The following is a 57,671-nucleotide window of genomic DNA, read 5'->3' on the forward strand; positions in this document are numbered from 1 at the left end:
TGTCAGCGACGACAAGTATTCCACTGCGGAGTGGTAGTTCAGTTGGTTAGAATACCGGCCTGTCACGCCGGGGGTCGCGGGTTCGAGTCCCGTCCACTCCGCCACTTATTCAGAGTTTCAGCTCTTTAAAACTGAAAATAGGGGTGTAGCTCCAATTGGCAGAGCAGCGGATTCCAAATCCGCGTGTTGGGAGTTCGAATCTCTCCACCCCTGCCATATTTAAGGCTCTAGTCGAAAGACTAGAGCCTTTTTGCTTTCTGGAGTTTGATAAATTGTGAAGATAGCTTGGTATAAACAGCCCATTACGCTTCATCATTCATTTATAGCGAAATTTCTCTGTTTTCCCGTTTTGTTGCTTTAACCCGTCTAATTTACTAGCTACCACCAAAAACTTAAGTACGATATGCACCTAATCCTAAATGGCGACTAATATAATGAGTAAGCGTCAGTAATTTGGGATTATTATGAGGTTCTTTTTTGCACTGGTTGTATTCTTTTGTTCATTTTCTCTATCAGCAACTTCATGGGAAAAAGAGAGTCACCCTACTAAAAATTCACCCTCATCAATTGGAAGCTATGCCAATGGCTGTCTAGACGGCGCGCAGGCTTTGCCTATTAATGGTTTAGGGTATCAGATCATTCGCCCTCAAAGAGAGCGCTACTATGGCCATACAGAAGCTATAAAGTTTATTGAGAGGTTAGGAGTCACGACCAGCGAGAAGCTCAATACCAATTTATTGGTCGGTGATATTTCTCTTCCCAGAGGAGGGCGCTTTTCTTCAGGTCATTCAAGTCATCAAACAGGGTTAGATATTGATATATGGCTAAGGTTAACCAGTAAGAGGCTGTCAGAGAACGAGTTAGCTGTGCCTAAACCTGTGAGCGTAGTGGATCTTACCAACTACAAATTGCGTGAATCGAATTGGATCGATGATCATTTTCAAGTTATTCGTTATGCAGCGAAAGATGAAAAAGTAGTGCGTATTTTTGTTCATCCAGTGATCAAGCAAACCCTTTGTGAACAAGAAAACTCTGACGTTAATGATAGAGCTTGGTTAGGCAAAATAAGACCTTGGTGGGGACACCATTCCCACTTCCACGTTCGCTTAAAGTGTCCTGAAGGCAGTTCAAACTGCATAGCTCAAGCGAACCCTCCTAAAGGTGACGGTTGTGGAGATGAACTTGCAAGTTGGGCTCCAAAGACTGTTCCAGTTCCACCTCCTAAAAAAGTAGCGAAAACTAAGAAAAAGAAAAAAGTTAAAGTGATGCCAAGTCAGTGTTTAGCATTGATATCAAATAAGTAATCCTGTTAATCGAGGCTTTTTACAGTGGTACTGCCACTGGTTTTCTCGACTCTAAAACTGGAGAAAGGTCACACTTTTGTCTAGAGTTTATAAACACGAGATTAAGAACATCGTTTGATATCAATAAAAGCAATAACGGTATCAGCAAAGGCGATGGCGAATTTGACAAGGTTTGGTCAGGGATTGAGTGTTTTGGGGTGAAAGATGCGGCTTATGTGCAGTATGCGAAATCAGAGTCTGATACCCGTCGATAGATAATTCAAGGATAAGACTATGACTATGATTTGTGCGAAGGAATTTTCAGAATGGTTAAGACACAGGTTCAACGCTGAAAGCTCGGGTATTGCAATTTCAAGAGATGACATCAATCAGCTAACAGGCAGACAACGTTTAGATCCTAGTTTCGTAAATGATGTTCACTATGAATTGATGCAATATGGAATGGCATTTGTGACCGATACCAGCAGGGAAAACTTTTATCTTGTTCCGATAGCTCAATCAATAAACTGGCGAGAACGACTCGAATATCAATTTGAAAAAGAGCTGTTCTGCAATATTTATCCAATCGAGAAATCAGGATAAAAAAAAGGTTCAACTTATGGTTAAGTTGAACCTTTCTTTTTAGGTCAAGCCTTGAATGATAACAAACTTCTCGAGTAGCTCGTCATCAGTTTCAATATGGTTTGGGTCAGTGATTATGCATTTTGTAATCGGGCACACTGACTGACATGTTGGCTTTTCATAGTGACCTTTACACTCTGTACATAAATCTGGATCGATCTCGAAGATGCTGTCGCCCATAGTGATTGCACCATTTGGGCATTCAGGGTCACACATATCGCAGTTTATGCACTTGTCAGTAATTAACAGAGCCATTGTTTTCTTCTCAAGTAAGTCGCTTAAGTGAAAATTATTTGCCTGATGCGTTACGTGTATCTTGGCCTTCGCTCAAGTTACGCATCAGCAAGCCGTACTCTAGATCTAGATCTGCTGGTACAGGGATAAATACAAAGTGACCGTTACCTTTCGCATCGTCTACCGCTTCCGATTTACGGTTTTCCATAACTTCCAGTTTGAAAACAACGTTACCTTTCGGTGTCATCATTTCTAAGCTGTCGCCTACTAGGAACTTGTTCTTCACTTCTACTTCCGCTAGGTCGCCACGGCGCTTACCTGTGAACTCACCAACAAACTGTTGAGTGTCAGAGATAGAGTAACCGTACTCGTAGTTTTGGTATGTATCATGTGTATGGCGACGTAAGAAGCCTTCAGTGTAACCACGGTGAGCTAGGCTCTCTAGCGTACCCATTAGGCTTTCATCGAATGGTTTGCCTGCCACTGCATCGTCAATAGCTTTACGGTAAACCTGAGCAGTACGTGCACAGTAGTAGAAAGACTTAGTACGACCTTCAATCTTCAGAGAGTGAACCCCCATCTTCGTTAGGCGCTCAACGTGTTGGATTGCACGAAGGTCTTTTGAGTTCATGATGTAAGTACCATGCTCATCTTCAAACGCTGCCATTTTATCTTCTGGCTTGTGTGATTCAGAAAGCAGAACCACTTCGTCTGTTGGTTTACCAAGACCTAGTGTGTTGTCTGGACGTTCATCTTGAACTTCAACTTCTTGAAGAGCGACACCAGTTGGATTAGCTTCAACGATCTGACCGTTTTCGTCTTCTTTCGCTGCTTCTGTTTTGTATTCCCAGCGGCAAGCGTTCGTGCAAGTACCTTGGTTTGGATCGCGCTTGTTCATGTAACCAGAAAGCAGACAACGGCCTGAGTAAGCCATGCAAAGTGCACCGTGAACAAAGATCTCTAGCTCTGTTTCTGGGCAGTGTTCGCGAATCTCTTCGATCTCTTCAAGCGATAGCTCACGAGATAGGATTACACGCTCAACGCCTTGAGTTGACCAGAACTTAACGGTCGCCCAGTTTACTGCGTTTGCTTGAACAGAAAGATGGATTGGCATTTCAGGGAATGCTTCGCGAACCATCATGATAAGACCAGGATCTGACATGATAAGCGCGTCAGGGCCCATGTCGACAACTGGTTTAAGGTCGCGAATGAATGTTTTTAATTTAGAGTTGTGCGGCTGAATGTTACATACAACATATAACTTTTTGCCTTGAGCATGAGCTTCATCGATACCAATTTGTAGGTTTTCGTGATTGAACTCGTTGTTACGAACACGAAGGCTGTAACGTGGCTGGCCTGCGTAAACTGCATCTGCGCCATAGGCGAATGCGTAACGCATGTTTTTAAGGCTTCCTGCCGGTGATAATAGTTCAGGTACAAATGGTTTCTGTGTAGTCATTGCTTCGTTCTCTAATCTGATCTCAAGTCAGGTTGATACCACCAAGTGATATCAAAGGGGCGCAAATTTTACGCTAAAATGAGTTTGGTTGATAGCCCTAAAGATAGCAATGACATTAACAAGAGGGCAGAGAGGCAGATATAAGCGAAAACTTAGTGAGAAATAAGCTCAGATACCGTTAGCACCTGAGCTTATAGTTTGACTGATTAAGCGTTAGGTTGAGTTAACCCGCCTAATGATTCAAATAGGTTTGGAAGGAAAACACTGAACTCACCACAAAGTAGAGAGAAGTCTGCATCAAAACGCGCAGCTTGATCTTCACGAGGAATATCGTCGTTTTCGTCTTTGAGCTCATCACTGAATTTTAGGCGCTTGATGCTGCCATCTTCAGCAAGAATGAATTCAATACGGTCTTGCCAGTTGATAAGAAGTTTCGTCACCATCTTATTGGCTTCGATGTGGTTCTTAATTTCATCTGCTTCTAGTTCTTGTTTCTTAACTCGAACAATACCGCCGTCTTCTTGAATAGATTTTAGTTCTGCTTCATCAAGCATAGTGATGCCTTGTGGCGTATCACCTGATTTCACCCATTCTGTAAGAGTCGTTTCGATCGCTTGCTCTGGAATAGCTGGCACTACGGGCAGGCTACCCATTGTCTTACGTAGCAATGCCAATACATCTTCTGCTTTTTTGTAGCTGCTTGCATCAACCACAATGAAACCTTCTTTTGGCATGATCAGCGCGTAAGTGAAGTTGCTGCGGCTGAATGCGCGAGGAAGTAGATCAATGATGATGTCTTCTTTTAGGCTGTCTTTCTCTTTCTTTTTCAGAGGGGTACCAGACTCTGCCTCAAGCGTTTCTACTTTTGCGTTCAATGATTCTTTGATCACAGAAGCGGGTAGCATTTTCTCTTCTTTCTTTGCACAGATAAGAATGCGGTTTTCTGATACGTGCGTCATCATATCGCCATGTCTACCCATTGCGTGTACCCAACCAAACTTCTGTTTGTCTTGGCTACCACAAGGAGTAAAGCGGAATTCTTCAAGTTGTTTCTCTAGCTGATCTGCGTTGAAATCAATATCACGGTTGAAGCGATAGACTAGGCAATTTTTAAACCACATAAATTTTTCTCATACCTTTTTAGAAGTGCTTCATGATATGAGATCTAATTCGATTTGTCCCTAGCTCTGTATCAAAAGTTATAAAGTGAAATGTTTGAGACAGTTATATGAAAATTTGTTTTCAAAGGTCACAAAAGTGTCATAATTAACTCAGATAATGCAATGCGTTGATTAAATACAAAGGCTATTCAATTATGTCGAGAAGGATTCTGGTCGTTGAAGATGAAGCACCTATTCGTGAGATGCTGTGTTTCGTGCTTGAACAAAAAGGCTACCAAGCAGTAGAGGCTGAAGATTACGATACAGCGGTAAACAAGCTATGTGAACCTTTCCCAGATCTAGTATTACTAGATTGGATGCTACCTGGTGGTAGCGGGATAAACTTTATCAAGCACATGAAGCGTGAAGAGTTAACTCGCAACATCCCAGTGGTGATGCTAACGGCTCGTGGCGAAGAAGAAGATAAGGTTCGTGGTTTAGAAGTGGGCGCTGATGACTACATCACTAAGCCATTTTCACCAAAAGAGCTTGTCGCTCGCCTGAAAGCGGTTATTCGCCGTGTAACGCCTACCGCACTGGAAGACGTGATTGATGTGCAAGGTCTTAAGTTAGACCCTGTTTCTCACCGCGTTACCGCAAGCGAAGGTCCGGTTGATATGGGACCAACAGAGTTCAAAATGTTGCACTTCTTTATGACACACCAAGAGCGTGTGTACAGCCGAGAGCAACTGCTGAATAACGTTTGGGGCACCAACGTTTACGTTGAAGACCGTACCGTTGACGTACATATTCGACGCCTGCGTAAAGCACTTGAATCTGCAGGTCACGACAAGCTAATCCAAACGGTTCGCGGCGCGGGCTACCGTTTTTCTACAAAGGCTTAGTGTGGCTTCGCTACCCAGTTTACGGAGTCCTGAATGGTTGAAAAGTTAACCTGGAAAAAGCTGGCTTGGGAGCTGGCTTTTTTTTACGCACCTTGGGTTTTGGTTGGATGGATATTCGGCTACCTACCCTGGTTACTGCTAGCTGCTACGGTATTGCAGCTCGGCTGGCATCTACACAATCAAATGCGTTTGTCCGCATGGTTGTGGGATGAGAAGCGTCTAACGCCACCATCAGGTTCTGGGAATTGGGAGTCTCTGTTCAACGGTATTTATCGTATGCAGCAGAGACAGCGTCGCAAACGTAAAGAGCTGACCAACCTAATCCGCCGTTTCAGAAACGGTGCAGAATCCCTTCCCGATGCCGTTGTGGTATTTCGTGGAGAAGGGAATATCGTTTGGTGTAACAAGCTAGCTCAGTACTTACTTGGTTTTCGCTGGCCAGACGATTCAGGGCAACCGATTTCTAACTTGATCCGCACGCCAGACTTCATCAAGTATCTTAATAAACAAGACTTTTCAGAACCGTTAGAGATGCCTTCGCCACTTAACGTGGATCGCATGCTTGAGCTTCGTATCGTTCCGTATACCGAGGGTGAACACCTAATGGTGGTACGTGATGTTACTCAGTTAAAACAGCTAGAAGGCATGCGTCGTAACTTCTTTGCTAACGTTTCTCACGAGCTACGAACTCCAATGACCGTACTTCAGGGCTACCTTGAAATGACGGAAGATCCAGACATGGTCGTTGGCCCTATGTGGCCTAAGGCTCATGGTGTGATGACTGAGCAATTGAATCGCATGAACAGTCTGGTCAATCAACTATTAACACTTTCAAAAATCGAAGCTGCGCCGATGCATGAGCTCGATGAAGTGGTGAACGTTCCGGCGATGCTTGAGGTTCTTGAGAAAGAAGCGGCAAGCCTAAGTGGTGATAGAGAGCATAAGCTTGAGTTTGATATCGATAAGAGCCTACGTGTATTAGCTGATGAAGATCAGCTGAGAAGTGCGATATCGAATCTGGTTTACAACGCAGTGAAATACACACCACCAGGCGCAACGGTTAAGGTACGTTGGTACCAGACCAGTCAAGGTGCATGTTTAGATGTGTCAGACACCGGAGACGGTATCGAGCCACAACACTTACATCGACTCACAGAGCGGTTCTATCGTGTTGATAAGGCACGCTCACGTGATACGGGTGGTAGTGGTCTTGGATTGGCGATTGTGAAACATGCGCTTAGTCATCATGACTCACATTTAGAAATTCAAAGTGAAGTAGGTGTCGGTAGTCGATTCCATTTTACATTGCCAAATCGACTGACAGTGTCATGAGTTGTTTGACACGCAGGATGCGTTTGCCAATCAGCTCATTGTTAGCGTTTGCTTTGGTTAACTCTGTTCATGCCGAACAGAGTGTTGATTCTCTTCCTGATTATTCTAAGGTTCCGGGGATTTCTGGGAGCTTATTATCGGTAGGTTCGGATACCTTAGCGGGCATGACGACGTTATGGGTAGAAGAGTTTAAATCTTACTATCCGAACGTTAACGCTCAGGTCCAAGCATCCGGTTCTTCTACTGCTCCTCCAGCCTTAACCGAAGGCACTGCTCATCTAGGACCAATGAGTCGCCCGATGCGCCTGCGAGAAGTAGAGGCGTTTGAAAGAGAACATGGTTATAAACCGACAGCACTGCGAGTTGCGATCGATGCGATTGGACTTTTTGTGCACCATGATAACCCTATTGAGGGGCTCAACTTTCGTCAGATTGATGGCATCTTTTCAGAGACATTACGCTGTGGTGCGACTAAACCGCTCAACGATTGGCAAGATCTAGGCGTCGACCAACCTTGGGCTAAACATCGATTCCAGCTGTTTGGGCGCAATTCCGTTTCGGGAACCTATGGCTATTTCAAACAAAACGCATTATGTGGTGGTGACTTTAAGAACCGAGTCAATGAGCAGCCAGGTTCGGCATCGGTTGTACAGTCGGTCGCTTCATCAATCAGTGGGATAGGTTACTCAGGTATTGGTTATCGTGTCGCTGGCGTTAAGCTAATTCCTATTGCTGAGCATGGTTCGGATTTTGTAGAGCCGACTCGAGCGAATATCTTGAGCGGTGATTACCCTCTTTCGCGCTTTCTTTACGTATACGTGAATAAACACCCAGATAAACCGCTTTCTCCTGTTGAGAGAGAGTTCCTCACTTTTGTGTTCTCAAAGCAAGGACAAGAACTGGTAGAGAAAGATGGCTATTTAGCAATACCGTCTGAGTTCGCAGAGCAAGAATTGGCAAAAGTCGGGCTCTAATTGAGGCTACGATAAACTTAGATAAGAAACGTATGAACAGATTGCGATGTCGCAGGCTGTTTTATTTTGACTGTTCGTTATTTTAGCTTTAACGACCATCCGGCATTTTGCCAACGTTGTTGCTCTTCTTTAAGTTCACAATCAAGCAGTTGGTTTTGGGCCAACCAATCGCTGTTAGATCCTTTCAATTCCCAGTTATCTTGTTGTTCAATCGTTAGAGTTACGTCTGGAGTTAGTGCTTGATTTCGCTGACGGTTGAGTAAGATAGCGAGTCTCAATATACGAATCAGCAGGGTGATTTGTTGTTGGGTAAACAGAGAAAGTTCCGGCAAATCTTGTAGCTTGAGCGCTTTTCTTTGATAGCGAACCAATGTTGATATAAAACGCTGCTGCTCAGTATTGAAGCCTGGCATTGTCGTGTGCTTAAGCAGATAAGCTGAATGACGGTGATAGCCTTGGAATGCAATGCTTTGTCCTACTTCATGAAGCAACGTAGCCCAACTAAGCAAATCATACAGCTCATTAGTGACCGCAGTTGTTACTTGAGGCTGCACTTGTTTTAGCAATGCAAGAGCGAGTACTTTCACTTTCTTGCCGTGAGTTACGTCTACATGGTATCGAGAGACGAGCGTTTCGGCAGTTCTTGTTCGAATATCAATATCTTTAAACCTATCCTCCATGTCATATAGAACGCCCTCTCTCAGAGCACCATCAGAAAACTGTAACTCCTTGATGTCTAGAGTATCCATAGCTGCTGAAAGAATGGTGACGCCAGCAGCAAACACTGGCTTTCTCTCATCACTTAAACCTGAAATATTTAGGGCTTTGGATGATGAAAATTCACATAAGTGATTCTTCAAATAAGACAGGCGTTGGGGCGTAATGAGACCATCGGTGAACCCTAAGCCAATGAGTACTTCTTTTATTGATTTCGCGGTTCCAGATGAGCCAAAAGCGATTTCCCAAGGGGCTTTTGTGTATTCTTCAATCAATGGCATCAATAGACGAGTAGCTGCGGTATAAGCATTTGAGAAGTGTAGTGAAGTTAGCCCTTCGGCAGCAAAAAAACGTTGAGTGAAGTTGACGCATCCCATCGGTAAACTGCGCATAATTAGGGGGGTAAAGCCTTGTCCTGCGACGAGTTCGGTGCTCCCACCACCGATATCAATAACCAACTTAGATTCAGAAGCGGTTTGAGTGTGCTCTACACCGTTATAGATTATTCGAGCTTCTTCTTGACCTGAGATGATCTCTATTGGAAATGGAAACAGTGGCTTGGCTTGCTCTAAGAAGTCTTTAGCGTTTTTGGCTTTTCTTAGAGTATGAGTCGCAACAACTCTGACATCATCAAGCTCAAAATCCGCTAGTCGTTCTGCGAACACCTTGAGGCATTCTAGGCCTCGCTCGATAGCGCTTTCAGATAGGACGTTACGTTCATCCAATCCATCACCTAATCTCACTTTCTGTTTGTGTCTGCTGACTAATTGCAGGTGTTGATCGAATACTCGGGCAACCACCATGTGGAAGCTGTTCGAACCCAAGTCGATAGCGGCAATACATCGAGAATGTTTGTTATCAATTAGCGGCATGATTTCTTCTCTTGTTTGTACTTCTTGCGAGCAAGTTTCTCCATACGTTTAATATAGTGGTAAGTGGAGAGTTGTGACGTCGGGTAATCAAGTGGGTTTGCTGGTGGTTGTATGTAAGGGTTACTCATCGATTGGTTTAGTACTCGAGCTTTGTTGCTGTCATCAAAATGAAACTCGGTGATATCGATAATGGTTTGCTTGATCTTAGGGTCTAAAATTGGAGCTGCAACTTCGATGCGGTGATCAAAGTTTCGTGTCATCCAGTCAGCAGAAGAGATATAGACTTTCGGCTTTCCAGCGTTACCAAATATCATCACTCTCGGATGTTCGAGAAAACGGTCGACCACACTGACAATCTCAATATGGTCACTGATGTTGAGTATGCCAGGGACAAGAGAGCACATGCCGCGAATGACCATTCTCACTTTTACATTGGCTTGGCTAGCCAGATAAAGCTTTTCAATGATCTCTCGATCGACCAAGTTGTTGAGTTTTAGAGTGATGCTTGCAGGTTTACCTTCTATCGCGTTTTGTATTTCATTATCTATCAATTGGTACAGACGTTTTCTAGTATTCTTTGGTGACACAATCAGTTGTTTGAACTGGGACTTTTGATAAGGGTTTTCAATATACTTAAAGACCTGTCTCACCTCTTGAGTCAAATCTTCATTCGCAGTGAGCAGAGAAAAATCGGTATACACGCGCGCTGTCACTTCATGAAAGTTGCCAGTGCCAATATGGGCATAATGCTCGGTATGCTTGCCTTCTTTTCGTTTGATGAGCAGCAACTTGGAGTGGATCTTCAAACTTGGGATGCCATGGATGACCTTTACACCCGCTTCTTGAAGTTTCTTGGTCCATTGAATGTTGGCTTGCTCATCAAAGCGGGCTTGCAGCTCGACAACCACAGTGACCTTTTTGCCATTGTGTGCCGCATCGATGATCGAGCTGAGGAGTTTTGAGCCCTCTGCAACACGGTAAACGTTTATTTTTATGGAGGTTACCTTCGGGTCAAAGGAAGCCTGCCTAACCAGTTCAGTGATGTGACTAAAGGTGTGATAAGGGTAATGGAGTAAGATGTCACGAGCTTTGATCGCTTCGAAATAGTTTGGGTAATGGCTGAAATGCGCGCACTTAATCGCGGGTAGAGGACGATTAACTAAATCACGTCGGTTAAGGCTTGGGAACTCAGAGAAATGTTTGAAGTTATGATAGCGACCACCTGCGATGACACTGTCATAGTCAGACAGTTTAAGTCTGACTTGTAAGAAGTTGAGCATTTCAGCGGGCATTTCTGCCTCATAGATCAGACGTATCGGCAGTGCCGTTAAGCGCTGTTCTAAACCCAAAGACATCGATTCTAATAGGTTATTTTCATTGTCCTCTTGCAGATCATAATCGGCATCACGTGTCATTTTTATCGCAAAACAACGCAATGAGTCATACTCAAAGAATCCTTTAAGCAAGTCATCCAAACAAAATCGAACTATATTATCTAACAAGATCAAAGTTGTACGCTGCGACCCCGAAGCTTCCGGTAACTTAACAAATCGAGGGAGTGCCTCTGATGGGATTTCGAGTAACACATATTGAGATGATGTCTCACGCTCGATGTCGATGGCTAAGTAACTTTGTTCATCTTTGAGAATATTAAGTAACTGGCTATCTTCGTTCAAGAGAAGCGGAGTTAAGTGTGGTAGCACTTTTTTCTTAAAGTACTTTTTTATCCAGCCATTTTGTTCTTCGCTGATTTGTTGTTCGTTGACCAGAAAAATACGATTGCGTGCCAATTCCAATAGCAATTCGTTATACAGTTCATGGAATTGAGCATCGAGCTTGCTCGCTTTACTCTGCATTTGAATCAGCAAGGTTTTCGGCGAGTTGGAGCGCAGTTGCGGATCTTGAAGTAAGATCTTTCTCTTCACATCAGAAAATCGGACTTTGTAAAACTCATCGAGGTTTTTCGAGTAAATACCTAAAAAACGAACTCTTTCGATTAAGGGGACTGACTTGTCTGCCGCTTCTTGGAGCACTCTTTCGTTGAAGGATAACCAGCTAAGTTCTTTTGTGACATAGTCTTTTTCCATCGAGATGAGAATCCTTGAGTACTGGCTATAGAGCTGATTACTTTAAATTAGAATGGCAAAATTCACAAAATCTATGATCTTACTTTAAGAAATATGGCTAACAAACTTGTTATTAGTTTCAGTTGTTTAACGTAACTTGTAATATAATTGTCATCTAACGTACATATTATGTCAGTAGCTAAAAAAAGGTAGATAAACAGATGGCTTCAGCCCAATTTTCATTGAAAGAGCGCGACAAAAAAAGATGGTTGAAAGATCGTCTCGTCCGTTTTTCGGTGACATGTGGCGCGGTCAGTGTTCTAGCTGCCCTAGTATTGATCTTTGTTTACTTGGCAATGGTCATTTTACCGGTATTTTCAGATACTGGTTTAGAGACAGACCAAGCCGTAAAGACCGTTGCCGCAGAAGAGCCTATCGTTTTATCGGTTGATGAATATGGTCAACATGCATTTACTATCGAAAAATCCGGTTTGGTACAGTTTTGGGATTTAGAGTCTCAAAATACACACTCTTACTTTGAGCGTGATGTTGTAGCCAACCCTATCGCCTTTTCTCGAAACACCCCATCTGAAAACTGGTTTGCCTTTGCCGACAGCGCAAGCAATCTTACTTTTTTCTATCCTGAGTATAGTGCGCCTGTGCTGAAAAAGGGCAGCGAAGCCGAACCTAAAATTGAGCAAATCACTCTCCCTGAACCGTTTTTAAATGATGAATCATCAAATGGTGCGACGATCGACAAATTCGCGTTCTCTAAAAATGGACGTGGGATTACGGTTGCCGCTCAGTTAAGTGACCAACGAGTCTTGGTTAAGTGGTATCAGAGTGATCTTACTGGTCAGTATGTTTTTCAGAAGAGCCAATGGCTATCGGATAAGCTGGGCTTGCAACAGCAACTGCTTGTCACGCCTGATGGGCAAACTTTATACCTACGAGCACAATCGGATTTGGTTGTTTTGAAACTATCAGATAACGGTTTTGATGTTCGTGAAGTGATTGATCTTAGCTTAAATGATGCGAAGCATTCCGTGAAAAGCATCGATTTACTTTCTGGTGCATACTCGTTGTTGGTTACGCATGAGGACGGACAGGTTTCTCAGTGGTTCGATGTACTCAAAGATGAAAAGCGTAGCCTGACCCATATTCGAGATTTCCAACTAGCTGAACAAGTGCAATTTATTCTTCCTGATACTTATAGAAAGGGGTTTTATAGCTTCTATAAGAACGGCACATTACAAAGCCACTATACGACCAGTGAAAAGCTGTCGTTGTTTGAACGAGCCTTTGATAAATCACCACAATTAGCCGCTATGTCTGCTAATGAACTGCATCTGGCGACGCTGATTGATGGCACCATCAGTGTGGCTAAAGTCGACAATGAATACCCACAGATCTCATTCTCATCGCTTTGGCAAAAAGTCTGGTATGAAAGTTACCCTGAGCCACAATACGTTTGGCAATCAACGTCGGCGAACGATGACTTTGAAGAGAAATTCAGTTTAGTACCTATCACGTTCGGTACTATTAAAGCCGCTCTGTTTGCGATGATGTTTGCCGTGCCGGTTGCTGTGCTCGGAGCTATTTACACCGCTTACTTCATGTCTCCACGCATGCGAAGAGTGGTGAAGCCTTCGATAGAACTGATGGAAGCACTTCCGACCGTGATCATCGGATTCTTGGCCGGGCTTTGGTTTGCTCCAATCGTCGAGACGCATTTAACGGCTGTCTTCTCATTAATGGTGCTATTGCCACTGAGCACACTGTTGACTGGACTTGTTTGGTTCTGTTTACCGAAGATGGTAACGGGTCGCTTCTCTAATGGTTGGCATGCTCTGATATTGATTCCGGTATTGGTGATTACTGTGGTTGCGGTGTTTGCTGGTGGAAACAACATTGAAGCCTTGTTATTTGGTGGTGATATTCGTACCTTCTTGGCCAGCTATGGTATCGACTTTGACCAACGCAATGCTCTAGTGGTTGGTTTTGCTATGGGCTTTGCGGTCATCCCAACGATTTTCACGATTGCTGAAGATGCTATTTTCTCTGTACCTAAACATTTATCTGATGGCTCATTAGCGTTGGGTGCTACGGCGTGGCAGACGCTTATTTATGTGGTGTTATTGACGGCGAGTCCAGGTATCTTTTCTGCGGTTATGATGGGCCTAGGGCGAGCAGTTGGTGAAACCATGATCGTCTTGATGGCGACTGGTAACACTCCAATTCTTGACTGGAATATTTTGGAAGGGATGAGAACGTTATCGGCAACGATTGCTGTTGAGCTACCAGAATCAGAAGTGGGCGGTTCTCATTTCCGCTTGCTGTTCTTGGCTGCACTCTTGCTGTTTATCTTTACATTCGCGGTGAACTCAGTTGCTGAGTGGGTTAGACAAAGACTGAGAGATAAATATCGTGCGCTGTAGTTTTAAAGGTTTGCCTCAATGTGTATCAATGGCTTTTAGTGGTTTTGCTAGCGTATCCCGTGATCTTCTCAGTTTTTTGAGTTCAGTACGTCGAGAGCAAGGTCGATCATGATGAATAAACTGAAGTCACTATTATCTTGGGTTAAATCTGGCTCTCCGTGGATCTGGCTAACGGGTGGGGCGGTGAGCATCAGTATGCTTTCTGTTCTTGGCCTGATGCTGCTGATTGGTTGGAAGGGCTTAACCTATTTTTGGCCCGCACCTTTGTATCAATGGCAAGTTGACTCCAAAGACTTATCGCTCGTGGTCGATCTTGACGAAACCGTATCAAAACAAGATGTATTGGTTGGTCAGTTATATGAACGAAAATACATCCCGATAGAGCAAGTTCCACAAGTACACGACCTCTTGTCGCTTCAAAATTTGTCGACAGGGCTAATACAGCGCTTAAGCATCAAAGTCGCTAACAGAGAACTGTACCCTGCGGACTTTGTTTCCATACTGGATGTTAACTTACGTGAGCCAACAACCCCGCTTGATTGGGTTGTGATTGAACGAAGTCGAGGTGGTTATTTCTTTGGCAAGCCGGTGGGTTTTAAAACCGCTTCTGGCACCTTTGATTCGAACATAGACCAAAAGCTCGAACAAGGCTTGGCGTTCGCTGATACATTACGTAAAGAAACGTCGCGTGTCGTGAACCAAGAAATTCGCAATATCAGCTGGCAATTGGAAAACCTGCGCTTAGAAAAGCGTAAGCTTGAACTCAATGAGTCAGTGAGTGATGAATACCTTACAACCTATACTCAAACTAAACTGGAATTAAACCGCCAGTTAGGTGAAGCCGAAGTTAAGCTTGAGCACCTTAGAACGCAACTTAATGTCGAAAGCTTGCTGGTTGAGGATATGACAGGCGAGTTGGTCGAGATCTCGCTCAGTCACATTCTGGATTATTGGTACCCGAATAATATGTCTTACCTAGAAAAGGTTGGGCATTGGGGCAAACAAGTTTGGAAGTTCTTATCAGAGAATCCACGAGACTCAAACTCTGAAGGCGGTGTATTTCCTGCGATCTTCGGCACTGTTCTGCTGGTTATTCTCATGTCGATCGTCGTGATGCCGCTTGGCGTGGTCGCTGCGATATATCTTCATGAATACGCAAAAAACAACGCACTGACACGTTTAATTCGTATCGCCGTGATTAACTTGGCGGGTGTACCGTCGATTGTGTATGGCGTTTTTGGTTTAGGTTTCTTCGTCTATACCATTGGTGGCTCGATTGATACGTTGTTTTATGCAGAGCGATTACCCGCTCCGACATTTGGCACACCGGGTCTACTTTGGTCAGCACTAACCTTAGCGGTCTTGACGCTTCCAGTGGTTATCGTAACTACTGAAGAGGGCTTAACGCGCATTCCTAGTGCAGTGAGGCACGGTTCATTAGCGCTTGGTGCGACTCAATTTGAGACGCTTTGGCGCATTGTTTTACCGATGGCAAGCCCAGCGATTATCACTGGTTTGATTTTGGCAATCGCGAGAGCTGCGGGGGAAGTTGCTCCACTCATGCTGGTGGGTGTTGTGAAATTAGCCTCCAGCTTGCCAGTCGATGGTCAGTTCCCTTATCTACACTTAGACAGAAAGTTCATGCATTTAGGCTTTCATATCTATGATGTTGGCTTTCAAACCTCTAATATCGAAGCGGCACGACCTTTAGTGTATGCGACTTCATTTTTATTGGTTACGGTGATTGTTGGGTTGAACTTAACAGCCATCAATATCCGTAATAACTTGCGTGAAAAATACCGAACCTTAGGACAAGATTAGATGTTCTCGATTAATGAAACCTTGGGTTACCAAGCACCACTTGATGTTCACAATCTGAAGGATGAGCAAATTGCTATCTCGATTGAAGGGCTAAATCTTTACTATAAAGAGAGTCAAGCACTTGATGATATCTCGATGCAGATCCCGAAGGGGCAGGTGACGGCTTTTATCGGCCCTTCTGGCTGTGGTAAGTCGACTCTGCTGCGCTGTATTAATCGCATGAATGATCTTGTTGAAGGCTGTAAGGTTTCCGGCAAAGTGAAGCTTCATGGTAAGAACGTGTATCACCCTAAGGTTGATGTCGCGACCTTACGACGTCGTGTTGGTATGGTATTCCAGCGTCCCAATCCTTTTCCTAAATCTATCTATGAGAATGTGGTTTATGGCTTGAGGCTACAAGGCGTTAGCAACAGCCGAGACCTTGATGATGCGGTTGAACGCTCTCTGCGCGCTGCTGCATTATGGGATGAAGTGAAGGACCGATTGCATGAGAATGCTTTTGGTTTATCTGGCGGCCAACAGCAGCGTTTGGTTATCGCTCGTGCGGTTGCGATTGAACCTGAAGTGCTGTTGTTAGATGAGCCGACATCGGCACTCGATCCGATTTCTACTTTGACGATTGAAGAGCTGATCAACGATCTCAAAACCCAATACACAGTGGTGATTGTTACCCACAACATGCAACAAGCCGCGCGTGTAAGTGACCATACTGCCTTTATTCATATGGGAAAATTGATCGAGTACTCAGATACGGACTCAATTTTTACGTCTCCATTGAAAAACCAGACGGAAGACTACATTACTGGTAGATATGGCTAACCTCTGCAAAGGTGTCATCTAGAGCTAAGTCACTCTACAAACATGGCTTTCTTCATTTCTTTCAAGGAGCAAGTATGCATTTCGGTCGCCACATTTCAGGGCAATTCAATGTCGAGTTAGAATCGATCCGTACTCATGTATTGACCATGGGCGGGTTAGTGGAGCAGCAACTCTCGTTTGCAATGCAAGCGCTTCATAAAGACGATGTTGAACTGGCTAAAAAAGTGATTCGTGATGACCATAAAGTGAATGCGATGGAAGTGTCGATTGATGAGGCTTGTACTCGAATTATTGCAAAGCGTCAGCCGACAGCGAAGGATCTGCGTTTGATTATGGCGATCATCAAAACGATTACCGATCTGGAACGTATTGGTGATGTTGCCTCTAAAATTGCGCAAGGTGCTATTGAGATCCCTTCGACCAAAGAGCAGAAATTCCACGTATCTTTAGAGCCTCTTTGCCGTCAGGCTATCACCATGCTTCACCAAGTATTAGATGCTTTTGCTCGTATGGATGTTGATGCGGCAGCAGAAGTTCACAAACTTGATGATAAGTTGGATGCGGAGTACGAGGCCGTTATTCGTCAGTTAATGACCTATATGATGGAAGACCCAAAGAACATTCCTAATATTTTGCAGGTGATGTGGTCAGCGCGTGCGATTGAGCGAGTGGGAGACCGCTGCCAAAATATCTGCGAATACATTATTTACTTTGTGAAGGGTAAAGATGTACGTCACCTCGGTGATCAAAGCCTTGATGACGCACTCAAATAGACCTTATCTTTAGAAGCTAATTATTGCACCAAGATTGAAATTGACCGTTGTGTCGTAAGGCACAAAGGTTTTGTTGTGATCAAAAATATTCATATCAACACCAGCACGTAATCCAAGCATCGGTGTCGCTTGGTAAACGTAGGCACCACCTAGGCTTATACCATGTGTTGTTTTCTCTTCTACTTCGCCTGAGCGCGTTTTTGTACCGTCATAACTTGCCACACCAATCTCAGCCTGAAAGCCGTGGGTTTGGTTTCTTCCAAACATGTTTTGGATACCAACACGATACGCATCAACCGTTTCGTCATATCGATCGCTGTCATACCAAAGGTGAGAATAGCTAAGATAAACGGCACCTAAATTTGCCACATCAGTAATGCCAGCTTGAACTCCGAAGCCATGATAAGAGCCAATTTTTAGTTCTGGGGATAAATGAAGAGCACTTGCTGAAACGGAAGTAGAAAGGGCAGAAAGTAAAAGCAGGGAAGTTTTTATCTTCATAAAAATACCTAAAGCAATTAGCCGTCCGTGGCTGCAATGAATTTTGATTCGAATTGTTCAAAAAGCGAGTCAGCTTTGATGAGGTATTAAAACCCAACAATTGACTGATCGTAAAAAGCCAGCTTGAACGCTGGCTTTTTCAATTTATTAGAAGCGGTAACCGACAGTCCATGAGAATGTGTCGTAATCTACGTCATCGTAGCTCGCGAATTCAAAGCGCATGTCAGTGTATAGGTGTGGTCCGAATTCAGCTCGACCACCTAGGCCAACGACGAAACTGGTATCGTTGTATGATTCAGTCCACTTCTTGTCTAGGATGCTAATTGAATTATCTTCACTTTGACGAGCTAGGCCCAGAACACCATAAGGTTTTAAAGAGAAGCCATCCAATTCAAATTTATAACCGATGTCAGCATCAACTTGGAACTTGTAACCATCGATCTCAGCTTTTATGCCTTCAACGTTTTCGTCGTCACTATTCGTTGCGTAAGAAACGTTGATACCTACGATACGGTTAAATTCATAACCATATTCAAGTTTGATACCGTTACCCCAATCAACTGTGTCATCAGTTAGCCAATCGTCTACCTGAGTTTGGTTGTAACCAATACCCACACGGTGTTGGCTATCAAAGTTGTTTGCAAAAACTGGAACAGAAAGTAGTGAAGCTGAAATTAGGGTAGTAAGTGCAATTTTCATATTAGTCTCTATTTAGGGTTAACTTAACTGCACGATCCTTCGTAGTTCAGTATCCGTTTTGATAGGGCTAATATTAAACAGTGTTTTATTTTTCGGCTAAGTAGATATCAATATCTCTATAATAAGTGTTACTTATTAATCTGAGTTGATAGTGCTTTTTGTATTAACTCAAATAACCAATTGGTAGTAGGGGAGTTTCTGTTTTTAGTATGTAAGTGGCAGTAAACAGGAGTTTTGGGAGGCTCGCCATCTATCACAACATCGATTCCGCGTAGGGTTGGGTGATTATCCACGAGGAAAAGGTTCGAATGTGGCATGTACATATCTGTATGTTGAATGACATCAATGACTGCCATAATTAGCTCACTACGGAAGCCAACACTATGTTCAACGGAGAGATCCGTTAGGATATCTGATGCCAAACTATGGTTGTCGTTCCAGCCGGGTGTGACTAATGAAGCGATATCGTACCCCGCCACATCATAAGGTGTAACGATTTCTTGCTTTAAAGGGTGGTCTTTTCTTACAAAAATACGCCCTGTTAGTTCAATTAACTTCTTCGTATAAACTTCTTTATTCGTTTTGCTACCAAGGTAACTGACCCCCATCAACACCTCACCTTTCTGAATGTCAGAAACAGAAGCATTGGTCCAAGAGACTAATTCTAGATTCGCATTCGGTGCTTGCTCTCTTATCATTTTAAACAGAGAACCAGATAAACAAGATAGCACGATAGGTGATAGAGCTATTTTAAGTGTGTAGTCGATGTCTTTCGGATCGAAAGTGTTTGAGGTATTAATAGCAACAGATAGACCGTCCATGAATGGTTTGATCTTGTTGGTGAGCTGTTCTGAGAAAGCGGTCGGTTGTAAGCCACCATGTACCTTTACAAAAAGGTCATCGTTGAAGTGGTGGCGCAGCTTCTGTAAGGCCTGACTAACAGCAGGCTGTGAAACAAAGAGTCGTTCCGCAGCCTTTCTGGTGTTTTTTTCTTGATAAACAATCAGGAATGTTCGTAACAGGTTTAAATCAAGAGAGCTGAATAAGTCTTTAGCCATATCTATCCATGAAAATTTTCTGCGCTATTAAATCTAATATACGTCAGTCAGTTAGATTAGTCAGCGAGGTTCTCTGGATTTATGCTGGCGACTATTGCCCTAAGTGGTGAGGGCGGCTCTCACATCAGATATCTTACTCGCGTCGGTCACTGGGATCTGATAATCATCAATATCATCACTGCCCATTTGAGCACTTGAGTTGTTTTCCATTAGGCTCGGTCTTGTTGATTTACCTGAAAGGTGAAGAGCAGGTACTTGGGTAGCGCTTTGAATCATTTTGGCATTGGCAGCGTTAACGCCAGCCCCCGCCATGATATCAATTCGTCCATCGGCTTGTTTGACCATTGCAGCCAATACATCGATGCCTAGTTCAGCATTCACAGCAAGCCCTGATGTCAGGATTCTTTCGCATCCAAGTGTAATTATCTGCTCTAATGCTGCTTGGAAATCAGAGCTTTGATCGATGGCTCTATGAAAGGTAATCCCAAGCTTTAACGAGTACGCTTTTTCAGCCAGTTGCTGCATTTTTGGCATATCGATACTTCCGTTCGGCGCTAACACACCAAGTACGACCCCATCCAATCCTGCATTTGCACAAGCTTCAATATCTTCAAGCATACAGAGCATATCGTCGTTATCGAAAATGAAGTCGCCTTGTCTTGGTCTAATCATAGCGTAGACCGGAACCGACGAAATTTTTGCCGCTTGCTTCATCATTCCGAAGCTTGGAGTTAATCCGCCAAGTGCTAATGAAGAGCAAAGCTCAATTCGATTCGCGCCACCAGATAGTGCGTTATGAAGAGATTCTAAGTTATCGATACAGACTTCAATTTCGGTGTTCATCGTGTTTATCCGTTCAAAAAGATACTGATGAAATAATAGCAATCTAGATACGGACATGAATAGGCAGTGCTAGAGGAAAATAGGGGTAAAGTTTGGGTTTAGAGCTACCTCAATTATGTATCATAAGAGAAAGTCTAGGGTGAAGGTTAGTGAGAAAACAAAAAGCCCGAAGCGTTAACTTCGGGCTTTTAATAGGACTTTACTTCTTAACTGATTGGCGGTGCGCTTTGCGCTATTAGCTTATGCTTTATGTCTCTTTAAAGAGAGTCTTCCAACCATTAACCCGCGTTGAGTTCGGGCTTAAGAGGTAATTACTTGCTTAGGTCGTCAGCGTGCTCAGATAGGAATGCTGCAACACCTTTTGGAGATGCGTCCATACCTGATTTACCTTCTTCCCATTGTGCAGGACAAACTTCACCGTTCTTCTCGTGGAAGTTTAGTGCGTCTACCATGCGTAGCATTTCGTCGATGTTACGACCTAGTGGAAGATCGTTAACTACTTGGTGACGTACAAGGCCGTCAGCGTCGATTAGGAAAGAACCACGGAAAGCAACGCCTGCTTCTGGGTGCTCAACATCGTATGCTTTGCAGATCTCGTGCTTAACGTCAGCAACTAGAGGGTATTTAACTTGACCGATACCGCCATCAGCGATAGCAGTGTTACGCCATGCGTTGTGAGAGAATTGAGAATCGATAGAAACACCGATTACTTCAACGCCTTTAGCTTGGAAATCTTCAAGACGGTTGTCGAAAGCGATTAGCTCTGAAGGACAAACGAAAGTGAAGTCTAGTGGGTAGAAGAAAACTACAGCTTTCTTACCTTTAGTGAATTCTGCGAAGTTGAAGTTATCAACGATCTCACCGTTACCTAGAACAGCTGCTGCAGTAAAGTCAGGGGCTTGACGACCTACTAGTACCATTTTGGAATCTCCTAAAAAATTAGTTGGCCCAACACATCTTTGTTTGGGCTCCGTTTCTACGGGACAAACTATAGTACAATCGGTACTATAGAAAAAAGCGAATTAAATAGATTAAGTTAATCGAAAAAAGCGATAAGCTTATTCTTTGTCCTGTCCTTAGGTCTTATGACCTTTACGTAACTTATCCTACTCATATTACAAAGTAATTTCATGAATAAATGGCCAAGTCTTAAGCAACTTCACTATCTTGTTACTCTTCACGAAACTCGTCATTTCAGTGATGCCGCAGATCGCTGCTTCGTCAGTCAATCTACGCTAAGTAAAGGCATTCAAAATCTAGAAGAACTCATCGGTTGCCCGCTCTATGAGAAGAAAGATAAAAAGAGCCCGCTAGTTTTCACGCAAGCAGGTGAGCTGGTGGTCAAGCACGGTCGAGAGCTACTAGCGAAAGGGCAAGATCTGGTTGAACTTGGAAATCTATGTAACGGGGATGCGATGCAAGGACAGCTGCGAGTCGGGTGTATTCCTACTATCGCGCCGTTCCTTTTATGTGATTTGGTACAAGAGGCCAACCAACGCTTTCCTCAACTTAATTTATTGTTACGTGAAGATACAACGACCAACCTATTGGCTGCGCTGCGTCATGGAGACTTAGATGTGCTGATTCTGGCTTTGCCTGTCGATATCGACAATATGGAAAGCCAAGTTGTTGGGCAAGATCCGTTTAGAATGGTGATCAGTCGTAATCAAGCTGATGGTATTCGTGTTCCGATTAAATACGATGACCTGCCCGACGAATCTGTATTCTTGTTGGAGAACGAACACTGTTTAACAGAGCATGCAGTCTCGGCTTGTAAGCTAACGGATAAAGAGAAGATAAACCCGTTCACAGCGACGAGCCTTCACACATTGGTGCAAATGGTCGCCAATGGCTTAGGAACCACCTTTATTCCTCAGATGGCGATCGACCATGGTTTATTGGAAAACCAGAATCTTGTTGTGATCGACCCTCCTGGGCAACAGGCCTACCGAGATATTGGCCTTGTCTGGCGACCAAGCTCTTCGCGTCGTGAGACATTCCATCAATTAGCGGATGTGGTTTCTGAGCTTCTATAATAATCCGCTTCGATAAAACCCCTCTGAGCGGCTTAATTGGCCGCTCTTCTTTATACCATTTCCGAGCGTTACTCTACTTCCGTTTCTTCTGGCTCGACTTCTTCTTGCAGCTCCAACAAATTGATCGCTATCGTGACAAAATCGCTGTCTGTAATAATGCCTACTAGTTCGTGGTTTTCTACGACAGGTAAACAGCCCACTTTATGTTTCTGCATATAGATAGCCGATTCTTTTAATCCTGCACGTGGCTCTACCGACATAACACTTTTGTGCATGATGTCGTTGAGGGGAGTAGCAAGAGTAAAAGATTGAGCTTGTGGGATGTTTTGTAGGCTGGATTCTTGAGCGGCTAGAACGTCTCGTTGTGTGACGACACCTAGTAGTTGCCTGTCGGAATCAACGACCGGAATATGGCGGATATCAAGTGCTTCCATCATGTGCTTAGCATCGGCCAGTGAGTGTGAGCGCAATAGGGTATGAGGGTTGCGAGTCATCATATCTTCAACCTTGATCATACGAACCTCCTTCTTTTTTATTTGTTGCTATTACTATAGTTTTTTATCCAAAAAATAACTGAGATCTGACGCATTCTTGGGTGAGTTTTATGCAACTAATTCTTTAGCTTGAGGAGGTGAATCAGTCGCATTATTTTACGCCTCTTTACAATAATCCAGTGCTGTAAACCTTGCTATTGCGGCTCGTGTGCCTATACTAGCCCACTGCGAAATTTTTAGTCGTGTTTGCGATGTGTTTCTGGTAACGATTGACTTACCGTAACGATTATCCAGCAACTACGATTTATGATTCGTCAACGGCACAAATCTCATCAACTAAGACAAGACTAGACACATGCAAGTTTCAGATTTTCACTTTGACCTACCAGATGAACTCATTGCTCGCTACCCTCAAGAGGAGCGTACAGCAAGCCGCCTACTTAAATTAGATGGCAACAGCGGTAACCTAGCTGATGGTTCGTTTAAAGACGTTTTAGACTTGGTTGAGCCAGGCGATCTTGTTGTTTTCAATAATACTCGAGTGATTCCAGCTCGTGTATTTGGTCGCAAGGCTTCAGGCGGTAAGCTTGAAGTTCTGGTTGAACGTATGCTTGATGAGAAAAGCATTCTTGCGCATGTTCGTTGTTCTAAATCACCGAAGCCGGGTACCAAGTTGTTCCTTGGTGAGAACGATGAATATGAAGCTGAAATGGTGGCGCGTCATGATGCGTTATTCGAAATCCATTTCACATCCGATCAAAGCGTTTTAGAGATTCTTAACAGTGTGGGTCACATGCCACTGCCTCCTTACATCGATCGTCCTGATGAAGATGCAGATAAAGAGCGCTACCAGACTGTCTATAATGAAAAGCCGGGTGCGGTTGCAGCGCCAACAGCTGGCCTTCACTTTGATGACAAGCTAATGGCTGACATGAAAGAAAAAGGTGTTGAGTTTGCTTACGTGACGCTTCACGTTGGTGCTGGTACGTTCCAGCCAGTAAAAGTTGATAATATTAACGATCACCACATGCATGCTGAGTACGTTGAAGTACCGCAAGAAGTGGTTGACGCCGTAGCTGCAGCAAAAGCTCGTGGCGGCCGTATTATTGCTGTTGGTACAACATCAGTTCGCTCACTAGAAAGTGCAGCGCAAGATGCAGTGAAGAAAGGCACCGAACTCGTTCCTTTCTTTGGTGATACAGAAATCTTCATCTTCCCTGGCTATGAATACCAGTTGGTGGATTGCTTGATTACCAATTTTCACTTGCCAGAATCAACGCTGATTATGTTGGTGAGTGCATTTGCTGGCTACGACAATGTGATGGGCGCATACGATCACGCCGTGAAGAGCGAATACCGTTTCTTCAGCTACGGCGATGCTATGTTCATCAATAAGAAAACGAGCTAAGTTAAGCTGGTTTAAGCGATACAAAAATTTACGGGTGCTAGCAGTAAGCTAGGAGTCGGGCAGGGTGTCTGTCTAATCTCTCGCAAGGAATACGCGACCGCTCCTCATAGAACCCACTAGACTGAACTTTTGTTTGGCCTAAGGTTCTGAATTAACAGTCAGATTGTTTCTCTGGCATATTGGAGGCTTCGTGAAATTAAAATACGAACTTAAAAAAACTAATAGCGGCGCACGTCGTGGTCAACTTCAGTTTGAACGCGGTACCGTTGAAACCCCAGCATTCATGCCTGTAGGTACTTACGGTACTGTTAAAGGTATGACACCTGAAGAAGTAAAAGACACAGGTGCTGAAATCCTATTAGGTAACACATTCCACCTATGGCTACGTCCTGGCCAAGAAATCATGAAAATGCACGGTGACCTGCACGATTTCATGAACTGGCACGGTCCTATCCTAACTGATTCAGGCGGCTTCCAAGTATTCAGCCTAGGTGCAATGCGTAAAATCACTGAAGAGGGTGTTCATTTCCGTAACCCTGTAAACGGTGACAAGATCTTCATGGACGCTGAGAAGTCTATGGAAATCCAAAAAGATTTAGGTTCAGACATTGTAATGATCTTCGATGAGTGTACGCCTTACCCTGCGACACACAAAGAAGCAAAAGACTCAATGGAGATGTCTCTTCGTTGGGCTGAGCGTTCACGTAACCACTTCGACAAACTTGAAAACCCGAACTCACTGTTCGGTATCGTTCAAGGTGGCGTGTACGAAGACCTTCGTGATGTATCCGTTAAAGGCCTAACTGAAATTGGTTTTGACGGTTACGCAGTAGGCGGCCTAGCAGTAGGCGAACCAAAAGAAGATATGCACCGCATTCTTGAGCACACATGTCCTCAACTGCCAGAAGATAAGCCACGTTACCTAATGGGCGTAGGCAAACCGGAAGACTTAGTTGAAGGTGTTCGTCGTGGTATCGACATGTTTGACTGTGTAATGCCAACGCGAAATGCACGTAACGGCCACCTGTTTGTGACTGAAGGTGTGATCAAGATCCGTAATGCGAAGCATAAAACCGATACAACACCACTAGATTCAGAGTGTGACTGTTACACTTGTAAGAACTACAGCAAGTCGTACTTACACCATTTGGATCGTTGTAACGAAATCCTAGGTGCTCGACTGAACACGATTCATAACCTGCGTTTCTACCAACGAGTAATGTCAGACATTCGTCAGTCTATCGATGAAGACCGCTTTGAAGAGTTCGTTGCAGAGTTCTACGCAAGAATGGGGCGTGAAGTGCCACCACTAGGTAAAGAATCTTAGTATTTCTTTTTTGCGAGCCCTATCTCTCTTCCGAGTGATGGGGCTTGAAAATAAAGGGATGCGACCCAATTAGACAAACAATTACGAAAATATAATAGAGGATGTTTTAAATGTTTATTTCTCAAGCTCACGCAGCAGCAGAAGGTGCACCAGCAGGCGGCGGTTTCGAAATGCTTATCATGCTAGGTATGTTCGCTGTGATCTTCTACTTCATGATCTACCGTCCACAAGCTAAGCGTGTTAAAGAGCACAAGAACCTTATGTCTTCTATGGGCAAAGGCGATGAAGTTCTTACAAGCGGCGGCCTAATCGGCAAGATCACTAAGATTGCTGAAGACAGCGACTACGTTGCTATCGAACTGAACGCAAACAACGAAGTAGTTATCAAGAAAGACTTCGTTACAGCAGTGCTACCAAAAGGTACTCTGAAATCTCTATAAACAGCTAGAGGATCCTCGCTGTGCTAAACCGTTACCCGTTATGGAAGTATTTGATGGTGGTGTTTGCCATCGCTATCGCTGCGTTGTACGCACTTCCAAATATATACGGTGAAGATCCGGCAGTTCAAGTTACAGGGGCGCGCGGCGCCTCTGTAGATATGTCTACGCTGGATGCTGTCACCAATGCTCTTGAAGCAGAAAACCTTTCTACTAAATCCGTTGCTCTCGAAGACGGTTCCATTCTTGTTCGCTTTAACGACACAGATACGCAAATTAGTGCCCGTGATATCATCACAGAAGCACTAGGCGATGACGTTATCGTTGCTTTAAACCTAGCGGCTTCAACTCCTAATTGGCTTGAATCTATTGGTGCTGCACCAATGAAACTTGGTCTTGACCTACGTGGTGGTGTTCACTTCTTAATGGAAGTGGATATGGACGCTGCGATGGAAAAGCTGGTTGGCCAACAAGAAGAAGCATTCCGTAGTGAACTTCGTGAAGAGAAAATCCGTTACCGTGCGATTCGCCCATCTGGTAAAGATGCGGTTGAAGTTATTCTACGTAACGAAGAGCAGCTTGCTGAAGCGAAATCGCTACTGCAATCTAAGCACCAAGATATGACGTTTGTAGATTCTGAATCTAACGGCCGTTTCTCTTTGGTTGCAAGCTTTACAGAGGTTCGTCTTCAAGAAATCCGTAACTACGCGGTTGAGCAAAACATTACCATTCTACGTAACCGCGTTAACGAACTTGGTGTTGCTGAACCTTTGGTTCAACGTCAAGGCTCTAGCCGTATCGTAGTGGAATTGCCTGGTGTTCAAGACACGGCTCGCGCTAAAGAAATACTTGGTGCTACCGCGACGCTTGAGTTCCGTGAAGTGGATAGCAGTGCTGACTTAGCCGCTGCCGCTTCTGGTCGTGCCCCTGCGGGCAGCGAAATCAAGCAAGATCGTGATGGTCGTCCTGTGGTACTTAAGAAGCGCGTTATTCTAGGCGGTTCAAGTATTACTGATGCAAGCTCAAGTGTTGATGAATATGGTCGTCCTCAAGTTAACATCTCGCTAGACAGCGAAGGTGGTAGCAAGATGTCTGCATTCTCTCGTCAGAATATCGGTAAGCTAATGGCAACGGTATTTGCAGAGTACAAAGACAGCGGTCGTAAAACACCGGAAGGTCGAGTTATCTTAAGTAAGCACGAAGAAGTGATTAACCAAGCGACGATTCAATCTGCGCTAGGCCGTAACTTCCGTATTACTGGTATCGATTCAACGGCTGAAGCTCATAACTTGGCACTTCTACTGCGTGCTGGTGCATTGATTGCGCCTATCTCGATTGTAGAAGAACGTACCATTGGTCCATCTATGGGTCAGCAAAACATCGATATGGGTATCATGGCGATGGTTTGGGGTATGGCTGCTGTAATGCTGTTTACGCTGCTTTACTACCGTAGCTTTGGTCTGATTGCGAACGTTGCGCTAATGGCTAACTTGGTGTTGATTATCGGTGTTATGTCGATGATTCCGGGGGCTACCATGACCCTACCAGGTATTGCCGGTATCGTATTAACGGTTGGTATGGCGGTTGATGCGAACGTTCTGATCTTTGAGCGTATACGTGAAGAGCTTCGAGATGGACGCAGTCCACAACAAGCGATTCACCAAGGTTACGCGAACGCATTCAGCACAATCGCCGATGCCAACATCACCACACTACTAACAGCAATCATTTTATTTGCTGTGGGTACGGGTGCTATCAAAGGCTTCGCGGTAACGCTGTCTATCGGTATCTTGACTTCAATGTTTACAGCTATTATCGGAACACGTTGTATCGTGAACCTGATGTATGGCGGCAAACGCGTTAAAAAACTGTCGATCTAAGGCTAGGAATTAATATGTTTCAGATTCTAAAAGCAGACAAAATGATCGACTTTATGCGTTGGTCAAAGGTTGCCTTTGTTTTTTCTATCTTGATGATTGGTACTGCTATCTTCACCCTAACAACGAAATCGTTGAACTGGGGTCTAGATTTTACTGGCGGTACTCTGATTGAAGTTGGTTTTGAACAACCGGCACACCTTCCTGATATTCGTAGTGCACTAGAAGCCGAAGGCTTTGGTGATGCAACGGTACAGAACTTCGGTTCAGCTCGTGATGTGATGGTTCGTTTACGTCCACGTGATGGCGTAGCGGGCGAAACGCTTGGTAACCAAATCCTTTCTGCAATTGAGAATGGTACTGGTGAGCAAGTTGAAATGCGTCGTATCGAGTTCGTTGGTCCTAACGTGGGTGACGAATTAACAGAAGCGGGTGGCCTTGCTATCCTAGTTTCTCTTATCTGTATCTTGATCTACGTATCAGTGCGATTTGAATGGCGTTTGGCTGCGGGTGCAGTATTAGCACTGGCGCACGACGTTATCATCACTCTGGGTGTGTTCTCTCTAATGCAAATTGAGGTCGACCTTACTATCGTAGCAGCTTTGCTAACGGTCGTCGGTTACTCCCTCAACGATACCATTGTTGTATTCGACCGTATTCGTGAGAACTTCCGTAAGATGCGTAAGGGTGAAGCACCTGAAGTACTGAACAGCTCAATCACACAAACATTGAGCCGTACATTGATCACTTCTGGTACCACGTTATTCGTAGTTATCGCACTGTTCGTTCAGGGCGGCGCTATGATTCACGGCTTCGCGACTGCACTTCTATTGGGTATTACGGTTGGTACTTACTCTTCTATCTACGTTGCATCTGCACTAGCTATGAAGTTGGGTATTACGCGTGAACACCTAATGCCACCACAAGTGGACAAAGAAGGTGAAGAGTTTGACGAGATGCCTTAGGCCTTGGCTTAATATGTTTCGCTAAACCAAAAAAACCGCTAGGCAACTAGCGGTTTTTTTACGTCTGTATTTTGTCGATAAGCTCTACGTAATTTATCGGCGAATTGAGCTGCACATACTGTCACTAAGAGCCGCCATTCTCGTATCTCGTCTCAAAACGTAGATACAAAAAAGCCTCGCTATATAGCGAGGCTTTGGAATTTCGATGCGCCCTTGAAATAGGGAGCGTTAACGTAAGGTCTGAATTACTTCAGCATACCTTCGTTAGCGTTCTCACGAACGTGCTTAAGAATAGACTTAACGCCACGTGCGCTTGAAGCAACAACATTACCAGAAGTCATGTAATCAGTACCGCCAGCAAAGTCAGTCATGATTGCACCAGCTTCACGAGCGATTAGATCGCCAGCTGCTAGATCCCATGGCTTAAGGCCAAGCTCTAGGTAACCATCAACACGGCCAGCTGCTAGGTAACATAGGTCAAGAGCAGGAGAACCTGTACGACGGAAATCAGCACAGTCGATGAATAGACCAGAGATGATCTTCATGAAAGATTCAGAGTGTTGTTTTTGCTTGAATGGGAAACCAGTCGCTAGAACAGTACCTTGAAGGTCTTTTAGTTGAGTAACACGCATACGAGCGTTGTTAAGTTGAGCGCCAGCGCCACGTTGAGCTGTGAATAGCTCGTTTAGCATTGGGTCATAAACACAAGCAACTTCTGTACGACCGTTCATGCGAACAGCGATAGATACAGAGAAGTGAGGGAAACCTTTTACAAAGTTGTTGGTGCCATCTAGTGGGTCAACGATCCATTGTACATCAGAGTCTTTACCTTCAGTCAGGCCTTTCTCTTCAGAAATAATGCTGTGCTCTGGGTAAGATGCTTTGATTGTCTCAATGATCATGTACTCAGCTTCTTGAGCAATGTTAGTAACGTAATCGTTGTTACCTTTTAGAGACGATTCGATCTTATCAGTTGTTTCTAGAGATTTAGCAATATGGTTGCCAGCTTTACGCGCAGCGCGTATAGCAATGTTTAGCATTGGATGCATATGGTTTTTCCCACAAGATGTTAAAGAACAATTTAAAGCGGCGGCGAGTATACCAAAGTTTTATCAAAAGGGAAGTGGTTATTTTTTGAACTCTTGGTTTCACATTACGCGAAGGGTCTGACCATTTTACTTTGCTATGTGTTAATATCTCGCGATTATTTTTAAAGTGGTGTCATATAGCATGTTAGACAATGTAAAAGTCGTTCTGGTTGGTACGTCTCATTCGGGAAATATCGGATCAGCAGCTCGCGCAATGAAAGTGATGGGTTTGAGTCAATTAGTTCTTGTAGACCCTCAATGTCAAGTTGACGAGCAGACCTTAGCACTGGCTGCGGGTGCAGGTGACATCGCAGAAAACGCGACTATCGTTTCTACACTAGACGAAGCCGTAAAAGACTGTGGTTTAGTGGTTGGTTCGAGCGCTCGTTCACGTACGCTTGAATGGCCAATGCTTGAGCCTCGTGAGTGTGGACAAAAATTTGCAATTGAAGGTCAAAAGCACCCAGTAGCATTAGTGTTCGGCCGAGAGCGTACTGGCTTAACTAACGATGAGCTTCAGAAGTGCCACTTCCATGTATGTATCCCAGCTAACCCTGAATACAGCTCACTAAACCTAGCAATGGCAGTACAGACTCTGAGCTACGAAGTGCGTGTAGCTCACCTTGATATGGTCGCTAGCCAATATCAACCACAGCAACAAGATGAGTACCCTCGTCACGAAGAACTAGAAATGTTCTACGAGCACCTTGAAAAAGTGATCATTGATACCCAATTTATCTCTAAGGATAAGCCGGGTCAGGTGATGAATAAGCTACGTCGTCTGTTCAGTCGAGCTCGTCCAGAGCTGCAAGAGATCAACACTCTACGCGGCATTTTGACTTCAATTGAGAAGAGCAAAAACGACAAATAAAGCCCGCACAAACCCTAAGGGTGAATACCTGACTAAAATAGTCAACTAAATACTTGACCAATTTAGTCGGGTATGGGAAGATTCCAACCACATAAACAATGTGGATACGGTGTGATATGAAACTTACATCTAAAGGAAGATATGCGGTAACAGCTATGCTAGATGTAGCACTGCATTCGCAAAAAAGCCCAGTTCCTCTGGCTGATATTTCAGAGCGACAAGGCATCTCGTTATCTTACTTAGAACAGCTATTTTCTAAGTTACGTAAAGCTGGCTTAGTTGCTAGTGTTCGTGGTCCTGGCGGTGGTTACCGTTTAGGTGCTGAAGCGAGCGACATCGCTGTCGGAACTGTAATTGCTGCAGTAGACGAATCAGTTGATGCAACTAAGTGTCACGGTCGAGCAGATTGCCAAGGTGGCAGTCGTTGTTTAACTCACACTTTATGGCGTGATTTAAGCTCCCGAATCAGCAGCTTCTTAAACGACATTACGCTCGGTGAGCTAATGAAAGATAACGAAGTTTTAGAGATTTCTGATCGTCAAGATATCGATCTTGCGGTTAATAATGGTTTTGCACATAAAAATACGAGCACTACAACGATTAGTGCAGCACCTCACGGTGTTAATGCCCGCTCTTAGCGGTCAGTTTTTACATTGGAGTAGAAAATGAAACTGCCTATTTACTTTGACTATTCAGCTACATGCCCAGTCGATCCACGTGTTGCTGAAAAAATGGTTCAGTGCATGACGATGGACGGTAACTTCGGTAACCCTGCATCTCGCTCACACCGTTACGGCTGGCAGGCAGAAGAATCAGTAGATAATGCTCGTGAGCAAATTGCCGATCTACTAAATGCAGACCCACGTGAGATTGTTTTCACGTCAGGTGCTACAGAATCAGATAACCTTGCTATCAAAGGTGCAGCGCACTTTTATGAGAAGAAAGGTAAGCATGTAATCACGTGCAAAACAGAACACAAAGCGGTTCTTGATCCATGTCGCCAACTAGAGCGTGAAGGTTTTGAGGTGACATACCTTGAGCCAGAAGCTAACGGCATCATCGATCTAGACAAGCTACAAGCTGCAATGCGTGAAGATACTGTTCTAGTTTCTATCATGCACGTAAACAACGAGATTGGTGTAATCCAAGATATCTCTGCAATCGGCGAATTATGTCGTGCACGCAAGATCATCTTCCACGTTGATGCGGCGCAGTCTGCGGGTAAAATCCCACTAGACGTAAAAGAGATGAAAGTTGACCTTATCTCTATGTCTGCACACAAAGCATACGGCCCTAAAGGCATCGGCGCTTTGTACGTTCGTCGTAAGCCACGTATTCGCCTAGAAGCGCAAATGCACGGTGGCGGTCATGAACGTGGTTTCCGTTCTGGTACTCTTGCTACTCACCAAATCGTGGGTATGGGCGAAGCTTTTGCCATCGCTAAACAAGACATGCAGAAAGATTACGATCACGCACTAGCACTTCGTGAGCGCCTATTGAAAGGTGTTCAAGATCTAGAAGCGGTAACCGTAAACGGCGACCTAGACCAACGTGTACCACACAACCTAAACGTTAGCTTCGCTTTCGTTGAAGGTGAGTCTCTGCTTATGTCTCTAAAAGACCTAGCGGTATCATCAGGTTCTGCATGTACATCAGCAAGCCTAGAGCCTTCATACGTTCTACGTGCTCTTGGTCTGAACGATGAACTGGCACACAGCTCAGTACGTTTCTCATTCGGCCGTTTCACAACGGAAGAAGAAATCGACTACGCGATTGCACAAATTCGTGTAGCGGTAAACAAATTACGCGACATGTCTCCTCTATGGGATATGTATAAAGAAGGGATTGATTTGAACACTGTTGAGTGGGCTCATCACTAATCTCACGGAAATAGAGGATTCGAGGTAACTATCATGGCATATAGCGAAAAAGTAATTGATCACTACGAAAACCCACGTAACGTAGGTTCGTTTGATAAAGAAGACCCAAGTGTAGGTAGCGGCATGGTTGGCGCACCAGCTTGTGGTGACGTAATGAAACTGCAAATCAAGGTAACGCCAGAAGGCATTATCGAAGATGCAAAATTCAAAACTTACGGCTGCGGTAGCGCAATTGCTTCGAGCTCACTAGTAACAGAGTGGGTTAAAGGTAAAAGTATTGATGAAGCAGCGGCTATCAAAAACTCTGAAATCGCAGAAGAGCTAGAGTTGCCACCAGTGAAAGTTCACTGTTCAATTCTTGCTGAAGATGCAATCAAAGCAGCAGTTGCGGATTACAAAAAGAAGCGTTAATCGTTTCATTAAGTAATCACAAAAAATAAGCAATATTTGGGAGCATCCTTTGTGCTCCCCCTGAGTTCTCAATTTATATAAAACACAAGGTTGTAGTATGGCCATCACCATGACAGATACGGCAGCAAGCCGAGTTCAAGCTTTCCTAGATAACCGAGGTAAAGGTATCGGGTTGCGCTTAGCGGTAAAAACTACTGGCTGTTCGGGTATGGCGTATGTACTGGAATTCGTTGACGAGCTTAACGAAGAAGACGAAGTGTTTGAGCATTCAGGTGTTAAGGTCATCATTGATCCAAAGAGCCTAGTTTACCTAGACGGTACTGAGCTTGATTACGTAAAAGAAGGCCTAAACGAAGGTTTTGAATTCAACAACCCTAACGCGAAAGGCGAATGTGGTTGTGGTGAGAGCTTCAACGTATAAACGCTTCAATCGTTAAGCGTTTATAGTGAGCGAAGAATAAAATTAGGCTCTGATTGAAGAGCCTAAACTTAGGACCACCGTTACATGAATCATTTCGAATTATTTGGGCTACCACTTCAGTTTCAACTGGATGGTAGCCTTCTTTCTTCTCAGTTTAGAGATCTGCAACGCCAATTCCACCCTGATAAATTTGCCACAGCTTCTGAGCGTGATCGCCTATTAGCCGTGCAAAAAGCTGCGCAAATCAATGATGCGTATCAGGTATTGAAGAATCCAATCAGCCGAGCTGAATACCTGTTAGTACAACATGGTGAGGATATTCGAGGTGAGCAGCAGACCCTGCAAGATCCTATGTTCCTGATGGAGCAAATGGAATTGCGTGAAGAGCTTGAAGACATCGCCGACAGTTCTGATCCTGAAGATGCTTTGTTTGCATTTGAAGGAAAGGTTAGCAAAATGTATAAACAACAATTAAGCGCTATCCAACAAGAACTAGACAGTGAGGCTTGGTTAGAAGCTGCAGACCGAGTAAGAAAGCTTAAGTTTATTGCAAAATTAAAGAATGAAATCGAGTTAGTTGAAGATCGTCTGATCGGCTAGTTCGTATAACAAGGACACATCCATGGCACTACTTCAGATTGCAGAACCAGGGCAAAGCGCCGCTCCTCACCAGCACAAGCTTGCTGTGGGTATTGATTTAGGTACAACAAACTCATTGGTTGCAGCAGTGCGCAGTGGTGAGGCGAGCACACTGGTTGATCAACAAGGTCGCAGTATTCTTCCTTCCGTTGTTCACTATAAGTCAGAGTCGTACACGACTGGTGATGAAGCTCGTGCAAATGCACAGACTGATCCTAAAAATACCATTATCTCAGTTAAGCGACTAATCGGTCGTTCACTGTCAGATATTCAACAGCGATACCCATCTCTGCCATATCAATTTGAAGAAAGTGATAATGGTTTGCCTGTGATTCGCACAGAGCAAGGTAACAAGAACCCAATTCAAGTATCTGCAGACATCCTGCGAGCGCTAGGTCAACGTGCTGAGTCAACACTCGGTGGTGAGCTATCTGGTGCTGTTATTACCGTTCCTGCTTACTTTGATGATGCACAGCGTGCTGGTACGAAAGACGCAGCGCAACTTGCTGGTCTTCACGTGTTACGTCTTCTCAATGAACCCACTGCCGCTGCGATTGCTTACGGCTTGGATTCTGGTAAAGAAGGAGTCATTGCTGTTTATGACTTAGGTGGTGGTACGTTTGATATCTCTATCCTACGCCTATCTAAAGGTGTCTTCGAAGTTTTAGCAACAGGCGGCGACTCAGCATTAGGCGGTGACGACTTTGACCATTTAGTTGCAGATCATTTCCAAGAGCAAATGGGCTTATCAGAGCTTACAGCAGAGCAGAACCGTATTCTTCTAGACGCCGCAACGGAAGCGAAGATTGGCTTATCTGAAGCGGAAAGCGTTGATGTTGACGTATTAGGTTGGTCTGGTTCATTAACTCGTGAAGAGTTTGAAGAGATCATCAAACCGCTCGTTAAGAAAACACTGCTTTCATGCCGTCGCGCACTAAAAGATGCGGAAGTAGACGCGGATGAAGTACTAGAAGTTGTGATGGTCGGCGGTTCAACTCGCACATTACTTGTACGTGAAATGGTCGGTGACTTCTTTGGTCGTACGCCACTAACCAGCATTAACCCTGATGAAGTGGTTGCGATTGGTGCATCAATTCAAGCGGATATCTTAGTCGGTAATAAGCCTGACTCAGAAATGCTACTACTTGACGTTATCCCTCTGTCTCTTGGTATTGAAACCATGGGTGGCTTGGTTGAAAAGATCATCCCTCGTAACACCACGATCCCAGTTGCTCGCGCACAAGAATTTACCACGTTCAAAGACGGTCAAACTGCAATGACAGTACACACCGTGCAAGGCGAGCGTGAGATGGTTGACGACTGTCGTTCACTGGCTCGATTTGCTTTGAAAGGCATCCCGCCGATGACTGCAGGTGCAGCTCATATTCGTGTTACTTACCAAGTAGATGCTGATGGCCTGCTATCGGTTACCGCAATGGAGAAGAGCACTGGCGTTCAAGCTGAAATCCAAGTTAAGCCATCTTACGGTCTGAGCGACAACGAAGTGGCTAGCATGCTGAAAGATTCGATGACGTTTGCAAAAGAAGACATGCAAGCGCGTGCTCTTGCTGAGCAACGCGTAGAAGCAGATCGCGTTATCGAAGGCCTTATCGCTGCAATGCAAGCCGACGGTGACGAGCTACTTGATGAGCAAGGCAAACAACAACTTGTTCAAGCGATTGAAGCACTGATTGAAGTGCGCAATGGCGATAATGCTGATGCCATTGAACTAGAAATTAAGAATACCGACAAAGCGAGCCAAGACTTTGCTTCTCGTCGTATGGATAAATCAATTCGTGCTGCACTGTCAGGTCAGTCAGTCGATAATATTTAATAGTTAGAGAATAGATAAACATGCCAAAGATTATTGTTTTACCTCACGAAGATCTATGTCCAGAAGGCGCTGTTTTAGAAGCAAAAACTGGTGAGACGGTTCTTGATGTTGCACTGAAGGCCGGTATTGGTATTGAACACGCATGTGAAAAATCGTGTGCATGTACAACATGTCACGTTGTGATTCGTGAAGGTTTTGATTCTTTAGAAGAGAGTGATGATCTAGAAGACGACATGCTAGATAAAGCATGGGGCTTAGAGATGGAATCTCGCCTTGGTTGCCAAGCTAAAGTGGCTGATACGGATCTTGTTGTAGAGATTCCAAAGTACACGTTGAACCTGGCTTCTGAAGACCATTAAGAACCAGTTCTCAGTCATGGCTAATACAGCTATGACTGAGAGAGTTATTGCTTAGACAAACATACTAAGAAAACTGGCCTAGAATATAGATCATAAAGGTGACAGAGCGTCGCTGATAAATATAAGGAAGTGTTATGAGCTTGAAGTGGATTGATTCGCGAGATATCGCAATTGAGCTATGTGATTTGTACCCTGATACTGATCCTAAAACGGTACGTTTTACCGATCTGCATCAATGGGTGCTAGAGCTTGAAGAGTTCGACGACGAGCCTAACCACTCGAATGAGAAAATCTTAGAGGCTATTATTTTGTGCTGGATGGATGAGATGGATTAATCCTCTTGTCTGATGATTTGGTTGCGAGTTGGTATCAGTCCAATATAAAACGCAGCCAAGTTAACAATTCTTACTAAAAAAAGCGGACCTTATGGTCCGTTTTTTTATCAAAATGACATTTTCCTCCTACATAATGCTAACATCAGTGCGCTAATAAAAAATAATCAGAATCACACACCCAAAGTGGTTCATGACAAGGAGAAATCATGTCTACACAGATGTCAGTATTTTTAAGTCAAGAAGCTGCCCAGCCTCAGTGGGGAGCAAGAGCTATTTTATCGTTCTCAGAAGCGGGAGCGACAATTCACATTGGTGAAGGCCACGATCTAGGCGCAGTTCAACGTGCGGGTCGTACGCTTGACGGACAAGGTATCGCATTCGTTTCACTTCGTGGTGAAGGTTGGGATCTAGAAAGCGTTTGGGCTTTCTACCAAGGCTACCGTGGACCAAAGAAAAAGAATGCATTGGAATGGGATGCACTTTCAGAAGCCGATCAAACTGAGCTTGAAGCTCGTATTCGCGCAACTGACTGGACGCGTGACATTATCAACAAAACCGCTGAAGAAGTGGCACCTCGTCAACTTGCGACCATGGCTGCTGAATACATCAAGTCAGTGGCGCCAGCGGGCACTGTTAAAGCGAAGATCGTTAAAGACAAGGATCTACTAACCGAAGGTTGGGAAGGCATCTACGCGGTTGGCCGTGGCTCTGAGCGTACATCAGCAATGCTGCAACTGGACTTCAACCCAACAGGCGACGAAAATGCACCTGTATTTGCTTGTTTAGTCGGTAAAGGTATTACGTTCGATTCGGGCGGTTACAGCATCAAACCAGGCCAATTCATGACTGCAATGAAAGCTGACATGGGCGGCGCAGCAACGATTACTGGTGGTTTAGGTCTGGCGATTGAACGCGGCCTGAACAAGCGCATCAAGCTTATTCTATGTTGCGCAGAGAACATGATCTCTGGTCGCGCATTGAAGCTTGGCGATATCATTACCTACAAAAACGGTAAGACCGTTGAGATCATGAACACTGATGCGGAAGGTCGCTTGGTGCTGGCTGATGGCCTAATGTACGCAAGTGCACAAAGCCCTGAGCTGATCATCGACTGTGCAACGCTAACAGGCGCGGCTAAAAACGCACTAGGTAACGACTACCACGCACTATTAAGCTTTGATGATGAGTTATCTCACCAAGCGCTAACGGCGGCAAACCAAGAGAAAGAAGGCCTATGGCCATTGCCTCTTGCTGATTTCCACCGTGGTATGTTGCCTTCAAACTTTGCTGATCTTTCAAACATCAGCACTGGCGATTACACACCGGGTGCAAGTACAGCAGCGGCATTCCTTTCTTACTTTGTAGATGACTACAAAAAAGGTTGGATTCATATGGATTGCGCGGGTACTTACCGTAAGTCAGCAAGTGACAAGTGGGCGGCAGGCGCAACGGGTATGGGCGTTCGCACACTGGCTCGTCTTCTTATCGACCAAGCAAAATAATAATAAGGATGAGCGGTATTTTGTGCCGCTCATTCATAAAGCTCAGATCGAAAGATCTCAGCAATTTCAGTATTTAATAACAAAAAAATGAAGTGAAGGAATCCCTATGGCTCTAGAAAGAACGTTCTCAATTGTTAAGCCGGATGCAGTTAAGCGTAACCTTGTTGGTGAAATCTACCACCGTATCGAAAAAGCAGGCCTAGAAGTTATTGCTGCTAAGATGGTTCGTCTTACTGAAGAGCAAGCGAGTGGCTTCTACGCTGAACACGAAGGCAAAGAGTTCTTCCCAGCTCTTAAAGAGTTTATGACTTCTGGTCCTATCATGGTTCAAGTGCTTGAAGGCGAAAACGCTATCGCTCGTTACCGTGAGCTTATGGGCAAAACAAACCCAGAAGAAGCGGCATGCGGCACTATCCGTGCTGACTACGCAATCAGCATGCGTTACAACTCAGTACACGGCAGCGACAGCCCTGAGTCTGCAGCTCGCGAAATCGAATTCTTCTTCCCAGAATCTGAAATTTGCCCGCGCCCGGCTCAATAATCGGCACTGCAAATTATTCTAAAGGCTTCACTTCGGTGAGGCCTTTTTTGTAAGTGGATTTTACGCTCTCGATAATCAATTTAGTCGTCATTCTCGAAAGCGACGAAGGAGCGTAATCGGGAATCTGTTTTTGCTATTGGAGATTCCAGATACTTCGTTCCTCAGTTCTGGAATGACGGGGAGTTTGGGAGCCACAATCTCGCGGCAAATATTGCGAGCTGTTGGTGAGTATTCACGTCATTCCCGAAAGCGACGAAGGAGCGTAATCGGGAATCTGCTTTTTGTTATTGGAGATTCCAGATACCTCGTCCCTCGGTTCTGGAATGACGATGTATTTGGGGTGTCACGATCGCATGGCGATGAATGGAAAGTTACTGAGTAAGTCTTCACGTCACTCCCGATAGCGACGAAGGAGCGTAATCGGGAATCTGCTTTTTGTTATTGGAGATTCTAGATACCTCGTCCCTCGGTTCTGGAATGACGAGGTATTTTGGGGTATGACGATCGCATGGTGATGAATGGAAAGTTACTGAGGAAGTATTCACGTCATTCCCGATAGCGACGAAGGAGCGTAATCGGGAATCTGCTTTTTGTTATTGGAGATTCTAGATACCTCGCCCCTCGGTTCTGGAATGACGAGGTATTCGGGGCGTCACGATCGCATGGCGATGAATGGAAAGTTACTGAGTAAGTCTTCACGTCATTCCCGAAAGCGACGAAGGAGCGTAATCGGGAATCTGTTTTTGTTATTGGAGATTCCAGATACTTCGTTCCTCAGTTCTGGAATGACGGGCTTTGAGGAGTTGATGACCTGACGGCGATGAATAGCGGGGCTACAATTTCGAGCTAAGTATTAGTGATCTGTTGGAGATTATTTACGTCATTCCCGAAAGCGACGAAGGAGTGTAATCGGGAATCTTTTGTTTAAATTGGGTAATCTCAGGCCGATAAATACAATGGTTTAAATTTTAATCGCTTAAGTTTGAATGTCTTAATAAACACAGGGTTTTACAATGCTTGTTGAAGTTGCGTAAAGCCTGTACAATTCGCGCCCTTAATTATTGTTCCGTCATTGAGAGGCATCATGACCACAGCTAAAGTCAATCTACTCGATTTTGATCGTAAAGGTCTTCGTAAATTTTTCACAGAAGAACTGAATGAGAAAGCGTTTCGAGCAGAGCAAGTGATGAAGTGGATTTATCACTTCGGTGTCGATGACTTCGAACAAATGAACAACATCAACAAAAAGTTACGTGAGAAACTTCAACGTCGCTGTGAGATTGTTGCACCTGTTGTTTCTGAAGCTCAACACTCTTCAGATGGCACAATTAAATGGGCGATGAGCGTTGGCGACCAAGACGTTGAAACGGTATACATCCCAGATGGTGACCGTGCGACGCTATGTGTCTCTTCACAGGTTGGTTGTGCACTTGAATGTAAGTTCTGTTCTACAGCTCAACAAGGCTTTAACCGTAACCTAAAAGTTTCAGAGATTGTTGGCCAAATCTGGCGCGCATCTCGCGAAATCGGCTTAGAAAAAGAAACCGGTCGTCGTCCAATTACTAACGTTGTAATGATGGGTATGGGCGAGCCTCTATTGAACATGAAGAACCTAATGCCATCATTAGAAATCATGCTTGATGATCTAGGTTTCGCACTGTCTAAGCGTCGTGTAACCGTATCAACTTCTGGTGTTGTTTCTGGCCTTGACCAAATGACAGACAACATCGATGTAGCATTGGCTATTTCTCTACATGCACCAAACGATGCACTACGTAGCCAAATCATGCCGATCAACGACCGTTGGGATATCCAAGACTTCCTAGCATCTGTTCGTCGTTACATTGCATCGTCAAATGCTAACCGCGGTAAAGTAACGGTTGAGTACGTGCTATTGGATCATGTGAATGATGATATGGACCACGCACGTGAACTTGCAGAGCTAATGAAAGAGACGCCTTGTAAGATCAACTTAATTCCATTTAACCCTTACCCGGGTTCGCCTTATAAGAAGCCAAGCAACTCTCGTATTGATCGCTTCCAAAAAACGCTGATGGAATACAACTACACAGTAACGGTTCGTAAGACTCGTGGCGATGATATTGATGCCGCGTGTGGCCAATTAGTCGGTGATGTTATTGACAGAACCAAGCGTACTAAAATGCTTAAAGCAGCCTCTGAAGCGAACTTGATTGCCGGTGGTGTGATTGAAGTCAAAGCGGTATAAAACGCGATTAGAACCTAAACAAGCCAGAAGTCTTACTTCTGGCTTGTTGCTTTTCTGGGGTACAGTTTTTGATTTTTTGGACTTCTTGCCCACGCTTTCTTACATTTTTCGTCAAATTTTGGACAAAACCATGAGCTGACGGTAAATTTTGTTTAAAGTGTTTTTGCCTTGTAATGGCATTAGCTTATGATTAACTAATCTTAAATTAATTTAAGTGCTCGCTTGCTACTGATCATCAATATGTCTATTTAGGTTGGCTACTTGATAAACTAGCTTCCTGAGAAGGTCATCCATAACAAATGAATGATGTTCGCCTTTAAGGGTTGATGATTTAGATAGCAGGAAAAATTCCACATAACGTGGGTTGTTAGATTGAGCTTAAACGACAATAAGAAAACGCTCTCCTCAACCTGCGATAATACTTTAGAAGTTCACTCTCTATGAACACAGAACAAGATACACAAGCGCAAGAAAACGTAGCTCCAGCTTTGGAAGCGGGAACGCTGCTTAAGAACAAACGAGAATCTCTTGGTTTAACGCAAAAGCAGATTTCTGATCGCTTGAAACTTCGCGTTACGCTGATCCAACAAATTGAAGAAAACCAATTCGAGTCAGATCAAGTGGCGACGTTTATGCGTGGCTACATTCGTTCATACGCGAAATACGTCAATCTTGACGAAAAAGTCGTATTGAGTGCGCTGCATCATGCCGGTGATGCTCAGCATCAAGAGCAAGAAATGCTGAGTTTTTCTCGTAAGACCAAAACCGAGAAGCACAACAGCCGTATTATGATCCTGACTTGGAGCATTTTTGCGGTCATTGCGGGTATCTCCTCACTTTGGTGGTGGCAGAACCAACAACAAGATACCCTATCTCAATCTTTAGCGAATACTGAAAGCTCAGAAGAACTAGCGGTAGAAGAATCACTGGCCCCTGAATTCACCTCTTTAGAAGTGATTGAAGCTGAACAAAACGAAGCGGGTGCTTCTGTTGTTGAAGGTACTGAAGGCCTTGCTGCGATAAGCGATGCGGAAGATAGTTCCGATGCTGTTACTCCAGCTGACGAAACTCCGGCACAGCAAGCAACAGAGACAGAAACAACTGCTGAAGTTGCTGCTAATGCAGAAGCGGTAGAAGCAAACACTGCTCCTGAAGCTGTGGCTAACGAGCTAGTAATGCAGTTCTCTGCTGATTGCTGGATCCAAGTAAAAGATGCAACGGGTAAAACCCTGTCGACTGGCATCAAAAAAGCAGGTCAGTCGTTAAATCTATCAGGAACTGCGCCATATAAAGTGATTCTAGGTGCGCCAGAAGGCGTATCAATGACATTTGCAAGTGAACCTGTCGACCTTTCTGGGTATACTTCAGGCAAAGTAGCTAGAATAACCTTACCTTAGAGTTAATATGCAACACGAATCTCCTATTATTCGTCGCAAATCAACCCGTATTTATGTGGGTGATGTGCCGATCGGTGATGGTGCACCAATTGCTGTGCAATCCATGACCAACACAAGAACAACAGATGTAGCCGCGACCGTTGCTCAAATTAGAGCTCTGGAAAAAGTTGGCGCTGATATCGTTCGCGTATCTGTACCGACTATGGATGCCGCTGAAGCCTTTAAGCTAATCAAGCAGCAGGTCTCTGTTCCTTTGGTTGCTGATATTCACTTCGACTACCGTATCGCACTTAAAGTGGCTGAATACGGCGTTGACTGTCTGCGTATCAACCCAGGTAACATCGGTAACGAAAGCCGTATCCGCTCAGTTGTTGATTGTGCACGTGATATGAATATTCCGATTCGTATTGGTGTTAACGGCGGTTCTCTTGAGAAAGAGATCCAAGAAAAATACACAGAACCTACAGCAGAAGCGCTTGTTGAATCAGCAATGCGTCATGTCGATATCCTAGACCGTCTCAACTTTGATCAATTCAAAGTCAGCGTTAAGGCGTCTGATGTATTCCTAGCCGTCGGTTCTTACCGTTTGCTTGCTCAGCAGATTGATCAACCTCTTCACCTTGGCATTACCGAAGCGGGTGGTGCGCGTGCAGGCTCTGTGAAGTCAGCGGTAGGTTTAGGTATGCTTCTTTCTGAAGGTATCGGCGATACGCTGCGTATCTCGCTAGCGGCTGATCCTGTTGAAGAGATCAAAGTTGGCTTTGATATTCTTAAATCTTTGCGCATTCGTTCGCGTGGCATCAACTTCATTGCGTGCCCGAGCTGTTCTCGTCAAGAGTTCGATGTTATTAACACCGTTAATGCCCTTGAAGAACGCCTAGAAGACGTGATTACTCCAATGGATGTGTCAATCATCGGTTGTGTGGTTAACGGCCCTGGTGAAGCTGAAGTGTCTCACTTAGGTTTAGCTGGTAGTGCTCGTAAGAGTGCCTTCTACGAAGACGGTAAGCGTCAGAAAGAGCGCTTCGACAACGATGACCTTGTCGACAAACTTGAAGCTAAGATTCGTGCAAAAGCGTCAGTGCTTGATAAAGCAAATCACATTGATGTAGAAAACTTAGAAGATTAATACAACGCGATGGGGTGTGATTGTCTATTCGCACTAACACCTGGTCGTGAGAAATTACGGAATAAATACTGTGGCTAAAAATATCCAAGCAATTCGAGGCATGAACGACTGCCTTCCAACTCAATCACCACTGTGGCAGAAAGTAGAAAGCGCAGTTAAAAACGTGGTGAGCGCATACGGTTACAACGAAGTACGTATGCCTATCGTTGAAGAGACAAACCTATTTAGCCGTGCAGTTGGTGAAGAGACAGACGTTGTTTCTAAAGAGATGTACACCTTTGACGACCGCAATGGCGATAGCCTAACGCTGCGTCCAGAAGGCACAGCAGGTTGTGTACGTTCATGTATTCAAAATAGCCTTATCAACCGTGATGAACAGCGCCTATGGTACATGGGCCCTATGTTCCGTCACGAGCGTCCTCAAAAAGGTCGTTACCGTCAATTCCACCAATGTGGTGTTGAAGTGTTTGGCCTAGACGGTCCAGACGTTGACGCAGAACTTATCATGATGACAGCACGTCTATGGCGTGAGCTAGGCATCGATAAGCACGTTCGCCTAGAGCTGAACTCAATCGGTTCTCAAGAAGATCGCGTAAGCTACCGCACTGCGTTAGTGGCTTTCCTTGAGCAACACATTGATGTGCTTGACGAAGACTGTAAACGTCGCATGCATACTAATCCTCTACGTGTACTTGATACTAAGAACCCTGATGTCCAAGCTATCTTAGGTGACGCACCTCGACTATCTGAATATCTAGGTGAAGAATCGAAGCAACATTTTGCTGGTTTGTGTGAACTTCTTGACGCTGTTGGTATCGAATACCAAGTTAATGAGCGTCTAGTACGTGGCCTAGATTATTACAACCGCACCGTATTTGAGTGGATCACAGACAGCCTTGGTGCTCAAGGTACAGTATGTGGCGGCGGTCGTTACGATGGTCTTGTTGAGCAACTAGGCGGTAAAGCAACCAATGCAGTTGGCTTCGCAATGGGTCTAGAGCGTCTGGTTCTTATGATGGAAACGCTAGAGCTAACAGAAGTTCGTCGTAGCGTTGATGTATACGTAGTTGCTGCTGGCGAAGGTACTATGATCGCGGGCATGCAGTTAGCGAATCAATTACGCGACACCGTTGAAGGCGTGCGTGTAATGAACCACTTCGGTGGTGGTAACTTCAAGAAGCAATTCAAACGTGCTGACAAAGTAGGTGCTGTTGTGGCACTGGTACTTGGTGAGAACGAAGTTGCTGACAATACAGTTGTGCTAAAAGATCTGGTTGGCGGCGAGCAAGAAACCGTGTCTCAAACGGAAGTTGCAGAGAAAGTTGCTGCGCTAATCTAATTAGCCATTGAGCAAACGCTCATAATGAATACTAACGTCAGCACTATGCTGGCGTTTAAAGAATTAAAGAGGACAGGAAGTGGAACTTTACGATAGCGAAGAGCAACAAGTTGAAGCCATTAAAGATTGGTGGAAAGAGAACGGTAAAGCCGTAATCTTTGGTGCGGTTATTGGTTTAGGTGGTCTATTTGGCTGGCGCTATTACCAAGATTCAGTAGTTGAAGCGCGTGAAGTAGCTTCAGAAGGCTACACCTCTGTAATTTCAGCTCTTGATACTAAGGGCGTTGATGCTCAATCTGATATTCAAGCTTTCATCGACGCAAACAAAGACGCTGAGTACTCAGTACTTGCTGCTATGCAATTAGCAAAAGTACAAGTACAAGCGGGTGAGCTAGCAGCAGCACTTGAACAGCTAGAGTGGGCAAAATCGGCAACTAAGGACGCGGCACTTGCGCCACTACTTACTTACCGTGTTGCACGCATCAAAGCTGAGCAAGGTGAATTTGACGCAGCATTGACTGATCTTGCTGCTATGACAGATGAATCTTGGAAAGGCCGTGTTGCTGAACTGCGTGGTGATATCTCACTTCGTAAAGGTGACACTGACGCAGCATACAGTGCTTACACAGAAGCACAGCAAGCTGTTGACGCTAGCCAAACGCTTCAAATCAAACTTGACGACCTAGCTAAATAAGGCGCTTTGAATGAAGAAGATGTTTCCAAAAGCGGCGTTGTGTGCGATTGCTCTTGGCCTACTAGCTGGCTGTGCGGGTGAAGAAGACACCGTAATCATGGCTCCAGTACCAACGGTAAACAGCGAGTTCACTCCTAGTCAGGAGTGGTCTACGTCGGTTGGTGATGGTGTTGGTCACTACTTTTCAAAATTAACGCCAGAATTGGCTTACGACAAAGTGTTTGTTGCAAGCCGTGAAGGTATGGTTAAAGCGCTTGATCCTGATACAGGTAAAGCGCTGTGGAAAGTCGATCTTGAGAAAGACGTACTGGCTCGTTTATCGGGTGGCCTAACGGCGGCTTACGGTAAAGTATTTGTTGGTTCTGAAAATGGCGAAGTGATCGCACTGGAAGAATCGACCGGTGAAGAGCTGTGGCGTGTATCAGTAAATGGCGAGGTGCTTGCATCCCCAGCAACTGATAGCAACATGGTCATTGTTCATACCAGTCGCGGTATGTTGATCGCGTTAGATCAAGCAAGCGGCGAGCAAAAATGGACCATCAGTACGGAAGTACCAAGCCTAACACTGCGTGGCGATAGTTCGCCTGTTGCGGTTTCTGGTGGTGTATTCTGGGGTACAGCAAATGGTCGTCTAGCTGCGGCTATCGTTGACCGTGGTCAGCTTATTTGGCAACAACCAGTAGGCACGCCAAAAGGTGCAACGGAAATTGATCGTTTGGTTGATGTTGATGCATCTCCAATTGTTCTTGGTGGCACACTGTATACCGTAGGTATCAATGGTCAGCTGATTGCTATCGACCTTCGTTCTGGTAAGCCAGTTTGGAAACGTAACTACTCATCAGCGATTGATTTAGCAAGTGATGGCAGCCGTTTGTTCGTTGTTACCGACAAAGATCATGTGGTTGCGGTTGATGCGCGTAGTGGTACTGAACTTTGGAGCACTCCATTGTTAGAAAACCGCTTACTGACAGCACCTGCTATTATTAATGGTTATGTAGTCGTAGGTGATACAGAAGGTTATCTGCACTGGTTAGATCGTTCATCGGGTGAGTTTGTTGCACAACAGCTTGTCGATGATAGCGGCTTTGCGGTTGCACCAATTGAACTGCCTGAAGGCTACTTAGTGACGACTCGCAATGGCGATGTAAAGAAACTAACGATTAGCCAATAAAAGCGTGATATAATTCACAGTCGGCTCCTGGTTGGTAACAGCCAGGAGCCGTTTTGTTGTTAAAAATTAATAAACCGTGTGGTTATAGGTAAGAGTTTAAACTTGCGAACAAGTGCTTACCTATAACTACATTTAGAGAAGAAATTGTAGAGGTTGTTATGGTACCTGTTGTTGCTCTAGTAGGGCGTCCGAACGTAGGTAAATCTACGTTATTTAACCGATTGACTCGAACTCGTGATGCATTGGTTGCGGATTTCCCTGGCTTAACGCGTGACCGTAAATACGGTCATGCTCATTTTAGCGAGCATGACTTTATTGTTATTGACACTGGCGGTATCGACGGTACTGAAGAAGGTGTTGAAACTAAAATGGCTGAACAGTCGCTAGCTGCGATTGATGAAGCTGATGTCGTTCTATTTATGGTAGATGGCCGTGCGGGTCTAACACCTTCAGACGTGGCGATTGCTAAGCACCTACGTCAACTAGAAAAGCCTTCAATGCTAGTAGTAAACAAGGTTGATGGTATCGACCCTGATGCTGCAAGTGCTGACTTCTGGCAACTAGGCGTAGAAGACATGTACCAAATCGCTGCGGCGCATGGTCGTGGTGTTACTGCACTTATTGATCTTGCTCTTAATCCATTCGCTGAAGCGCTAAAAGCTGAGAATGGCGAAGTAAGCGATTTAACTGAGTTTGAAGACGAAGAAGAAGAGCAGGTTGAATTTACAGAAGAAGAAGCTGAAGCAGAATTCAAGCGTCTTCAAGATCAACCGATCAAGCTAGCGATCATTGGTCGTCCTAACGTAGGTAAATCAACGCTAACTAACCGTATTCTTGGTGAAGAGCGTGTGGTTGTTTACGATATGCCAGGTACGACTCGTGACTCTATCTACATCCCAATGCAGCGTGATGAGCGTGAATACGTTCTCATCGATACTGCGGGTGTTCGTCGTCGTAAAAACATCAACGAAACGGTAGAGAAGTTCTCAGTGGTTAAAACACTGAAAGCGATTGAAGATGCTAACGTTGTACTGCTGCTTATCGATGCTCGCGAAAACATCTCTGATCAAGATCTAAGCTTGCTAGGCTTTGCGTTGAACGCTGGTCGTTCAATTGTTATTGCGGTAAACAAGTGGGATGGCCTAGATAACGACGTTAAAGAACGCGTTAAGAAAGAGCTAGACCGTCGCTTAGGCTTCGTTGATTTCGCACGTATTCACTTTATCTCTGCACTTCACGGTACAGGTGTTGGTCACTTGTTTGAGTCAGTACAAGAAGCTTACAAGTCAGCGACGACTCGTGTTGGTACTTCTGTTCTAACTCGTATCATGAAGATGGCGACTGATGATCACCAACCGCCTATGGTTCGTGGCCGTCGTGTGAAACTGAAATACGCGCACGCTGGTGGCTACAACCCACCGATTATCGTTATCCACGGTAACCAAGTTCGTAACTTGCCAGATTCATACAAACGATTCTTGATGAACTACTACCGTCGTTCACTAGAGATTATGGGTACACCTATTCGCATTCAATTCCAGAACAGCGAGAACCCATTTGAAGCTAAGACAAACAAGCTAACAATTTCTCAAGAACGTAAACGTAAACGTATGATGAGCATGGTTAAAGGTCGTAAGTAAACCTTTCCAATAGATTTGATACCCGAGCCTGTCTCGGGTATTTTTTTAAGCAAAATTCACGTTAAGCCATAACAATACGTTTTTATCATCATGGCTCAACGAATCAGACTAGATTCCAAAAGAAGAACGATATGACTACTAGCGATTTGATTACACCTGCGTCAGCAATCACACCAACCATCACTCAATTTTGTCATCAGGCTTGGCAGCTCAATGCTAAAGCGCTGTACGTTGAAAGCGACGACAGCAAAACTTACCTGATCACCGACTTAACACCTTTCCACCCAGTGAGTCATATTTGGCCAGATCACCCTGCAGACCAAGGTTTTGTGAATGGCGGTGACGTGCAATATCCCGTTGAAGACTGTCTTGTTGGTGCAATAGAACAATCTACTGGCAAGCTTCATATCGCAGCAGATATCCCTGTTAAGCGTGATACAGAAGGGTGGGCGTTTGTGGTTGTCCACCAGCTACCCGCATCTGCTTCTATGATTAAGGTTAGCGACGAAGTCGTGTTGTCGGTTGATAAAGAGTACCAAGCCAGTTTGAGCCGTGGTCACAGTGCTGGTCACATCGCTTTCCTAGCCTTGAATAAAGTATTGGCTGAAAGCTACTGGCGTAAAGATGCGGACAGAAAAGATCCGCTTGGCAGTTATGACTTCAATAGCTACGCACAAGTGACGAGCTTTGTGACTCCAGAGCTGTGTACCGATAAGTATCGTTTAGGCAAAACCCTCAAGAAGCGCGGTTTGAACGTTGCAGACATGCTAGCAAACCTTGATGGCATTGAAGCCGACATCAACCAAATGATTGCGGGCTGGCTTGCAGAGCCGACGCCAGTTGCGATGCGACTGGAAGGCGAGGCATTAACAGACTCTCGCTATTGGGAATGGCAGTTGAATGCCGACACTTTAGTGTCTATTCCGTGTGGTGGTACTCACATTGAGAACACCTCAGAGCTTAAGGCATTGTCCGTTAAGTTAACCCAGTTAGATGACCAGCATATTGAAATGCTGACGCATGTAATTCGATGATTTAGACTACAGATCGAAATAGCTTGTGCTGTTTATTTTGATTTTTACATGTAACTTTTAATATAAATAACTATTTAAAATTGAAATGCAGCACATGTAACTTATGCTTTCGGTGTGTGGTGATATAAATATTCTTTTTGGGGTAGATCGCTGATCAAAATAGATAAAGCGAAAGATCAACCTATGATCTTCGATTGTGTGTCGTACTAATTTAGTGTGTTATTATTAACCAATAACAAGCTTGCATAAGAACAAGCTGTACCCGATTACACAATTGAAAGCCTTAGTGAATGGAACAACAATTTTTATTAGAAGGCCATCGAGCCGTCAATAGTTTGCTGCGGAAGCTTGCGCTTGGGATGGATCGCAAAGATTTAAATCACAAGATTATTCAGCTTACCGAGCAGCTTTTTGGGCAGCGAATGGCTTCAATTCTACTGCTCAACTCAGAGTCTAAAACGTTACACCTTGAATATGCCCCAAACCTGCCTGATTTTTACAATCAACAGATAGAAGGGGTAGGAATTGGTGCGGGGATAGGCTCTTGTGGCGAGGCAGCTGCGCTTAAGAAAGCAGTGATGGTCTCTAACATAAATGCGCACCCAAACTGGGCACCTTTTTTAGCCCTCACAAATCAAGCGAATTTGCATGCCTGTTGGTCGGTCCCCATTATCTCGTCACGCGGTAATGTGTTGGGTACCTTCGCTATTTATAGTCAGTACATCTCTGAACCACATGAATTTGAGCTCGAGATCTTAGAACTACTGGCCTCCCTGTACTCGGTAGCACTTGAAAAGTTCGAGTTGGAGAATCAGCTTAACTTTTTCGCTAATCGGGATTCTCTGACTCATTGTTTGAATCGTCGCGCACTGTTCAATGAAGCCGAAAAAGTCTTGGCTAAGCGATGTTTTTCAGAAAAGGTGATGGCGTGTCTGTTTGTGGATGTCGATAAGTTCAAATCAATAAATGATACCTATGGCCACAGTTTCGGTGACGATGTGTTGCTGGCGGTTGCCGAGGTTCTTGATGAGGCAACCACAGCATGTGCCAAGATAGGCCGTTATGGTGGCGATGAGTTCGTGGTGTTCTCTTGCTTTGATGATCAAGAAAGCGTTGTTAGCTTCTACCACAGCTTAGAGAAAGCACTGCAACAAGCGCTTTATATCAATGACGTGCAGTTTTCAGTGAGTGTCGGGCTATCTTGTGACAAAGATCCTCAAGGATTAGACCAGTTGATCGCACAAGCTGATAAGAACATGTACCAAATCAAGCAAGCCAAGTCCCAGCAGTAGTAGATTGTAAAAATAGTCGTAAATTAGGAAATGCTAATGAGTGAAAATATCTGCCCTAAATGCCAGTCTGAGCTAGCTTGGGATGGCAAGTATCACTGTGAAAGTTGTCAGGCTCACTTTACTAAAGTTGGGTTTTGTCCTGAGTGCAGCAGCCAACTTGAGAAGCTTCAAGCCTGTGGTGCGGCGAGCTATTTTTGCAACGGTGATTGCAACGAGTTGAAGTCTAAATCGAGAGTAAAATTCGAATTTCAACCAGCGGAATAGCCTTAAACTACATGGTTTGAACGACTATCGGTGATGTTATACCAGAGACTCAATACTAGGGCGTGTTGACCTTTCGCGGTTAAATTTTGTTCGAGATAAAAGCGTTTTAATCGCGGCGAGGGAGAAGTAGCCTAGTCATTCTAAGCAAATCTCCCTCAACAAAGAGTAAAACGCTTTTAGCCGAACCCTTCGGGCAGCGTTTGCTGGTCATTTCTACTACGTTATCGGCTTCTCATGTAGGCTAGCTACACATCAAAGCCTCTGCCTTGTATAAATACCCAGCAACTCGCTGCAAAAATCAGCTCGAAAGATCAACATGCCCTAAAGTGTTGGGTCTTTTTTGTATCTGAAGAACAGGAATGTGTCATCTTGGTTCATTCCCACCGTCACTGCACCAGTATGAAACATAGTTACATGATTGCTATGCACTCTATTGGTGTGAGTTTCTTTTAAATTCTATTAATACAATTACTTATAAATAATTTCGCTGGTTTATAAGTTTGGCACTCTTCTTGTAACTCTGTAATTGAATAACAAAAATACAATTATGGAGTAATATCATGAACAAGGTGTTCAATTTATCGCTAGCTGCACTGTGTACAACACTTTCATTTTCTTCTGCAACAGTGTTTGCTGCTGATGAGACCATCAAGGTCGGTGTTCTACACTCACTCTCTGGCACTATGGCGATTAGTGAGACCACGCTAAAAGATACCGTGCTAATGCTTATCGAAGAGCAGAACAAAAAGGGCGGTTTGCTTGGTAAGAAGCTAGAGCCTGTTGTGGTTGACCCTGCGTCAAACTGGCCGCTATTTGCTGAGAAAGCGCGTGAGCTTATCGAAAAAGAGAAAGTGGATGTGGTGTTCGGTGGTTGGACATCGGTATCACGTAAATCGATGCTGCCTGTTTTTGAAGAACTCAACAGCATCCTTTTCTACCCAGTACAGTATGAAGGTGAAGAGTCTTCTAAAAACGTTTTCTACACCGGTGCCGCGCCAAACCAACAAGCGATCCCTGCAGTGGATTACTTGATGGAAGAGCTTGAAGTTGAGCGCTGGGTACTTGCAGGTACCGATTACGTTTACCCACGTACTACCAATAAGATCTTAGAAGCTTACCTCAAAGATAAAGGTGTCGCAGAAGAAGACATCATGATCAACTATACGCCATTTGGTCACTCTGATTGGCAATCTATCGTTTCAGACATCAAAAGGTTCGGCGAAGCAGGCAAGAAAACCGCTGTGGTTTCTACTGTGAACGGCGATGCGAACGTACCTTTCTATAAAGAGCTCGGCGCTCAAGGCATTTCATCTGAAGACATCCCAGTTATTGCATTCTCTGTTGGTGAAGAAGAACTGTCAGGTATGGACACGGAACCACTGGTAGGTCACCTAGCGGCATGGAACTACTTCATGAGTGTTGATACCGAAGCCAATGAAGAGTTCGTTGAAACGTGGCAGTCGTTCATCAAGAGTGAAAAGCGTGTCACCAATGACCCAATGGAAGCGCACTATGTTGGCTTCAATATGTGGGCTCAAGCGGTCACTAATGCGGGCACAACCGATCCTGAATCTGTGCAAGATGCCTTGATTGGTGTGTCTGTTCCTAACCTTTCTGGTGGCTACTCAACCATGCTGCCAAACCACCACATCACCAAACCAGTACTGATCGGTGAGATCCAAGACGATGGTCAATTCGACATTGTTTGGGAAACCACAGGTCTCGTTGCGGGTGATGCTTGGTCGAGCTACTTACCTGAATCGGCAAAACTGTTCTCTAGCTGGTCGAAGCCATTCTCATGTGGTGCGTTTAACGTCGAAACGAAGAAGTGTTCTGGCGGTAACTAGAGCGTCAATTCAGGAATATTGAGCCTTGTCTTTAGTCAATATAGCTAAGGTAAGGCTCACTACTTCTCAGGTAACAATAATTATCCACGTATCCATCAAGTAAAAATAACAATATCTAGCTCGATGGACTAAGGAAGCAGGGATGAAAAACGCATTAAACGTATTTAAGGCGCTGTTGCTCATGGCAGTCAGTGCTCAGTTGGCTTTTGCGGGAATAACGGATGAAGCTAGCTTTACCAAGGCGCTAGTTGGTAAGAAAACATCGGATAAAGAATTAGCTATTGATTGGGTGATTGAGACGCAAACGGAAGATGTGTCGAAACCTATTCTGGATGGTTGGTTAAATGGAAACCTTTACTATTTTGGTGATAAACAGAGCGAGCAGTATAAACAGCTCTACCTCATTCAAAGCATCAAAACAGCGACGTCAGCTCAGTCAGTATGGGATGATTCAACGCTGAATATCGAGAATGCGAGACAGTTTAAAAAGGTTCGCGTGAATAACAAACTTCGCGGGATCTTGCGCGGGGAAATTGCTTCTATTGGACTGAACAGCAGTAATCCTGATGTGCGTTATAAAGCTGTTTTGGATCTACTAGGGACTAAAGACGCTGACATCATCGAACGCATAGCTGAACTCAGAGCCAACGAATCAGAGGGCAAAGTGTCAGAACTGATGGACCTCTCATTGGCTATTTATAGCTCCCTTGATAAAAGCGCAACCATTGAAGAACGAGTCATGTCGATTGAGCGAGTTGGTGACTTCAAACACTCGGTCGTTCTGAAAACACTGAATCAACTGTTAAACACTGAGCAAGATCCAAGCATTACCGTTGCAGCAGAACGTGCGATGGATAGCTACCAACAAAGCCAAGCACTCTATTCGGGTGTAGAAACCGTATTCTTCGGTTTGAGCTTAGGCTCGGTATTGGTACTGGCAGGCATTGGCTTAGCGATTACCTTTGGTGTGATGGGCGTTATCAACATGGCTCATGGCGAGCTGATCATGATTGGCGCTTACACCACCTACGTATTGCAGTTGTTGATGCCGAATCATATTGGCCTAGCGCTGATACTTTCCATTCCAGCGGCATTCATTGTGTCTGGCTTAGTGGGCATTGCGATTGAGCGAAGTGTGATTCGTCATCTTTATGGTCGCCCATTGGAAACCTTACTCGCGACCTTTGGTATTAGCCTGATCTTGCAGCAAGCCGTTCGCTCGATTTTCTCTCCTTTGAACCGCTCAGTGAGCACACCTGAATGGATGTCTGGCGCACTTCAATTGAACCCAATGTTGTCCCTGACCTACAACCGCCTTTACATCATTCTCTTCTGTGGTTTGGTGTTTATGGGCTTATTGATGGTTCTGAAAAAGACACCACTAGGCTTGCAGGTTCGTGCTGTTTCTCAAAACCGTGGGATGGCTCGTGCGATGGGTATTCGTTCTGAGCGAGTTGATGCGATGACCTTCGGTTTAGGCTCTGGCGTTGCGGGTGTTGCAGGAGTGGCACTTTCTCAACTGACCAACGTTGGCCCTAATATGGGACAGGCGTACATCATCGATTCGTTCATGGTGGTGGTATTCGGCGGTGTTGGCAACCTATGGGGCACGCTAGTCGCAGGCTTAAGCCTTGGTCTGTTCAATAAGATTTTAGAACCATGGGCTGGTGCGGTTCTCGCCAAGATTCTGGTACTGGTTTTCATCATTCTATTTATTCAAAAACGCCCACGCGGACTCTTCCCGCAACGTGGTCGTGCGGCTGAAGGTTAAGGACAACATCATGCAGTCAAAATCATTTGTACTTTCGGCGATGCGTGGTGACAAAGGTGGCCAACTGACCATCCTTGCCATTCTTGCGGCCGTTATTCTTATCCCACTGGCTAACACCATGTTGCCAAGTGGGCATCCGCTTCATGTCGAGACTTTCACTATCTCGCTGATGGGCAAATACCTGAGCTACGCAATGTTGGCGTTGGCGCTCGATCTTGTGTGGGGCTATCTCGGAATATTGAGCCTCGGCCACGGTGCTTTCTTTGCGCTTGGTGGTTATGCGATGGGCATGTACTTGATGCGTCAGATTGGTGACCGTGGGGTTTATGGTGATCCAATCCTGCCTGACTTTATGGTGTTCCTTGATTGGTCTGCGTTGCCGTGGTTCTGGCAGGGCTTTGATCAGTTCTGGTTTGCTTGTCTGATGGTGGTGCTAGTGCCGGGCGCATTGGCTTACTTGTTTGGTTATTTAGCTTTCCGCTCTCGTGTGTCCGGTGTGTATCTTTCTATCATGACTCAGGCGTTAACTTACGCATTGATGCTGGCATTCTTCCGCAACGAGATGGGCTTTGGTGGCAACAACGGACTGACAGACTTTAAAGACATCATCGGTCTGAGCTTGCAAAGTGATGCGGTCAAGATAGGTCTGTTTGTCGCGACTGGTATTGCGCTTATTCTCAGCTACATCGCTTGTCGTATGGTGGTGACCAGTCGATTAGGTCGTGTGGCATTAGCGATTCGTGATACGGAATCACGCACTCGCTTTATGGGCTACGACGTCGATGGCATCAAGCTGTGGGTGTTCGTTCTTTCTGCGGTTATCGCGGGTATTGCCGGGGCTTTATATGTTCCTCAAGTTGGCATCATTAACCCGGGAGAATTTGCTCCTCTTAACTCGATTGAGATTGTGGTTTGGGTAGCCTTAGGCGGCCGTGCCACTCTGTTTGGCGCCATTGTCGGTGCATTGATCATCAACTACGCCAAGAGCTGGTTTACGGTTGAGTTCCCAGAGGTGTGGTTATTTGCTCTGGGTGGACTCTTCGTACTCTCGACCATGTACTTCCCACAAGGTGTGATTGGCTTTGTCAGTGAAAAATGGCAGCAGCTGCGCAAGGCATCAAATGGGAAAAACCAAGATAAAGATAAGGATGATCAGCACAAAGCCAAGGAGGTAATTGCATGACCACATTTAATAGCGTAAAGGAATCGGTTCAGGCGTTCACTCGTCGAGACGAAGTCTTTGATTACCTCAAACCCGATATTCATCCTGCCATCGATACTCGTCATAACGTGCTGTTGTATGTCGAAGGCGTCAATAAAAGCTTCGATGGTTTCCAAGCGATAAACGACCTCAACCTCTACATCAAAGAGGGAGAGCTTCGCTGCATCATAGGTCCTAATGGGGCAGGTAAAACCACCATGATGGACATCATCACAGGTAAAACTAAGCCGGATACTGGCGAGGTGTGGTTGGGTTCGAACATCAACTTATTGAAGATGAACGAAGCCGAAATCGCCAATGCAGGCGTTGGGCGTAAATTCCAAAAACCGACCGTGATTGAGTGTTTAACCGTGTGGCAGAACCTTGAATTAGCCATGGCCGGTGACCGCTCAGTGTGGGCGACGTTCACTGCTGTGATGTCTGGTGAACAGAAAGACAAACTGACCTCTGTGCTTGAGCTGATTCATTTAAAAGACGAAGCGGCGAATTTGGCAGGTAACCTGTCTCACGGGCAAAAGCAGTGGTTAGAGATCGGCATGTTATTGATGCAAAACCCTAAGCTGTTGCTGGTGGATGAACCCGTGGCAGGTATGACTCACCAAGAGATGGACCGCACCTCTGAGTTACTTAACTCACTGGCAGGCAAGCACTCTGTGGTCGTGGTTGAACACGATATGGATTTCGTTCGTTCTATCGCCAGCCATGTCACCGTGCTTCATCAAGGTCATGTGTTGGCTGAAGGCACCATGGATCAAGTGCAGGCTCACCCTGAAGTTAAACAAGTTTATCTCGGAGAATAGGATGTTAGAGGTTAAATCAGTTAATCAATATTACGGTGAGAGCCACACGCTGTGGGATTTGGATATGCAGATCCCAGAAGGTAAATGCACGGTGTTAATGGGGCGAAATGGCGTCGGTAAAACTACGTTGCTGCAATGCATCATGGGGTTGGTTAAGGTCGAAAGCGGTGACATCTCATTATCGGGCGAGTCGCTTCTGAAAACCGATGCTGAAGATCGTGCTCGCCAAGGCATCGGCTATGTGCCGCAAGGTCGTCAGATCTTTCCGATGCTTACCGTTCAAGAAAACCTAGAAGTAGGCTTACCGATTCGAGAAAAGGGCGACCGTAAGATCCCAGAGTTCATCTTCGATATATTCCCAGTATTAAAAGAGATGCTGCATCGTCGCGGTGGTGATTTATCTGGTGGTCAGCAGCAGCAACTCGCGATTGGGCGTGCGCTGGTGGTTAATCCAAAGCTGTTGATATTGGATGAACCGACAGAAGGTATTCAGCCCAATATCGTGCAAGAGATTGGTGACATCATTCGCATGCTCAACGAGAAGATGGGGCTCACCGTCCTGCTTGTTGAGCAGAAGCTGCCATTTGCGAGAAAGGTCGGTGACCGATTTTGCATTCTCGACCGTGGTCGTCAGGTAGCAGAAGGTGAAATGAAAGGGCTCAATGAGTCTTTGATTAAGGAGTACCTAACCGTATGAGCTCTCTATATTCTTCGAGTGAAGCAATAAACACTTCTTTAGCGGGAGTGTTGTCTCTGAATGAGACCATCGAACAAGATATCCGAGACGGTTGGCAAGCGAGCTTAAGCCTCACTTTTGTCGACCGCGGTGATAAAACCGTATTAAAGAATCGTCAGCAGTCTGGTCCGCTTGCGGTGCAGCGTC

The 57,671-nt window shown here is 44.8% G+C and carries 54 protein-coding genes and 2 tRNA genes (1 of these 56 running past the window's edge); 44 read left to right on the forward strand and 12 right to left on the reverse strand.

Going from position 1 to position 57,671, the window contains the following annotated elements:
* The first annotated feature begins 27 nt into the window (after window positions 1-27).
* From AB4484_RS03785 to AB4484_RS03800, 4 genes are all read left to right on the forward strand, one after another.
* Window positions 28-104, forward strand: a tRNA-Asp gene (locus AB4484_RS03785).
* Window positions 105-139: 35 nt separating this feature from the next.
* Window positions 140-216 (forward strand) — tRNA-Trp (locus AB4484_RS03790).
* 248 nt (window positions 217-464) lie between these two features.
* Window positions 465-1,304, forward strand: coding sequence for a penicillin-insensitive murein endopeptidase (gene mepA / locus AB4484_RS03795; RefSeq protein WP_372076502.1), 840 nt, complete (start codon window positions 465-467; stop codon window positions 1,302-1,304).
* Window positions 1,305-1,577: 273 nt separating this feature from the next.
* Window positions 1,578-1,886: a hypothetical protein gene (locus tag AB4484_RS03800; protein ID WP_372076504.1), complete on the forward strand. Its 309-nt coding sequence runs from the start codon at window positions 1,578-1,580 to the stop codon at window positions 1,884-1,886.
* Between the two features lie 39 nt (window positions 1,887-1,925).
* On the opposite strand, the gene AB4484_RS03805 is transcribed toward AB4484_RS03800, so the two are convergent.
* The 3 genes from AB4484_RS03805 to rdgC all read right to left on the reverse strand — a co-directional run bounded on the left by AB4484_RS03805 (window position 1,926) and on the right by rdgC (window position 4,739).
* On the reverse strand, window positions 1,926-2,180 hold the full coding sequence (locus tag AB4484_RS03805; RefSeq protein WP_004735061.1) for a YfhL family 4Fe-4S dicluster ferredoxin: 255 nt from the start codon (window positions 2,178-2,180) through the stop codon (window positions 1,926-1,928).
* 34 nt (window positions 2,181-2,214) lie between these two features.
* Complete coding sequence (yegQ, locus tag AB4484_RS03810) at window positions 2,215-3,618, reverse strand: tRNA 5-hydroxyuridine modification protein YegQ (protein WP_372076506.1); 1,404 nt, start codon at window positions 3,616-3,618, stop codon at window positions 2,215-2,217.
* 206 nt (window positions 3,619-3,824) lie between these two features.
* Window positions 3,825-4,739, reverse strand: a complete 915-nt coding sequence (gene rdgC / locus AB4484_RS03815; protein WP_017062534.1) for a recombination-associated protein RdgC — start codon at window positions 4,737-4,739, stop codon at window positions 3,825-3,827.
* 194 nt (window positions 4,740-4,933) lie between these two features.
* Between rdgC and phoB the strand changes: the two genes are divergently transcribed.
* From phoB to AB4484_RS03830, 3 genes are read left to right on the forward strand one after another with little or no spacing between them, the layout of a single operon-like run.
* Entirely contained in the window at window positions 4,934-5,623 is a 690-nt protein-coding gene (gene phoB / locus AB4484_RS03820; RefSeq protein ID WP_004735064.1) for a phosphate regulon transcriptional regulator PhoB, read from the forward strand.
* Window positions 5,624-5,656: 33 nt separating this feature from the next.
* Window positions 5,657-6,955, forward strand: coding sequence for a phosphate regulon sensor histidine kinase PhoR (gene phoR / locus AB4484_RS03825; protein ID WP_372076508.1), 1,299 nt, complete (start codon window positions 5,657-5,659; stop codon window positions 6,953-6,955).
* A complete protein-coding gene (locus AB4484_RS03830; RefSeq protein WP_372076510.1) occupies window positions 6,952-7,929 on the forward strand; it encodes a PstS family phosphate ABC transporter substrate-binding protein in 978 nt (325 codons plus the stop codon). Before phoR ends, AB4484_RS03830 begins: the two co-directional genes overlap by 4 nt.
* A 77-nt stretch (window positions 7,930-8,006) precedes the next feature.
* Here the strand turns inward: AB4484_RS03830 and ppx are convergent, their stop codons facing one another.
* Together ppx and ppk1 are read right to left on the reverse strand one after the other, a co-directional pair.
* Entirely contained in the window at window positions 8,007-9,518 is a 1,512-nt protein-coding gene (gene ppx / locus AB4484_RS03835; protein WP_372076511.1) for an exopolyphosphatase, read from the reverse strand.
* On the reverse strand, window positions 9,509-11,605 hold the full coding sequence (gene ppk1 / locus AB4484_RS03840) for a polyphosphate kinase 1 (RefSeq protein WP_372076513.1): 2,097 nt from the start codon (window positions 11,603-11,605) through the stop codon (window positions 9,509-9,511). Before ppk1 ends, ppx begins: the two co-directional genes overlap by 10 nt.
* A 200-nt stretch (window positions 11,606-11,805) precedes the next feature.
* On the opposite strand from ppk1, the gene AB4484_RS03845 reads away from it, so the two are divergent.
* The 4 genes from AB4484_RS03845 to phoU all read left to right on the forward strand — a co-directional run bounded on the left by AB4484_RS03845 (window position 11,806) and on the right by phoU (window position 17,435).
* Complete coding sequence (locus AB4484_RS03845) at window positions 11,806-14,022, forward strand: ABC transporter permease subunit (RefSeq protein ID WP_372076515.1); 2,217 nt, start codon at window positions 11,806-11,808, stop codon at window positions 14,020-14,022.
* A 111-nt stretch (window positions 14,023-14,133) separates the two neighbouring features.
* A complete protein-coding gene (pstA, locus tag AB4484_RS03850; RefSeq protein ID WP_372076578.1) occupies window positions 14,134-15,843 on the forward strand; it encodes a phosphate ABC transporter permease PstA in 1,710 nt (569 codons plus the stop codon).
* Window positions 15,844-16,662: a phosphate ABC transporter ATP-binding protein PstB gene (gene pstB / locus AB4484_RS03855; RefSeq protein ID WP_009848269.1), complete on the forward strand. Its 819-nt coding sequence runs from the start codon at window positions 15,844-15,846 to the stop codon at window positions 16,660-16,662.
* A 74-nt stretch (window positions 16,663-16,736) separates the two neighbouring features.
* Entirely contained in the window at window positions 16,737-17,435 is a 699-nt protein-coding gene (gene phoU, locus AB4484_RS03860) for a phosphate signaling complex protein PhoU (protein WP_009848270.1), read from the forward strand.
* Between the two features lie 9 nt (window positions 17,436-17,444).
* On the opposite strand, the gene AB4484_RS03865 is transcribed toward phoU, so the two are convergent.
* From AB4484_RS03865 to AB4484_RS03885, 5 genes are all read right to left on the reverse strand, one after another.
* Window positions 17,445-17,936, reverse strand: a complete 492-nt coding sequence (locus tag AB4484_RS03865; RefSeq protein ID WP_050651450.1) for a hypothetical protein — start codon at window positions 17,934-17,936, stop codon at window positions 17,445-17,447.
* A 147-nt stretch (window positions 17,937-18,083) separates the two neighbouring features.
* Window positions 18,084-18,635: a porin family protein gene (locus tag AB4484_RS03870; RefSeq protein WP_050645543.1), complete on the reverse strand. Its 552-nt coding sequence runs from the start codon at window positions 18,633-18,635 to the stop codon at window positions 18,084-18,086.
* A 128-nt stretch (window positions 18,636-18,763) separates the two neighbouring features.
* A complete protein-coding gene (locus AB4484_RS03875; protein ID WP_372076517.1) occupies window positions 18,764-19,693 on the reverse strand; it encodes a LysR family transcriptional regulator in 930 nt (309 codons plus the stop codon).
* Window positions 19,694-19,792: 99 nt separating this feature from the next.
* Window positions 19,793-20,536 (reverse strand): copper homeostasis protein CutC, encoded by a 744-nt coding sequence (locus AB4484_RS03880; RefSeq protein ID WP_372076519.1) that lies wholly within the window; start codon window positions 20,534-20,536, stop codon window positions 19,793-19,795.
* A gap of 311 nt (window positions 20,537-20,847) precedes the next feature.
* Entirely contained in the window at window positions 20,848-21,456 is a 609-nt protein-coding gene (locus AB4484_RS03885; RefSeq protein ID WP_004740353.1) for a peroxiredoxin C, read from the reverse strand.
* A gap of 210 nt (window positions 21,457-21,666) precedes the next feature.
* Here AB4484_RS03885 and AB4484_RS03890 point away from each other — a divergent pair, with 210 nt between their 5' ends.
* Window positions 21,667-22,572 (forward strand): hydrogen peroxide-inducible genes activator, encoded by a 906-nt coding sequence (locus AB4484_RS03890; RefSeq protein ID WP_017062525.1) that lies wholly within the window; start codon window positions 21,667-21,669, stop codon window positions 22,570-22,572.
* 68 nt (window positions 22,573-22,640) lie between these two features.
* Here AB4484_RS03890 and AB4484_RS03895 read toward each other — a convergent pair whose 3' ends face one another.
* Window positions 22,641-23,087 (reverse strand): CBS domain-containing protein, encoded by a 447-nt coding sequence (locus AB4484_RS03895; protein ID WP_372076521.1) that lies wholly within the window; start codon window positions 23,085-23,087, stop codon window positions 22,641-22,643.
* Between the two features lie 334 nt (window positions 23,088-23,421).
* Here AB4484_RS03895 and queA point away from each other — a divergent pair, with 334 nt between their 5' ends.
* The 5 genes from queA to secF all read left to right on the forward strand — a co-directional run bounded on the left by queA (window position 23,422) and on the right by secF (window position 29,080).
* Window positions 23,422-24,474, forward strand: a complete 1,053-nt coding sequence (gene queA / locus AB4484_RS03900) for a tRNA preQ1(34) S-adenosylmethionine ribosyltransferase-isomerase QueA (RefSeq protein ID WP_048613454.1) — start codon at window positions 23,422-23,424, stop codon at window positions 24,472-24,474.
* Window positions 24,475-24,664: 190 nt separating this feature from the next.
* Window positions 24,665-25,801, forward strand: a complete 1,137-nt coding sequence (gene tgt, locus AB4484_RS03905) for a tRNA guanosine(34) transglycosylase Tgt (protein WP_017056177.1) — start codon at window positions 24,665-24,667, stop codon at window positions 25,799-25,801.
* 110 nt (window positions 25,802-25,911) lie between these two features.
* The gene (yajC, locus tag AB4484_RS03910; protein ID WP_010440492.1) at window positions 25,912-26,241 is read left to right on the forward strand and encodes a preprotein translocase subunit YajC; all 330 of its coding nucleotides are present in this window, start codon (window positions 25,912-25,914) and stop codon (window positions 26,239-26,241) included.
* A gap of 20 nt (window positions 26,242-26,261) precedes the next feature.
* Window positions 26,262-28,118, forward strand: a complete 1,857-nt coding sequence (gene secD / locus AB4484_RS03915; protein ID WP_372076523.1) for a protein translocase subunit SecD — start codon at window positions 26,262-26,264, stop codon at window positions 28,116-28,118.
* A gap of 14 nt (window positions 28,119-28,132) precedes the next feature.
* Complete coding sequence (gene secF, locus AB4484_RS03920; RefSeq protein WP_017062837.1) at window positions 28,133-29,080, forward strand: protein translocase subunit SecF; 948 nt, start codon at window positions 28,133-28,135, stop codon at window positions 29,078-29,080.
* 245 nt (window positions 29,081-29,325) lie between these two features.
* On the opposite strand, the gene suhB is transcribed toward secF, so the two are convergent.
* A complete protein-coding gene (gene suhB / locus AB4484_RS03925) occupies window positions 29,326-30,129 on the reverse strand; it encodes an inositol-1-monophosphatase (RefSeq protein WP_017062836.1) in 804 nt (267 codons plus the stop codon).
* A gap of 181 nt (window positions 30,130-30,310) precedes the next feature.
* Between suhB and trmJ the strand changes: the two genes are divergently transcribed.
* The 27 genes from trmJ to AB4484_RS04060 form a co-directional block, all read left to right on the forward strand.
* Window positions 30,311-31,039: a tRNA (cytosine(32)/uridine(32)-2'-O)-methyltransferase TrmJ gene (gene trmJ, locus AB4484_RS03930; protein WP_372076525.1), complete on the forward strand. Its 729-nt coding sequence runs from the start codon at window positions 30,311-30,313 to the stop codon at window positions 31,037-31,039.
* 116 nt (window positions 31,040-31,155) lie between these two features.
* Complete coding sequence (gene iscR / locus AB4484_RS03935; RefSeq protein WP_010440512.1) at window positions 31,156-31,677, forward strand: Fe-S cluster assembly transcriptional regulator IscR; 522 nt, start codon at window positions 31,156-31,158, stop codon at window positions 31,675-31,677.
* Window positions 31,678-31,704: 27 nt separating this feature from the next.
* Window positions 31,705-32,919 (forward strand): IscS subfamily cysteine desulfurase, encoded by a 1,215-nt coding sequence (locus AB4484_RS03940; protein WP_048613459.1) that lies wholly within the window; start codon window positions 31,705-31,707, stop codon window positions 32,917-32,919.
* A gap of 33 nt (window positions 32,920-32,952) precedes the next feature.
* Entirely contained in the window at window positions 32,953-33,330 is a 378-nt protein-coding gene (gene iscU / locus AB4484_RS03945) for a Fe-S cluster assembly scaffold IscU (RefSeq protein WP_004740340.1), read from the forward strand.
* A gap of 97 nt (window positions 33,331-33,427) precedes the next feature.
* Window positions 33,428-33,751: an iron-sulfur cluster assembly protein IscA gene (iscA, locus tag AB4484_RS03950; RefSeq protein ID WP_010440519.1), complete on the forward strand. Its 324-nt coding sequence runs from the start codon at window positions 33,428-33,430 to the stop codon at window positions 33,749-33,751.
* 84 nt (window positions 33,752-33,835) lie between these two features.
* Complete coding sequence (gene hscB / locus AB4484_RS03955) at window positions 33,836-34,351, forward strand: co-chaperone HscB (RefSeq protein ID WP_048608145.1); 516 nt, start codon at window positions 33,836-33,838, stop codon at window positions 34,349-34,351.
* A 22-nt stretch (window positions 34,352-34,373) separates the two neighbouring features.
* Window positions 34,374-36,224: a Fe-S protein assembly chaperone HscA gene (gene hscA, locus AB4484_RS03960; RefSeq protein WP_372076528.1), complete on the forward strand. Its 1,851-nt coding sequence runs from the start codon at window positions 34,374-34,376 to the stop codon at window positions 36,222-36,224.
* A 20-nt stretch (window positions 36,225-36,244) separates the two neighbouring features.
* Entirely contained in the window at window positions 36,245-36,583 is a 339-nt protein-coding gene (fdx, locus tag AB4484_RS03965; RefSeq protein ID WP_010440525.1) for an ISC system 2Fe-2S type ferredoxin, read from the forward strand.
* A 134-nt stretch (window positions 36,584-36,717) separates the two neighbouring features.
* Window positions 36,718-36,918 carry a Fe-S cluster assembly protein IscX gene (iscX, locus tag AB4484_RS03970; RefSeq protein WP_372076530.1) on the forward strand — a complete coding sequence of 67 codons (201 nt, stop codon included), beginning with the start codon at window positions 36,718-36,720 and terminating at the stop codon, window positions 36,916-36,918.
* 206 nt (window positions 36,919-37,124) lie between these two features.
* The gene (gene pepB, locus AB4484_RS03975) at window positions 37,125-38,420 is read left to right on the forward strand and encodes an aminopeptidase PepB (protein ID WP_017062517.1); all 1,296 of its coding nucleotides are present in this window, start codon (window positions 37,125-37,127) and stop codon (window positions 38,418-38,420) included.
* A 106-nt stretch (window positions 38,421-38,526) separates the two neighbouring features.
* Window positions 38,527-38,961 carry a nucleoside-diphosphate kinase gene (ndk, locus tag AB4484_RS03980; protein ID WP_372076532.1) on the forward strand — a complete coding sequence of 145 codons (435 nt, stop codon included), beginning with the start codon at window positions 38,527-38,529 and terminating at the stop codon, window positions 38,959-38,961.
* A gap of 1,084 nt (window positions 38,962-40,045) precedes the next feature.
* On the forward strand, window positions 40,046-41,188 hold the full coding sequence (locus tag AB4484_RS03985) for a bifunctional tRNA (adenosine(37)-C2)-methyltransferase TrmG/ribosomal RNA large subunit methyltransferase RlmN (protein ID WP_017062516.1): 1,143 nt from the start codon (window positions 40,046-40,048) through the stop codon (window positions 41,186-41,188).
* Window positions 41,189-41,628: 440 nt separating this feature from the next.
* A complete protein-coding gene (rodZ, locus tag AB4484_RS03990) occupies window positions 41,629-42,585 on the forward strand; it encodes a cytoskeleton protein RodZ (RefSeq protein WP_372076534.1) in 957 nt (318 codons plus the stop codon).
* Window positions 42,586-42,592: 7 nt separating this feature from the next.
* Entirely contained in the window at window positions 42,593-43,714 is a 1,122-nt protein-coding gene (gene ispG / locus AB4484_RS03995) for a flavodoxin-dependent (E)-4-hydroxy-3-methylbut-2-enyl-diphosphate synthase (protein WP_050052940.1), read from the forward strand.
* Window positions 43,715-43,784: 70 nt separating this feature from the next.
* Window positions 43,785-45,053, forward strand: a complete 1,269-nt coding sequence (gene hisS, locus AB4484_RS04000; protein WP_017062514.1) for a histidine--tRNA ligase — start codon at window positions 43,785-43,787, stop codon at window positions 45,051-45,053.
* Between the two features lie 79 nt (window positions 45,054-45,132).
* Window positions 45,133-45,747 carry a YfgM family protein gene (locus tag AB4484_RS04005; RefSeq protein WP_372076536.1) on the forward strand — a complete coding sequence of 205 codons (615 nt, stop codon included), beginning with the start codon at window positions 45,133-45,135 and terminating at the stop codon, window positions 45,745-45,747.
* Window positions 45,748-45,757: 10 nt separating this feature from the next.
* On the forward strand, window positions 45,758-46,918 hold the full coding sequence (gene bamB, locus AB4484_RS04010) for an outer membrane protein assembly factor BamB (protein WP_048608131.1): 1,161 nt from the start codon (window positions 45,758-45,760) through the stop codon (window positions 46,916-46,918).
* 158 nt (window positions 46,919-47,076) lie between these two features.
* Entirely contained in the window at window positions 47,077-48,558 is a 1,482-nt protein-coding gene (der, locus tag AB4484_RS04015; protein WP_017062511.1) for a ribosome biogenesis GTPase Der, read from the forward strand.
* Between the two features lie 131 nt (window positions 48,559-48,689).
* Window positions 48,690-49,592, forward strand: a complete 903-nt coding sequence (locus AB4484_RS04020; RefSeq protein ID WP_372076538.1) for an alanyl-tRNA editing protein — start codon at window positions 48,690-48,692, stop codon at window positions 49,590-49,592.
* 290 nt (window positions 49,593-49,882) lie between these two features.
* A complete protein-coding gene (locus AB4484_RS04025; protein ID WP_048613475.1) occupies window positions 49,883-50,884 on the forward strand; it encodes a sensor domain-containing diguanylate cyclase in 1,002 nt (333 codons plus the stop codon).
* 36 nt (window positions 50,885-50,920) lie between these two features.
* Window positions 50,921-51,148, forward strand: a complete 228-nt coding sequence (locus AB4484_RS04030) for a zinc ribbon domain-containing protein (RefSeq protein ID WP_017056199.1) — start codon at window positions 50,921-50,923, stop codon at window positions 51,146-51,148.
* A 560-nt stretch (window positions 51,149-51,708) separates the two neighbouring features.
* Complete coding sequence (urtA, locus tag AB4484_RS04035) at window positions 51,709-52,995, forward strand: urea ABC transporter substrate-binding protein (RefSeq protein WP_048615208.1); 1,287 nt, start codon at window positions 51,709-51,711, stop codon at window positions 52,993-52,995.
* Between the two features lie 142 nt (window positions 52,996-53,137).
* Window positions 53,138-54,766, forward strand: a complete 1,629-nt coding sequence (urtB, locus tag AB4484_RS04040) for an urea ABC transporter permease subunit UrtB (protein WP_372076541.1) — start codon at window positions 53,138-53,140, stop codon at window positions 54,764-54,766.
* Between the two features lie 10 nt (window positions 54,767-54,776).
* Window positions 54,777-55,949, forward strand: a complete 1,173-nt coding sequence (urtC, locus tag AB4484_RS04045) for an urea ABC transporter permease subunit UrtC (RefSeq protein ID WP_050052935.1) — start codon at window positions 54,777-54,779, stop codon at window positions 55,947-55,949.
* Complete coding sequence (gene urtD / locus AB4484_RS04050) at window positions 55,946-56,788, forward strand: urea ABC transporter ATP-binding protein UrtD (protein WP_017062506.1); 843 nt, start codon at window positions 55,946-55,948, stop codon at window positions 56,786-56,788. Before urtC ends, urtD begins: the two co-directional genes overlap by 4 nt.
* Window position 56,789: 1 nt before the next feature.
* Window positions 56,790-57,485, forward strand: a complete 696-nt coding sequence (gene urtE, locus AB4484_RS04055; protein WP_017090946.1) for an urea ABC transporter ATP-binding subunit UrtE — start codon at window positions 56,790-56,792, stop codon at window positions 57,483-57,485.
* A protein-coding gene (locus tag AB4484_RS04060; protein WP_372076544.1) for an urease accessory protein UreD crosses the window boundary here: on the forward strand, window positions 57,482-57,671 show its start. 758 nt of this gene lie beyond the right edge of the window; the window shows 190 of its 948 coding nt (coding positions 1-190); the start codon lies at window positions 57,482-57,484; the stop codon falls past the right edge of the window. The genes urtE and AB4484_RS04060 overlap by 4 nt, the downstream gene beginning before the upstream one ends.

Origin of the sequence: Vibrio sp. 10N.261.46.A3, assembly GCF_041472995.1 — a bacterium.
GTDB classification, from domain to species: domain Bacteria; phylum Pseudomonadota; class Gammaproteobacteria; order Enterobacterales; family Vibrionaceae; genus Vibrio; species Vibrio coralliirubri.

What these genes read in the sequence shown, in the direction of transcription:
- iscR (WP_010440512.1), top strand. Translation starts at nt 31,156, where the DNA reads ATGAAACTTACATCTAAAGGAAGATATGCGGTAACAGCTATGCTAGAT.
- AB4484_RS03895 (WP_372076521.1), bottom strand. Translation starts at nt 23,087, where the DNA reads ATGATCAAGGTTGAAGATATGATGACTCGCAACCCTCATACCCTATTG.
- AB4484_RS03830 (WP_372076510.1), top strand. Translation starts at nt 6,952, where the DNA reads ATGAGTTGTTTGACACGCAGGATGCGTTTGCCAATCAGCTCATTGTTA.
- urtB (WP_372076541.1), top strand. Translation starts at nt 53,138, where the DNA reads ATGAAAAACGCATTAAACGTATTTAAGGCGCTGTTGCTCATGGCAGTC.
- AB4484_RS03885 (WP_004740353.1), bottom strand. Translation starts at nt 21,456, where the DNA reads ATGGTACTAGTAGGTCGTCAAGCCCCTGACTTTACTGCAGCAGCTGTT.
- ppx (WP_372076511.1), bottom strand. Translation starts at nt 9,518, where the DNA reads ATGCCGCTAATTGATAACAAACATTCTCGATGTATTGCCGCTATCGAC.
- iscA (WP_010440519.1), top strand. Translation starts at nt 33,428, where the DNA reads ATGGCCATCACCATGACAGATACGGCAGCAAGCCGAGTTCAAGCTTTC.
- trmJ (WP_372076525.1), top strand. Translation starts at nt 30,311, where the DNA reads ATGTTAGACAATGTAAAAGTCGTTCTGGTTGGTACGTCTCATTCGGGA.
- ispG (WP_050052940.1), top strand. Translation starts at nt 42,593, where the DNA reads ATGCAACACGAATCTCCTATTATTCGTCGCAAATCAACCCGTATTTAT.
- AB4484_RS04030 (WP_017056199.1), top strand. Translation starts at nt 50,921, where the DNA reads ATGAGTGAAAATATCTGCCCTAAATGCCAGTCTGAGCTAGCTTGGGAT.
- hscB (WP_048608145.1), top strand. Translation starts at nt 33,836, where the DNA reads ATGAATCATTTCGAATTATTTGGGCTACCACTTCAGTTTCAACTGGAT.
- phoB (WP_004735064.1), top strand. Translation starts at nt 4,934, where the DNA reads ATGTCGAGAAGGATTCTGGTCGTTGAAGATGAAGCACCTATTCGTGAG.
- urtD (WP_017062506.1), top strand. Translation starts at nt 55,946, where the DNA reads ATGACCACATTTAATAGCGTAAAGGAATCGGTTCAGGCGTTCACTCGT.
- ppk1 (WP_372076513.1), bottom strand. Translation starts at nt 11,605, where the DNA reads ATGGAAAAAGACTATGTCACAAAAGAACTTAGCTGGTTATCCTTCAAC.
- AB4484_RS03800 (WP_372076504.1), top strand. Translation starts at nt 1,578, where the DNA reads ATGACTATGATTTGTGCGAAGGAATTTTCAGAATGGTTAAGACACAGG.
- AB4484_RS04025 (WP_048613475.1), top strand. Translation starts at nt 49,883, where the DNA reads ATGGAACAACAATTTTTATTAGAAGGCCATCGAGCCGTCAATAGTTTG.
- iscU (WP_004740340.1), top strand. Translation starts at nt 32,953, where the DNA reads ATGGCATATAGCGAAAAAGTAATTGATCACTACGAAAACCCACGTAAC.
- AB4484_RS03875 (WP_372076517.1), bottom strand. Translation starts at nt 19,693, where the DNA reads ATGGCTAAAGACTTATTCAGCTCTCTTGATTTAAACCTGTTACGAACA.
- AB4484_RS03985 (WP_017062516.1), top strand. Translation starts at nt 40,046, where the DNA reads ATGACCACAGCTAAAGTCAATCTACTCGATTTTGATCGTAAAGGTCTT.
- der (WP_017062511.1), top strand. Translation starts at nt 47,077, where the DNA reads ATGGTACCTGTTGTTGCTCTAGTAGGGCGTCCGAACGTAGGTAAATCT.
- fdx (WP_010440525.1), top strand. Translation starts at nt 36,245, where the DNA reads ATGCCAAAGATTATTGTTTTACCTCACGAAGATCTATGTCCAGAAGGC.
- pstA (WP_372076578.1), top strand. Translation starts at nt 14,134, where the DNA reads ATGAATAAACTGAAGTCACTATTATCTTGGGTTAAATCTGGCTCTCCG.
- hscA (WP_372076528.1), top strand. Translation starts at nt 34,374, where the DNA reads ATGGCACTACTTCAGATTGCAGAACCAGGGCAAAGCGCCGCTCCTCAC.
- yegQ (WP_372076506.1), bottom strand. Translation starts at nt 3,618, where the DNA reads ATGACTACACAGAAACCATTTGTACCTGAACTATTATCACCGGCAGGA.
- AB4484_RS03890 (WP_017062525.1), top strand. Translation starts at nt 21,667, where the DNA reads ATGAATAAATGGCCAAGTCTTAAGCAACTTCACTATCTTGTTACTCTT.
- AB4484_RS04020 (WP_372076538.1), top strand. Translation starts at nt 48,690, where the DNA reads ATGACTACTAGCGATTTGATTACACCTGCGTCAGCAATCACACCAACC.
- ndk (WP_372076532.1), top strand. Translation starts at nt 38,527, where the DNA reads ATGGCTCTAGAAAGAACGTTCTCAATTGTTAAGCCGGATGCAGTTAAG.
- secF (WP_017062837.1), top strand. Translation starts at nt 28,133, where the DNA reads ATGTTTCAGATTCTAAAAGCAGACAAAATGATCGACTTTATGCGTTGG.
- iscX (WP_372076530.1), top strand. Translation starts at nt 36,718, where the DNA reads ATGAGCTTGAAGTGGATTGATTCGCGAGATATCGCAATTGAGCTATGT.
- AB4484_RS03845 (WP_372076515.1), top strand. Translation starts at nt 11,806, where the DNA reads ATGGCTTCAGCCCAATTTTCATTGAAAGAGCGCGACAAAAAAAGATGG.
- phoU (WP_009848270.1), top strand. Translation starts at nt 16,737, where the DNA reads ATGCATTTCGGTCGCCACATTTCAGGGCAATTCAATGTCGAGTTAGAA.
- yajC (WP_010440492.1), top strand. Translation starts at nt 25,912, where the DNA reads ATGTTTATTTCTCAAGCTCACGCAGCAGCAGAAGGTGCACCAGCAGGC.
- queA (WP_048613454.1), top strand. Translation starts at nt 23,422, where the DNA reads ATGCAAGTTTCAGATTTTCACTTTGACCTACCAGATGAACTCATTGCT.
- AB4484_RS03865 (WP_050651450.1), bottom strand. Translation starts at nt 17,936, where the DNA reads ATGAAGATAAAAACTTCCCTGCTTTTACTTTCTGCCCTTTCTACTTCC.
- urtA (WP_048615208.1), top strand. Translation starts at nt 51,709, where the DNA reads ATGAACAAGGTGTTCAATTTATCGCTAGCTGCACTGTGTACAACACTT.
- pepB (WP_017062517.1), top strand. Translation starts at nt 37,125, where the DNA reads ATGTCTACACAGATGTCAGTATTTTTAAGTCAAGAAGCTGCCCAGCCT.
- rodZ (WP_372076534.1), top strand. Translation starts at nt 41,629, where the DNA reads ATGAACACAGAACAAGATACACAAGCGCAAGAAAACGTAGCTCCAGCT.
- urtC (WP_050052935.1), top strand. Translation starts at nt 54,777, where the DNA reads ATGCAGTCAAAATCATTTGTACTTTCGGCGATGCGTGGTGACAAAGGT.
- mepA (WP_372076502.1), top strand. Translation starts at nt 465, where the DNA reads ATGAGGTTCTTTTTTGCACTGGTTGTATTCTTTTGTTCATTTTCTCTA.
- pstB (WP_009848269.1), top strand. Translation starts at nt 15,844, where the DNA reads ATGTTCTCGATTAATGAAACCTTGGGTTACCAAGCACCACTTGATGTT.
- AB4484_RS03940 (WP_048613459.1), top strand. Translation starts at nt 31,705, where the DNA reads ATGAAACTGCCTATTTACTTTGACTATTCAGCTACATGCCCAGTCGAT.
- AB4484_RS03880 (WP_372076519.1), bottom strand. Translation starts at nt 20,536, where the DNA reads ATGAACACCGAAATTGAAGTCTGTATCGATAACTTAGAATCTCTTCAT.
- AB4484_RS03870 (WP_050645543.1), bottom strand. Translation starts at nt 18,635, where the DNA reads ATGAAAATTGCACTTACTACCCTAATTTCAGCTTCACTACTTTCTGTT.
- phoR (WP_372076508.1), top strand. Translation starts at nt 5,657, where the DNA reads ATGGTTGAAAAGTTAACCTGGAAAAAGCTGGCTTGGGAGCTGGCTTTT.
- AB4484_RS03805 (WP_004735061.1), bottom strand. Translation starts at nt 2,180, where the DNA reads ATGGCTCTGTTAATTACTGACAAGTGCATAAACTGCGATATGTGTGAC.
- urtE (WP_017090946.1), top strand. Translation starts at nt 56,790, where the DNA reads ATGTTAGAGGTTAAATCAGTTAATCAATATTACGGTGAGAGCCACACG.
- bamB (WP_048608131.1), top strand. Translation starts at nt 45,758, where the DNA reads ATGAAGAAGATGTTTCCAAAAGCGGCGTTGTGTGCGATTGCTCTTGGC.
- suhB (WP_017062836.1), bottom strand. Translation starts at nt 30,129, where the DNA reads ATGCATCCAATGCTAAACATTGCTATACGCGCTGCGCGTAAAGCTGGC.
- rdgC (WP_017062534.1), bottom strand. Translation starts at nt 4,739, where the DNA reads ATGTGGTTTAAAAATTGCCTAGTCTATCGCTTCAACCGTGATATTGAT.